The 41886-nt window shown below is 70.9% G+C and carries 51 protein-coding genes, 1 pseudogene and 1 riboswitch; of the genes and pseudogenes, 30 read left to right on the top strand and 22 right to left on the bottom strand.

Features of this window, described 5'->3' with window-relative positions:
• Positions 1-23: 23 nt before the first annotated feature.
• Positions 24-269, top strand: a pseudogene (locus tag ACFO0C_RS26105) (GNAT family N-acetyltransferase); the annotation flags it as partial.
• A 1-nt stretch (position 270) separates the two neighbouring features.
• Here ACFO0C_RS26105 and ACFO0C_RS26100 read toward each other — a convergent pair.
• From ACFO0C_RS26100 to ACFO0C_RS26085, 4 genes are all read right to left on the bottom strand, one after another.
• Positions 271-2310, bottom strand: a complete 2040-nt coding sequence (locus ACFO0C_RS26100) for a galactose oxidase-like domain-containing protein (protein ID WP_378069318.1) — start codon at positions 2308-2310, stop codon at positions 271-273.
• A gap of 342 nt (positions 2311-2652) precedes the next feature.
• Positions 2653-3015, bottom strand: a complete 363-nt coding sequence (locus tag ACFO0C_RS26095; protein ID WP_378069317.1) for a HEAT repeat domain-containing protein — start codon at positions 3013-3015, stop codon at positions 2653-2655.
• Positions 3012-4259, bottom strand: a complete 1248-nt coding sequence (locus ACFO0C_RS26090; protein ID WP_378069316.1) for an MFS transporter — start codon at positions 4257-4259, stop codon at positions 3012-3014. The genes ACFO0C_RS26095 and ACFO0C_RS26090 overlap by 4 nt, the downstream gene beginning before the upstream one ends.
• Positions 4259-4843, bottom strand: coding sequence for an ArsR/SmtB family transcription factor (locus ACFO0C_RS26085; RefSeq protein ID WP_378069315.1), 585 nt, complete (start codon positions 4841-4843; stop codon positions 4259-4261). The genes ACFO0C_RS26090 and ACFO0C_RS26085 overlap by 1 nt, the downstream gene beginning before the upstream one ends.
• A gap of 90 nt (positions 4844-4933) precedes the next feature.
• On the opposite strand from ACFO0C_RS26085, the gene ACFO0C_RS26080 reads away from it, so the two are divergent.
• Positions 4934-5779 (top strand): LLM class flavin-dependent oxidoreductase, encoded by an 846-nt coding sequence (locus tag ACFO0C_RS26080; protein WP_378069314.1) that lies wholly within the window; start codon positions 4934-4936, stop codon positions 5777-5779.
• 12 nt (positions 5780-5791) lie between these two features.
• Positions 5792-7033 (top strand): LLM class flavin-dependent oxidoreductase, encoded by a 1242-nt coding sequence (locus tag ACFO0C_RS26075; protein WP_378069313.1) that lies wholly within the window; start codon positions 5792-5794, stop codon positions 7031-7033.
• Positions 7034-7039: 6 nt separating this feature from the next.
• Here the strand turns inward: ACFO0C_RS26075 and ACFO0C_RS26070 are convergent, their stop codons facing one another.
• Entirely contained in the window at positions 7040-7624 is a 585-nt protein-coding gene (locus tag ACFO0C_RS26070; RefSeq protein WP_378069312.1) for a class I SAM-dependent methyltransferase, read from the bottom strand.
• 54 nt (positions 7625-7678) lie between these two features.
• On the opposite strand from ACFO0C_RS26070, the gene ACFO0C_RS26065 reads away from it, so the two are divergent.
• Entirely contained in the window at positions 7679-8503 is an 825-nt protein-coding gene (locus ACFO0C_RS26065; RefSeq protein ID WP_378069311.1) for a helix-turn-helix transcriptional regulator, read from the top strand.
• Here ACFO0C_RS26065 and ACFO0C_RS26060 read toward each other — a convergent pair.
• From ACFO0C_RS26060 to ACFO0C_RS26050, 3 genes are read right to left on the bottom strand one after another with little or no spacing between them, the layout of a single operon-like run.
• Complete coding sequence (locus tag ACFO0C_RS26060) at positions 8500-8703, bottom strand: maleylpyruvate isomerase N-terminal domain-containing protein (protein ID WP_378069310.1); 204 nt, start codon at positions 8701-8703, stop codon at positions 8500-8502. The two genes, ACFO0C_RS26065 and ACFO0C_RS26060, sit on opposite strands and share 4 nt — an antisense overlap.
• A 26-nt stretch (positions 8704-8729) precedes the next feature.
• A complete protein-coding gene (locus ACFO0C_RS26055; protein WP_378069309.1) occupies positions 8730-9218 on the bottom strand; it encodes a suppressor of fused domain protein in 489 nt (162 codons plus the stop codon).
• Positions 9215-10414, bottom strand: coding sequence for a S8 family serine peptidase (locus ACFO0C_RS26050; protein WP_378069308.1), 1200 nt, complete (start codon positions 10412-10414; stop codon positions 9215-9217). The genes ACFO0C_RS26055 and ACFO0C_RS26050 overlap by 4 nt, the downstream gene beginning before the upstream one ends.
• Before the next feature lie 81 nt (positions 10415-10495).
• Positions 10496-10649: riboswitch (adenosylcobalamin (AdoCbl) riboswitch) on the top strand.
• 8 nt (positions 10650-10657) lie between these two features.
• Between ACFO0C_RS26050 and ACFO0C_RS26045 the strand changes: the two genes are divergently transcribed.
• The 5 genes from ACFO0C_RS26045 to ACFO0C_RS26025 all read left to right on the top strand — a co-directional run bounded on the left by ACFO0C_RS26045 (position 10658) and on the right by ACFO0C_RS26025 (position 13124).
• Positions 10658-10852 (top strand): CbtB domain-containing protein, encoded by a 195-nt coding sequence (locus ACFO0C_RS26045; protein WP_378069307.1) that lies wholly within the window; start codon positions 10658-10660, stop codon positions 10850-10852.
• Complete coding sequence (locus ACFO0C_RS26040) at positions 10843-11589, top strand: CbtA family protein (protein WP_378069306.1); 747 nt, start codon at positions 10843-10845, stop codon at positions 11587-11589. The genes ACFO0C_RS26045 and ACFO0C_RS26040 overlap by 10 nt, the downstream gene beginning before the upstream one ends.
• Positions 11586-12137 carry a histidine phosphatase family protein gene (locus ACFO0C_RS26035; RefSeq protein ID WP_378069305.1) on the top strand — a complete coding sequence of 184 codons (552 nt, stop codon included), beginning with the start codon at positions 11586-11588 and terminating at the stop codon, positions 12135-12137. Before ACFO0C_RS26040 ends, ACFO0C_RS26035 begins: the two co-directional genes overlap by 4 nt.
• A gap of 109 nt (positions 12138-12246) precedes the next feature.
• The gene (locus ACFO0C_RS26030; protein WP_378069304.1) at positions 12247-12714 is read left to right on the top strand and encodes a GNAT family N-acetyltransferase; all 468 of its coding nucleotides are present in this window, start codon (positions 12247-12249) and stop codon (positions 12712-12714) included.
• A complete protein-coding gene (locus tag ACFO0C_RS26025; RefSeq protein ID WP_378069303.1) occupies positions 12711-13124 on the top strand; it encodes a GNAT family N-acetyltransferase in 414 nt (137 codons plus the stop codon). The genes ACFO0C_RS26030 and ACFO0C_RS26025 overlap by 4 nt, the downstream gene beginning before the upstream one ends.
• 56 nt (positions 13125-13180) lie before the next feature.
• On the opposite strand, the gene ACFO0C_RS26020 is transcribed toward ACFO0C_RS26025, so the two are convergent.
• From ACFO0C_RS26020 to ACFO0C_RS26010, 3 genes are all read right to left on the bottom strand, one after another.
• The gene (locus ACFO0C_RS26020) at positions 13181-14008 is read right to left on the bottom strand and encodes a nitroreductase/quinone reductase family protein (protein WP_378069302.1); all 828 of its coding nucleotides are present in this window, start codon (positions 14006-14008) and stop codon (positions 13181-13183) included.
• Positions 14009-14324: 316 nt separating this feature from the next.
• Positions 14325-15386 (bottom strand): LAGLIDADG family homing endonuclease, encoded by a 1062-nt coding sequence (locus ACFO0C_RS26015; RefSeq protein WP_378069301.1) that lies wholly within the window; start codon positions 15384-15386, stop codon positions 14325-14327.
• A gap of 136 nt (positions 15387-15522) precedes the next feature.
• Positions 15523-16020: a hypothetical protein gene (locus ACFO0C_RS26010; protein ID WP_378069300.1), complete on the bottom strand. Its 498-nt coding sequence runs from the start codon at positions 16018-16020 to the stop codon at positions 15523-15525.
• A 136-nt stretch (positions 16021-16156) separates the two neighbouring features.
• On the opposite strand from ACFO0C_RS26010, the gene ACFO0C_RS26005 reads away from it, so the two are divergent.
• A complete protein-coding gene (locus ACFO0C_RS26005; RefSeq protein ID WP_378069299.1) occupies positions 16157-16600 on the top strand; it encodes an NUDIX hydrolase in 444 nt (147 codons plus the stop codon).
• Positions 16601-16688: 88 nt separating this feature from the next.
• Here ACFO0C_RS26005 and ACFO0C_RS26000 read toward each other — a convergent pair whose 3' ends face one another.
• Together ACFO0C_RS26000 and ACFO0C_RS25995 are read right to left on the bottom strand one after the other, a co-directional pair.
• A complete protein-coding gene (locus tag ACFO0C_RS26000) occupies positions 16689-18209 on the bottom strand; it encodes an FAD-dependent monooxygenase (protein WP_378069298.1) in 1521 nt (506 codons plus the stop codon).
• 72 nt (positions 18210-18281) lie between these two features.
• Entirely contained in the window at positions 18282-18902 is a 621-nt protein-coding gene (locus tag ACFO0C_RS25995) for an acyl-CoA-like ligand-binding transcription factor (protein WP_378069297.1), read from the bottom strand.
• Positions 18903-19038: 136 nt separating this feature from the next.
• Between ACFO0C_RS25995 and ACFO0C_RS25990 the strand changes: the two genes are divergently transcribed.
• Genes ACFO0C_RS25990 through ACFO0C_RS25980 form a run of 3 tightly spaced genes read left to right on the top strand, consistent with a single transcriptional unit; the run spans position 19039 to position 21610 of the window.
• Entirely contained in the window at positions 19039-19461 is a 423-nt protein-coding gene (locus tag ACFO0C_RS25990) for a hypothetical protein (RefSeq protein ID WP_378069296.1), read from the top strand.
• A gap of 45 nt (positions 19462-19506) precedes the next feature.
• Complete coding sequence (locus tag ACFO0C_RS25985) at positions 19507-21009, top strand: MFS transporter (RefSeq protein WP_378069295.1); 1503 nt, start codon at positions 19507-19509, stop codon at positions 21007-21009.
• Positions 21010-21022: 13 nt separating this feature from the next.
• Positions 21023-21610 (top strand): TetR/AcrR family transcriptional regulator, encoded by a 588-nt coding sequence (locus ACFO0C_RS25980; protein WP_378069294.1) that lies wholly within the window; start codon positions 21023-21025, stop codon positions 21608-21610.
• Here the strand turns inward: ACFO0C_RS25980 and ACFO0C_RS25975 are convergent, their stop codons facing one another.
• Genes ACFO0C_RS25975 through ACFO0C_RS25965 form a run of 3 tightly spaced genes read right to left on the bottom strand, consistent with a single transcriptional unit; the run spans position 21611 to position 24118 of the window.
• Positions 21611-22246: a class I SAM-dependent methyltransferase gene (locus ACFO0C_RS25975; protein WP_378069293.1), complete on the bottom strand. Its 636-nt coding sequence runs from the start codon at positions 22244-22246 to the stop codon at positions 21611-21613.
• Positions 22243-23229 (bottom strand): phosphotransferase family protein, encoded by a 987-nt coding sequence (locus ACFO0C_RS25970; protein ID WP_378069292.1) that lies wholly within the window; start codon positions 23227-23229, stop codon positions 22243-22245. The genes ACFO0C_RS25975 and ACFO0C_RS25970 overlap by 4 nt, the downstream gene beginning before the upstream one ends.
• Positions 23222-24118 carry an EamA family transporter gene (locus ACFO0C_RS25965; RefSeq protein WP_378069291.1) on the bottom strand — a complete coding sequence of 299 codons (897 nt, stop codon included), beginning with the start codon at positions 24116-24118 and terminating at the stop codon, positions 23222-23224. The genes ACFO0C_RS25970 and ACFO0C_RS25965 overlap by 8 nt, the downstream gene beginning before the upstream one ends.
• A gap of 69 nt (positions 24119-24187) precedes the next feature.
• Here ACFO0C_RS25965 and ACFO0C_RS25960 point away from each other — a divergent pair, with 69 nt between their 5' ends.
• The 12 genes from ACFO0C_RS25960 to ACFO0C_RS25905 all read left to right on the top strand — a co-directional run bounded on the left by ACFO0C_RS25960 (position 24188) and on the right by ACFO0C_RS25905 (position 33865).
• Positions 24188-25057, top strand: a complete 870-nt coding sequence (locus tag ACFO0C_RS25960; protein WP_378069290.1) for a LysR family transcriptional regulator — start codon at positions 24188-24190, stop codon at positions 25055-25057.
• Positions 25058-25117: 60 nt separating this feature from the next.
• Positions 25118-25774 carry a hypothetical protein gene (locus ACFO0C_RS25955; protein ID WP_378069289.1) on the top strand — a complete coding sequence of 219 codons (657 nt, stop codon included), beginning with the start codon at positions 25118-25120 and terminating at the stop codon, positions 25772-25774.
• Positions 25775-25807: 33 nt separating this feature from the next.
• Complete coding sequence (locus ACFO0C_RS25950; RefSeq protein WP_378069288.1) at positions 25808-26683, top strand: hypothetical protein; 876 nt, start codon at positions 25808-25810, stop codon at positions 26681-26683.
• A gap of 255 nt (positions 26684-26938) precedes the next feature.
• Entirely contained in the window at positions 26939-27151 is a 213-nt protein-coding gene (locus ACFO0C_RS25945; protein ID WP_378069287.1) for a hypothetical protein, read from the top strand.
• 94 nt (positions 27152-27245) lie between these two features.
• Positions 27246-28772, top strand: a complete 1527-nt coding sequence (locus tag ACFO0C_RS25940; protein WP_378069286.1) for an alpha/beta hydrolase — start codon at positions 27246-27248, stop codon at positions 28770-28772.
• Positions 28773-28862: 90 nt separating this feature from the next.
• On the top strand, positions 28863-29528 hold the full coding sequence (locus ACFO0C_RS25935; protein ID WP_378069285.1) for a DUF6882 domain-containing protein: 666 nt from the start codon (positions 28863-28865) through the stop codon (positions 29526-29528).
• A gap of 26 nt (positions 29529-29554) precedes the next feature.
• Complete coding sequence (locus ACFO0C_RS25930; RefSeq protein WP_378069284.1) at positions 29555-29779, top strand: DNA-binding protein; 225 nt, start codon at positions 29555-29557, stop codon at positions 29777-29779.
• Between the two features lie 37 nt (positions 29780-29816).
• Positions 29817-30542, top strand: a complete 726-nt coding sequence (locus ACFO0C_RS25925) for an alpha/beta hydrolase (RefSeq protein ID WP_378069283.1) — start codon at positions 29817-29819, stop codon at positions 30540-30542.
• Positions 30543-30560: 18 nt separating this feature from the next.
• A complete protein-coding gene (locus ACFO0C_RS25920; RefSeq protein ID WP_378069282.1) occupies positions 30561-31097 on the top strand; it encodes a sigma-70 family RNA polymerase sigma factor in 537 nt (178 codons plus the stop codon).
• Positions 31081-32142, top strand: coding sequence for a hypothetical protein (locus ACFO0C_RS25915; protein WP_378069281.1), 1062 nt, complete (start codon positions 31081-31083; stop codon positions 32140-32142). The genes ACFO0C_RS25920 and ACFO0C_RS25915 overlap by 17 nt, the downstream gene beginning before the upstream one ends.
• A complete protein-coding gene (locus ACFO0C_RS25910) occupies positions 32130-33026 on the top strand; it encodes an ABC transporter ATP-binding protein (RefSeq protein ID WP_378069280.1) in 897 nt (298 codons plus the stop codon). Before ACFO0C_RS25915 ends, ACFO0C_RS25910 begins: the two co-directional genes overlap by 13 nt.
• Positions 33023-33865, top strand: coding sequence for an ABC transporter permease (locus tag ACFO0C_RS25905; RefSeq protein WP_378069279.1), 843 nt, complete (start codon positions 33023-33025; stop codon positions 33863-33865). Before ACFO0C_RS25910 ends, ACFO0C_RS25905 begins: the two co-directional genes overlap by 4 nt.
• On the opposite strand, the gene ACFO0C_RS25900 is transcribed toward ACFO0C_RS25905, so the two are convergent.
• Both ACFO0C_RS25900 and ACFO0C_RS25895 read right to left on the bottom strand, forming a co-directional pair.
• Positions 33827-34219, bottom strand: coding sequence for a hypothetical protein (locus tag ACFO0C_RS25900; protein WP_378069278.1), 393 nt, complete (start codon positions 34217-34219; stop codon positions 33827-33829). The two genes, ACFO0C_RS25905 and ACFO0C_RS25900, sit on opposite strands and share 39 nt — an antisense overlap.
• A complete protein-coding gene (locus tag ACFO0C_RS25895) occupies positions 34165-34545 on the bottom strand; it encodes an RNA polymerase sigma factor (RefSeq protein ID WP_378069277.1) in 381 nt (126 codons plus the stop codon). The genes ACFO0C_RS25900 and ACFO0C_RS25895 overlap by 55 nt, the downstream gene beginning before the upstream one ends.
• A 43-nt stretch (positions 34546-34588) precedes the next feature.
• Here ACFO0C_RS25895 and lexA point away from each other — a divergent pair, with 43 nt between their 5' ends.
• Genes lexA through ACFO0C_RS25880 form a run of 3 tightly spaced genes read left to right on the top strand, consistent with a single transcriptional unit; the run spans position 34589 to position 36438 of the window.
• A complete protein-coding gene (gene lexA / locus ACFO0C_RS25890; protein ID WP_378069276.1) occupies positions 34589-35248 on the top strand; it encodes a transcriptional repressor LexA in 660 nt (219 codons plus the stop codon).
• Between the two features lie 60 nt (positions 35249-35308).
• Positions 35309-35932 carry an exonuclease gene (locus tag ACFO0C_RS25885; RefSeq protein ID WP_378069275.1) on the top strand — a complete coding sequence of 208 codons (624 nt, stop codon included), beginning with the start codon at positions 35309-35311 and terminating at the stop codon, positions 35930-35932.
• Between the two features lie 56 nt (positions 35933-35988).
• Positions 35989-36438 carry a hypothetical protein gene (locus ACFO0C_RS25880; RefSeq protein ID WP_378069274.1) on the top strand — a complete coding sequence of 150 codons (450 nt, stop codon included), beginning with the start codon at positions 35989-35991 and terminating at the stop codon, positions 36436-36438.
• Positions 36439-36442: 4 nt separating this feature from the next.
• On the opposite strand, the gene ACFO0C_RS25875 is transcribed toward ACFO0C_RS25880, so the two are convergent.
• From ACFO0C_RS25875 to ACFO0C_RS25865, 3 genes are read right to left on the bottom strand one after another with little or no spacing between them, the layout of a single operon-like run.
• Positions 36443-36997, bottom strand: coding sequence for a class I SAM-dependent methyltransferase (locus ACFO0C_RS25875; RefSeq protein WP_378069273.1), 555 nt, complete (start codon positions 36995-36997; stop codon positions 36443-36445).
• Entirely contained in the window at positions 36994-37278 is a 285-nt protein-coding gene (locus tag ACFO0C_RS25870) for a putative quinol monooxygenase (RefSeq protein WP_378069272.1), read from the bottom strand. Before ACFO0C_RS25870 ends, ACFO0C_RS25875 begins: the two co-directional genes overlap by 4 nt.
• Before the next feature lie 32 nt (positions 37279-37310).
• Positions 37311-38063 carry a TetR/AcrR family transcriptional regulator C-terminal domain-containing protein gene (locus ACFO0C_RS25865; RefSeq protein ID WP_378069271.1) on the bottom strand — a complete coding sequence of 251 codons (753 nt, stop codon included), beginning with the start codon at positions 38061-38063 and terminating at the stop codon, positions 37311-37313.
• Between the two features lie 79 nt (positions 38064-38142).
• Here ACFO0C_RS25865 and ACFO0C_RS25860 point away from each other — a divergent pair, with 79 nt between their 5' ends.
• Together ACFO0C_RS25860 and ACFO0C_RS25855 are read left to right on the top strand one after the other, a co-directional pair.
• A complete protein-coding gene (locus ACFO0C_RS25860; protein ID WP_378069270.1) occupies positions 38143-39051 on the top strand; it encodes an ATP-binding cassette domain-containing protein in 909 nt (302 codons plus the stop codon).
• Positions 39048-39827: an ABC transporter permease gene (locus tag ACFO0C_RS25855; RefSeq protein WP_378069269.1), complete on the top strand. Its 780-nt coding sequence runs from the start codon at positions 39048-39050 to the stop codon at positions 39825-39827. Before ACFO0C_RS25860 ends, ACFO0C_RS25855 begins: the two co-directional genes overlap by 4 nt.
• On the opposite strand, the gene ACFO0C_RS25850 is transcribed toward ACFO0C_RS25855, so the two are convergent.
• On the bottom strand, positions 39816-40889 hold the full coding sequence (locus tag ACFO0C_RS25850; protein WP_378069268.1) for a hypothetical protein: 1074 nt from the start codon (positions 40887-40889) through the stop codon (positions 39816-39818). The two genes, ACFO0C_RS25855 and ACFO0C_RS25850, sit on opposite strands and share 12 nt — an antisense overlap.
• Between the last annotated feature and the right edge of the window lie 997 nt (positions 40890-41886).

The following is a 41886-nucleotide window of genomic DNA, read 5'->3' as shown; positions in this document are numbered from 1 at the left end:
CCTACACCTACGACGACGGGCACGCCACCGGCCTGTACTGGCTGGCGACCCTGGCCGAGCACCGGGGCCGGGGGCTGGCCCGGGCGGTGCTGTCGGCGGCGATCGCGGCCCGCCCCGACCACGTGTTCACGCTGGTCGCGACGGAGGCGGGCCGGCCGCTGTACGAGTCGCTGGGTTTTCAGGTGGTGCGGATGGCGACCTGGCACACCCGGCCGCCGATCCTGACCGGGCCGTCCGGATCCGAGCCGGCCGCCACCGGCCCGGAGTAGGTCACCAGGTCCACTTCTGCAGGGCCGCACCGGTGCAGGTGACGATCCGGACCTGGGCGGCGTTGGCGGTGGAGGCGGCGGCCAGGCACAGGGCGGTGTTGCGGACCGGCCGGACCGTGCCGTCGGTGCGGAACTGCCACGTCTGCGCGCCGGTGCCGTTGCAGCCGTACTGCCAGATCCGCTGGCCGGTGGCGAAGTTGCTGTTGGGCACGTCGGCGCACATCCCGAACACCCGCAGCGTGTTGTCGGTGAACCGGGTCAGGGCCTGCGCCTTGGTGTTGTTGCAGGTGTAGGCCTGCAGGTAGGTGCGGGCGGCCAGCGCCGAGCTGGGGATGTCGACGCATTTGCCGGTGCTGTTCTTCAGCGGGCTCATCAGCGGGGTGGGTGCTTTGGCGACCTGCACCATCCGGGCCACCGACGGGACGCCGGCGGTGTCGGTGACGAACAGCATGTAGTGCCCGGGCGGGGCGACGCCGCCGGTCGGCGGGCCGGTCACGGTCAGGGTGGTGCCGGAGACCGTGAACTTCAGCGGGATGTAGCGCTGGCCCTGGTCGACGCTGTGGGTGACGTCGGCCAGCGCGACCAGCCCGACCTTGCCGATGCTCGCGGCCTGGGGGCTGGTGACGGTGAACGCGGCACCGATGCCGATGCTCGCGGGGGCGGCGGTGATGGCCGGCCGGTCGGCGGGCGCGCCACTGCCGTCGGACTTGAACAGATAGGGCGGGCTGAAGTACTCGATGTTCTTCTCCAGGTAGCCGGCGGTCATGCAGACGCCGCAGATCCCGCCGCCGCCGGTCATGACCCGCCCGTCGGGCAGCAGCGCGGCCGTCGAGTGGTATTGCCGGATCCGGTCGGCGGCCGACAGCACCGTCCACTGCCCGGTGACCGGGTTCCACAGTTCGGCGGTGGTGACGGCCGCGTTCAGGTCGACGCCCATGTTGACCGCCGCGCTGGTCATGCCGCCGGTGACCAGGACGGATCCGTCGGCCAGGACGGTGGCGTTGTGCTGGCGGCGCCCGGCCGACATCGAGCCGGTGGTGGTGACGGCCGGGTTGAGGCCGGTGTTGGTGTTGACGATGACGGCCGTCTTGGTCGCGCGTTTGGCGACGCCGTCCTCGGTGATGCTGCCGCCGCCGACGACCAGGGTCTTGCCGATGTCGTAGGTGGAGAAGCTGCCGTAGTCGCGGGTGATGGTGTCGCGGTTGGCGGTGCCGGTGATCGCCGCGTTACCGGCGGTGGTGATCGTGTAACCCGGGTTGTAGGGCCCGAAAAGAGCCAATTGTGTGTCGGGGCGGGAAATCATGAACGGATAGATCCGCGCACTGTATTTCGTGAAGTTGGTCAATTGGCGAATCGCACCGTTCGTCTGGTAGACCTCCGCGGTCGCCGGTCCGCCACCAATGATCACTTCTTCGCCGTTCGCCATTTCCGTCACCGACGGATACCAGCGCGCCGAGGCCATGTCGTTACCGCGCGTCCACGTTTCGGTCTGCCAGTTGAACACGTAGGTACGCACGGTGCCGGCCAGTTGCGCATTCGCGTTTCCGCCGGCGACGAGAATGTTGCCGTTGGTCAGGTGGGCGAACCCGGCGCAGAACAGGTTGGTGCCCTGCAGGTCGACGCGTTTGTGGGTGTCGTCGGCCGGGTTCCACACCATCGCCCGGGTGAAGTCGTGCACCGGGTAGCTCTCGGCCGCGTTGTCGCCGACGGAGTCCCAGATCAGGACCTTGCCGTTGGGCAGTACCGCGGTGAACACCGGCACCACCGGGGTGTTCACCACCGGGCTCCACCGGCCGGACACGCCGGGGTCGGCGTCGGCGCTGGCCCGCAGCCGGGCCTTGCCTGGTCGGGCACCGGTCTCACGCTGGATGCGGGCCGCGTTCTCGGCGGTCGTCCTCTCGATCTCGCTCAGCGGCACCCCGACCAGGTCCTGGGCCCGGTGCTGGGCCTCGTCCTCGGCGGATCCGGCGGCGTGAGCGTGGGCGGCGGCCGGCGGCCTCGGGGCGGCCGGTGCCCCGGACGCCGCGGTGGCGGCCGTCAATGATGCCGACAAAAGGCATGCCGCTATCAACGCGCGGAATATGCGCATGGCATTGTCGTCCCTTCACCGATCGCAAGCAGAAGCTGCTTGGAACAGCGCGGCCGGGACCTTCGACAAGGCCTGATCTTGAATATCCCCGTTGGATTCTCTCGCGCCGCCCCCGTCAATGTTCAGTGCGGCCACCATAACTCTTAACCAAACTGACCATCAATATTCACCGTTGGCACTTCCGGGCTCGGAACGCTCACCCGTTCGGCTATCGCACTGTCGGTTCGGCGATACTTCGGCAAGGTTTGCGGAGATCTATTCCGGTCACCGGCCGGCCCGTTTCGGCCCCGGTGCTCAGCCGGCCGTGAGGTGGCGCAGGGCCAGGACGGCGGAGCGGCGGATCCGGTCGTCGGGGTCACCGGTCATGACCTGCAGCAGCGGTACGGCGGCGGGGTCACGGCCCATGCCGAGCCGCAGCGTCACCACCGACCGCACGTCGCCGGCCGGGTCGGTGGTCAGAGGCATCAGCGCGTCGACGTAGCCGGGCCGGCGCAGCCAGGCGACCAGGCCGGCCGCGACACCGCGCACGAGCGGATCGGGATCGGTCAGGTGGGCGCGGGCGACCCGGTCGATCAGATCGCGGTCGGGTTGCCGGCCGAGCGCCTCCAGCGCGGCGGCCCGCAGGCCGGGGTCGTGGCTGCCGGGATCGTGGGTCATCGGCCGGCCGGATGCGGGGTCAGGGTGTCCAGGGTCCGCAGCCGCGGGATCGGCGAACGCAGCAGCCACAGGCAGCCCATCGTCCCGCCGGCGGCGGCGATCAGCAGGGTCGGCCGCAGCCCGAGGCCGCTGCCGAGCAGGCCACCGATGGCGGCGCCGACCGGCCGGGCACCGTAGTTGATGGTGCCGAAGACACCGGCCACACGGCTGCGCATGTCATCGGCGATGACGGCGGTCTGCACCGAGTTCAGGTTGATGTCCAGCAGCATGACAGCCGCCCCGGAGATCGCCTCGGCCACGGCGATGGTGGCGGCGATCGCCCCGTCCGGGCCGCCGGCCAGCGCGATCAGTGCGGTGGGGGCGGGGAACAGGACCACCCCGACGATGATCATGCGGCCGATCCCGAACCGGGCGGACAGGCGTGGGGCGATCACCGCTCCGGCTGCGGCACCGACGGCGCCGGTGCCGAAGGCGAGACCGATCATCGAGGCCGGCAGGCCCAGTTCGCGGCTGGCGTACAGGATGACCAGGGCCTGGGCGACGAAGCCGAAGAAGTTGACCGTCGTCACGCAGGCCAGGGCGGCCCGCAGGTAAGGGTGGCCTAGCACGTAACGCAGCCCGGCGCGGATGTCGGCGGCCAGCGACGTGCGGGTGCCGGCCGTGCCCGGCGGGGCCGGGATCCGGGCGATGAACAGCGCCGAGGCCAGGAACGAGACGGCGTCGGCGAGGATCGCGACCGGTGCCGTCAGCGCCTGGACGAGGAACCCGCCGGCGGCCGGTCCGGCGACGAACGACACCGAGCGGCTGGTGTTGAGTTTGCTGTTGGCGTCGACGTACTGGTCGCGGCTGACCAGGGTGACGAAGAACGACGGGTACGAGCAGTGGAACAGCACCTGTCCGGCGCCGGTCAGCAGGGCGACCGCGAACAGCTGCGGCAGGCGCAGGATCCCGCACCAGTAGGCGATCGGCAGGCTCAGCAGCGCCGCCGCGCGCAGCAGGTCGGCGGCCACCAGCAGCCGTTTACGGTGGATGCGCTGGTCGACCCAGGTGCCGACCAGCACCGACAGCAGGCTGGGTGCCCAGATCGCGGCGGTCAGCAGGCCGACCTCGGCCGGTGTCGCGGCGAGCATGGTGACCGCGATCAGCGGCAGCGCCAGTTCGCTGATGCGGTCGCCGAAGTGCGAGACGGTCTCGCCGGCCCAGAACGCGGTGAAGCGCCGGTTGCGCCACAGCGAGGCGGCCATCACTGCGCCTCGGGCAGGTAGTTGCGCACGATCCGGACCCGGCGCGCCTCGGCCGGGGTGTCCTGGTCGGCGCGCCGCACGTACACCGCCAGCAGTGCGTCGATGTCGTTCTCGAGCCGTTCGAGCTCGTCGGCGGTGAGCCGGACCCCGGTGTTGGAGGTGCCCGACAGCCGCCGCCACGTGTGGTCCAGCTGGGGCTCGGTGTCGGCCCACCACTGGTCGGCCTGGTCGCGGGCGGCCTGTTCCATCCGGGTCGCCAGCAGCCGCCGGGCGGTCTGCGACTCGTCGTCGGCGGCGAGGCTGACGGTGAAACCGCGGGCGGCGGCCTTCCAGTAGCGCTGCCGCCCGTCGCCGGGCACCTCCCCGGGGTCGGCGTCGGTGACCAGCCCGAACGTGGCGAGGTGACGCAGGTGCCAGCTGGTCACCGACGGTGTCGCGCCGACGTGGGCGGACAGCTGGGTGGCCGTCGTCGGGCCGTGGCGCTGCAGGTAGGTCAGGGCCGCGAGGCGCACGGGATGGGCCAAGGCCCGCATCGCCTGCGGGTCGGTGATCGTGAGGTCACCCATCGGATTCGTGAGAGACATGTTTCGAAAGTAACCTCTCACATCTGCCGAGGAAAGCCCGTGACAGATGTGACCACCCGGAATTCATATTCAGCCGATAGGTTTTGGGGCATGTTTGTGGCACTGGAGGCCGGCACCGGCCGGGACATCGACGCCCGCGTCACCGCCGCGGAAGCGGCCGGGTTCGTGTTCGTCACGCTGTCCGACACCCCCGGCACCGGCATCGACGCCGGCGTACGGGCGGCGTTCCTGGCCCGCCGCACCTCCCGCATCGGGCTGCTCCCCCAGCTGCACGTGACCGTGACCGAGCCGTTCCACCTGGCCACCCAGCTGGCGTCACTGGACCACGCGTCACAAGGCCGGGCCGGCTGGCTGGTCGGCGCCGACAACAGCCCGGCCGCGTACGCCACCGTCGGCGAGCCCCGACTCGACGACGGCGACCTGCACCGCGAGACCACCGACGTGATCGACGTCGCCCGCCTGCTGTGGGACTCGTGGCAGGACGACGCGATCCTGCGCGACACCACGACCGGCCGGTTCCTGGACGCCGATCGGGTCCATCACGTGAACTTCACCGGCGCCCGGTTCACCGTCTCCGGGCCGCTGATCACCCCGCGGCCACCGCAGGGCCAGGTGATCGTCGCCGGCCCGGACACCCTCGGCGTCACCGGCCACCTCGACATCGCCCTGGTCGCCGCCACCGGCACCGACGAGATCACCGCCCGCGCCCACCGGGCACGCGCCGACGGCGCCGCCCTGGTCTTCGCCGACCTGCCCGAGGTCGACACCGGGCTGCTGGACCGGCTGGCGGGTGTGGTCGACGGCGTGCGCCTGCTCGCCGCCGTCCCCGACGTGGACCTGCCCGCCGTGGCGGCCGCGATCGGGCCACGCCCGCCGGCCCGCGACACGTTACGGGCCACCCTCGGCCTGACCCGCCCCGCCAGCCAGTTCGCGTGAGGAGCCGTACACATGCCGCAGTTGCATCTGGGGGTGTTCTTCACCGGTGTGGGCCCGCAGCTGATCTGGACCGCTGAGGACTTCGCCGACCACACCCACATCGACACGTTCGTCACCACCGCCCAGACCCTGGAACGGGGCCTGTTCGACGCGTTCTTCCTCGGCGAGGGCCTGCGCGTGCGGGAGAACCGGGGCCGCATCCTGGAACTCGACGTCGCCGGGCGCCCGGACGCGATCACCCAGCTCGCCGCACTGGCCGCGGTCACCGATCGGATCGGGCTGGTCGCCACCCAGAACACCACCTACAACTATCCGGCCGACCTGGCCCGCCGCCTGGCCTCGCTGGACGTGCTGTCGCACGGCCGGGCCGGCTGGAACATCGTGACCACCGACAACGCGTGGACCGGCGAGAACTTCCGGCACGGCGGCTGGCTGCCACACGAACGCCGCTACGAGCGTGCGACCGCGTTCGTCGAGACCGCGAAGGCGCTGTGGGCCGGGCAGCGGGTCGACCGCCACGACGACCTGATCGACGTGACCGCCCAGCTGGACATCACCGCACGGCCCGTACTGTTCCAGGCCGGCGACTCCCCCGGCGGCCGTGACCTGGCCGCCCGGCACGCCGACGTGGTGTTCTCGGCGAACACGGCGTTCGACAAGGCCGTCGCCTACGCCGACGACCTGACCCGCCGGCTGGCACGGTACGGCCGGGACCGGGAGTCGCTGCGGATCCTGCCGGGCGCTCAGGTCGTCCTCGGCGACACCACCGCCGAGGCCCGCGACAAGGCCGACTGGATCCTGCGGGAACAGATCACCGGGCCGCGGGCGATCTCGTTCCTGGAGCAGTACTGGGGCAAGGACCTGTCCGGCTACGACCCGGACGGCCCGCTACCGGACATCGAACCCGCCGACGGCGAACTCGACCCGTCCCGCGGCACCCTGTCGATCGAGCACCGCACCGGCAAACGCGACCGCATCGCCGCCTGGCGCGAACGCGGCCTGACGATCCGGGAACTGGTGATCGACGTGCAGCCACGGCACAACGTGTTCGTCGGCACGCCCGGCACCATCGCCGACGAATGGGCACGCTACGTGACCGAGCGGGCGGTCGACGGATTCAACATCGTGCCGCAGCTGCTGCCGGGCACCATCGACGACATCGTCGACCGGCTCGTCCCGGAACTCCAGACGCGAGGCGTGTACCGCACCGCCTACACCGGCCACACGCTGCGCGACCACCTGGACCTGCGGTGAACGCCGTCAGTGGTCGGCGCGCAGCAGCACGTACCGCATCCGGTGCAACCGGCCCCGGCCCGTCTCGGCCGCGTCGCTGAAGCCGGCGGCGGTGAACGTGGCCGCCGACAGGCCGTCACCGGCGAAGTCCAGCACGTGCAACCGGCCGCCCGGCACCAGCACCCGCCGCACCTCGCCCAGCGCCGCGTCCCGGCCCGGCTCGTCGAGATGGTGCAGCATCAGCGACGACAGCACCACGTCCACACTCGCCGCCGGCAACGGCAGATCACCGGCGAACGCGTACTCGTACCGCACCGGCAGCCGCCGCCGGGCCGCCTTGCGCCGGGCCCGCGCCAGCGCACCCCGATCCGGGTCGATGCCCACCGCGTCGACCCCCGGCGTACGCCGTGCCAGCGCCGTCAGCAGATTCCCGGTCCCGCAGCCGATCTCCAGCACCCGCTGCCCGGCCCGAACCCCGGCCGCGTCCAGCAGTTCCCGGTGCAGCCGGCCCGCCCCGAGCAGCAGCGTCAGCGGATCGTAGAGCGGCATCAGCCAGTGCCGGCCCATCCCAGGCAGATAATCCCCATCCGCGGTATGACGAAGTTTGGTCATGCCTCTAGCATCAGCCCCGTGACCACAGGCCCCAATGGTGAATCCTCGGCCAGGATGCGACATTCTTCGGTTCCCCTGGTGGGGTTTCCGCACCAGCCCGGCCACCCGCCGATCGCGACCGCCCGGTTCCCCGGCCACCCCGTACACACCGGCACCCACGCCCACGACTTCCTCGTCCTGTTCTACGCCCACCACGCCGACGTCCACGCCGTCATCGACGACCGGCCCTGGCAGATCTCCGACGGCGACCTGTTCGTCCTCGCCCCCGGCCAGGTCGTCGCCTTCGAAGCCACCGACATCCAAGGCTGGGTGGTGTGGTTCCCCGCCGACGCCATCCGATCCACCGGCACCAGCTGGCGGTCACATCCACTGCTGTTCCCGTTCGCCGCCGGCACCGACCGCATCCAGCGCCTGCACATCCCACCGGCCGACCGCGACGACTGGCTACAGCGCTTCACCGACCTCGACACCGAACTGTCGGCCCGCCGCGACGGCTACACCGAAGCCGCGACCGCCCACCTGACACTGCTGCTGGTCGCCACCGCCCGCCTGTCACCCCGATCAGCCGACGACCCACTGCTCGCCGCCGTCTTCGACGTCATCGAGGACCGCTTCCGCGACCCGCTGTCGCTGACCGACGTCGCCGCCGCCCTCGCCCTCACCCCAGGACACCTGACCACCGTCGTACGCCACCGCACCGGCCGCACCGTCCAGCAGTGGATCACCCACCGCCGCCTCCAGGAAGCCCGCCGCCTGCTGACCGAAACCGGACTGCCCGTCGCCACGATCGCCCGGCGCTGCGGCTACCCCGACACGTCGTACTTCATCAAACGGTTCCGCACCCAGCACCAGCTCACCCCCACCCAGTGGCGTGGCTAGACCGCGAACCCTTCCCGCCACCCGCCCGTCAGCGCCTGCGGGGTGACACTCCAGTCGACCTCCCGCCGGGCGGCGACCAGCTGAAAATTACGCACCACCTGGAACAGATGATTCAACAGATCCCGCACCTGGAACTCGGCACACGGCGTCGCCTGCGACAACTGCTCGTCACGGACCCCCGCGACCAGACCGGCGACCACCGGCACACACCCCGCACGGGTGACCGTCAGGCCCGCCCCGGATCCGTCACCAGCAACTCGTCGTCACTGTCGACGTCCCCCGACTGCGCCTCCGCCGCCGTCACCCCCACCAGCTGCAGAAACCGGTCACCGAGCTCCGGATCAGCGGCCAGGATCACCACCGACAGACCCGTCGGCGGCCCGTCACCCTGCGGATGACCCGTGATCGGGCCACCCAGATCCGCCCACTGACCCTCCTCGAACGGCTCCGCCGCCGCATCCGCCAGCACCGCCACCCGGTTCAACAACAGAAACGGCCACTGCGGCGGCTGCGGCTCCACCCCGCGCACCACCCGCACCGTCAACTCGAAACCCTGCCGCTCACCCAGCCCGTACGTCACGAAATGCCAATGCCCGTCCGCCGGATACGCCGACGCGGCCCGTAACGCGAAACCCTCCGCCGGATACGACACATGCCACGGCTCCGCCTGCGGATAGAGCCGGCCCAATGCCTCGGTGACGACGTCCCACATCATCCCGGCATTTGATCATGCGCAGGGGTGTCATGGGCAGAGGTATCGCGCGCCGCCCGCCAACCCCGCCGACGACCCCGGCCCACCACCACGGCCACCAGACCCGCCACCACCGCCAGCCCCGCACCACCAGCAGCGAACAAACCCGCCCGCTCCCAAGCCGGACCCCGCGACGCCACCACCACCGGCACCGGCGACCCGGCCGGCACCGCCGCCACCACCGGACCCGCCTCCTCCGACAACGCCCGATACGGATTCAACAGCCCCACCCCGTACGCCACACTCCGCGGCCCACCCGGCGCCGGATCCACCGACCGCAACAACCGGCCCGTGATCTCCCGCGCACTCTCCCCCGGAAACCGCTCCCGCAACAACGCCACCGTCGCCGACACGAACGGCGCCGCAAAACTCGTCCCCTGCACCGACCGATGCCCCCGCACCGGCGACAACACCGTCACCTGATCACCGAACGCCGCAATGTCCACATGCGCACCCGGCTGCGAATAACCGGCCAGCAACCCGTCCGCCCCCACCGCGGCCACCCCGATCACCCCCGGATAAGCCGCCGGATACGCCACCCCCGCCTCCGCACCACCATTACCGGCCGCCGCGACCACCACCACATCCGACCGCACCGCCTCAGCGACCGCATCCCGCACCGCCGGATCCTCCAACGGCATCACCAGCGAGATGTTGATCACGTCAGCATCCGCCGGACCCGCCGCCCACCGGATCGCCGACGCGAACGCATCCGCACTCGACCGCGACCGCGCGATCTCCTGCTGCCCCCTGCTGTCGGTGTCCTCGGTCACCCGCACCGGAACAATCGTCACCCCCGGCGCCAAACCCTGCACCCCGGTACTCACATCCGGCAGCCCCGCGATGATCCCCGCCACCGCCGTCCCATGCCCCACACAGTCACGCCGCCCGTCCGGAGCACCGTGCAACAGATCCCGCCCCGCCGCGACCTGCCCCTTCAACTGCGCATTACGCACATCCACCCCGGAGTCGACCACCGCCACCCGCACCCCGGCACCGGTCGCCAGACCCGCCAGACGCGCCGGCGCATACGCCCGCAACTCCGCCGGCACCCCCGCCACCACCGACCCCGCACCCAGACACGGCGCCGCCGCAACCGGCCCGGCCGGCACCACCACACCGGCACACACACCCACCACGACCGCCGCCACCAACCGCACCGCACACACCCCCGCACCACAGTGACCGGCGTGGATGCTACCGGTGCCCGGTTGTGCCGGCGGCACCCCGGCCATTAGGTTGAGAACAGCCAATCTGCGGTGTGTGAGGGAAACCGGTGAGAGTCCGGTGCGGTCGCGCCACTGTAAACGGGCCCCCAGCCAGGGGGCCGGTGAGTCAGGACGCTCACGTGCCGCAGGCCCCATCGATCGGGACGCGTCATCCCGTAGGAGGTTGACTCCGCCATGTCCAAGGCACAGACCATCACCACCCCCGCGGTCTCCGGCAAACTCCTCGCCACCGCAGCCGGCTTCACCGGCCTGATGCTCCTGCTGGCCTACCTCGTCGCCTTCGACCAGGGCGCCCTCTCCCAGAGCGGCATGTACCTGCACGAACTCATGCACGACGGCCGCCACCTGCTCGGTGTCCCGTGCCACTGACCCAACCCGGCTACATCCAGCTCCTGCTCCGCGGCCTGCTCGCCGGCCTCATCGCCGGCCTGCTCGCCGGAGGCTTCGCCTACCTCGCCGGCGAACCGCACATCAACGCGGCCATCGCCATCGAAGAAGCAGCCGCCCCCACCGGCGACACCGGCGAACAACCACTCGTCGACCGCGACATCCAGAGCACCGCCGGCCTCCTGCTGGCCACCAGCCTCTACGGCGTCGCCCTCGGCGGCATCCTCGCCACCGCCTACACCCTCCTACGACGACGCCTGCGCACCGGCAGCGACACCCACGCCGCCCTCGGCCTGGCCGCCGCCGCCCTCACCGGCATCGTCCTGGTCCCCTACCTCAAATACCCACCCAACCCACCCGCCGTCGGCAACCCCGACACCATCAACCAACGCACCGCCGCCTACCTCGCCGTCCTCGTCCTCGGACTGGTCGCCGTCTGGGCCGCCGTGCTCGCCTCCCGCACCCAAACCCACCCCTGGCGCCAAGCCGCCGCAGGCACCGCCGCCTTCCTCACCGTCGTCGGCATCGCCTACACGCTGCTGCCCACCTTCCACGAAGTCCCCGACGACTTCCCAGCCACCCTCCTCTGGGACTTCCGGATCTCGTCACTGGGCACCCAGACCATCCTCTGGACCGCCCTCGGCATCACCTTCGCCGCCCTGCTCACCCACAGCACCACCCGCAAGCAGGCCACCGCGGAGCCCATCACCACCGCGTGAACGCACTACGCCTGATCGCCGCCGGACACACCCCCGCACTACGCCGGGCCGTGTTCGGCGGCGACCCGCACCTCGACGAAGCCGGCCACCACGCCACCGTCGCCCTCAAGAACTCACCCGCACTGCTGCCACGCCACTTCCCCGACGACCAGCCCTGGCTGATCGCCCCCACCCACGCCGCCCAGCAGACCGCCACCCTCCTCGGCGCACCCGCCACCACCACCGAACCAGCCCTCGCCGAACCCGACTACGGCACCTGGACCGGCAACACCCTCGACCAGATCGACCCCGCCGGCCTCCACCAATTCCTCACCGACCCCACCGCAACACCCCACGGCGGCGAATCCCTCACCACCGCCACCACCCGACTCACCGCCTGGCTCGCACAAAACACCACCAGCAGACGTACGGCCATCGCCCACCCCCTGGTCATCCGCCTGCTCATCGCCGCCGCCCTCGGCCTGCCACCCAGCACACGCAGCCTCGCCGTAGCCCCCCTCACCGTCACCCGCCTCACCCACCACCACGGCTGGACCCTGCACCTCTGACCAACCGGACCCGCCATACGCGACCCAGCCGAGCCCCTCCGGCGAATGCCGCACCACCAGCGCCACCGCCGCCGCGATCAGCGCCCGCCACTCCGTAAAATCACCGACCGTGAACTACCACATCACCGTCGACGACCTCACCGGCCCCGCCATCGCCGCCCTCCTCCAGGAACACGTCGACCAGATGCGCGCCATCACCCCACCCGAAAGCAAACACGCCCTCGACCTCGACAGCCTCCGCGCCCCCGACATCACCCTCTGGACCGCCCACGACGGCGACCACCTCCTCGGCTGCGGCGCCCTCAAACACCTCGACCCCACCAGCGCCGAGATCAAATCCATGCGCACCGCCGCCACCGCCCAACGCCGAGGCGTCGCCGCAGCCCTGCTGACCCACCTCATCGCCGAAGCCCACACCCGCGGCTACCAGCGCCTCTACCTCGAAACCGGCGCCGACGACTTCTTCCACCCCGCCCGCACCCTCTACCGACGCTTCGGCTTCCAGCCCTGCGAACCCTTCGCCGACTACCGCCCCGACCCCAACAGCGTCCACATGACCCTCACCCTCCAGCCATGACCGACAACCTCGACGCCTACGCCACCCTCTTCGTCGACACCTTCAACCGCCCACCCTGGAACGAGAACTGGCACCCCGCCGACGCCACCCAACGCCTCCACGACATGCTCACCACACCCCGCACCCACACCGCACACACCACCACCGCCGACGGCACCCTCACCGGCTTCGCCATCGGCCACCTCGAACGCTACGGACCCGACGACCACTTCCTCCTCCAGGAAATGCTCGTCCACCCCGACCACCAGCGCCAAGGCCACGGCACCCGCCTCCTGCACGACCTCACCCGGCAGCTACCCCACATCACCCACTGGTACCTGCTCACCGCACGCAACAGCCCCGCCGCCGCCTTCTACCAGGCCCACGGCTTCCGCCCCGCCCACTCCACAACCGTCTACGTACGCCCCTGACCGCGAACCAGGCGGCAGCGCCCCGCCAAGCGGCGAGGCGCTGCCCCTGGCGGGACCTACAGGACGCCGGCCAGCGCCGACTCCTCGTAATCCAGATGCGCGATCAGATCACCGGTCAACGCATCCACCGCCGCCAGCAACTCCTCCCGCGTCAACGCCGGATCCCCCAGCACCGACCGCAACCGCTCCAACAGCGCCGCCACCGTCCCGTGCTCGGCCCGCAACCGCTCCAGCACCGGCCCCAGACCCGGATCCGCATACTCCAGCGCCGGAAACAACCCACGATCCTCATGCACATGATGACCGTGCAGATTCGCACACAACGTCAGACAGTTCACCCGCAACTGCGCGCCGAGCACCGCACCCGACGCCACCACCTCACCGCGGATCAACTCCAGCTCCCGCCGGAACGCCTGATGCACCACCCGCAGCAACTCACCCGGCGAACCCACATTCGACTTCGGCGGACCCGCCACCGGCAGAGCCACCAACGCCACCACCGGCAGCTCCCGGCCCGCCTGCCGCTGATAGTCCGCCCACGCCGGCTCCTGCTCGACCGCACGCGCGAACAGCTCGTCACGTTCTTCCCCGGACAGCACGGTCGCCGTCGCCTCGTACACGAAAACGCTGCTCTCGACCGTGACCACCGGATTGGCCCGCACGTTGTGCAGCCACGCCGGATGCCGGCGTTGCCCGCCGTTGGAACCGATCACCAGCACCCGATCCTCATCGGGCAGATACCCCAGCGGCACCGTGTGCGGCCGCCCACTCCGGGCCCCGGTCGTCGTCAACAGCAACAGCCGGCCACCCTCGAACATCCCGCCGACCCGGCCCTGATTGGCCCGGAACTCGGCAATGACGGAAGAGTTGAAATCGTTCGACATTCTCAGCTTTCGATAGTCCGCACAGAATCCCGCGTCGACGCGCGGGGCAGCAGAAACAGCCGTCCCAACGACGGCAGCAAGCACAGAGAAGAGACGAACGAGAGGTGGCGGAGCGCGGGCACGAGGCGACCGTGGCGGTCGCCCGGCGATCAAGCGCTAGCCGGGTGCCCCACTCGGTAATGGCCCAAGGCCGACCCGGCAGTCACGCCCGGAACCCTACCCCAATTTTTGTCCGGTCGGCGAAGCCGTCCTTTCAGTTTTTGAAGTCGTGCGGCTTGCCGCACATCCTGTAGAGCATCCTAGGATGAAAGATGGTCTAACCATCACAGTGGTAGGTGATGACCAGGTCTCGGCCGACGAGGTAGAGGCCGCCCTCCACCGTGATGGACCGGGCCGATCCCCTGCCGACCGGCTCGACTCGTTGAATCTGCCGACGCCGGGACTCGCGCGACGGGCTCGGGTGCTGCCGCTCCAGCTTGCGCGGAAAACGGAAGGCCGGCATGTCCGGTCGGGTGGAGAAGCGGATCTTCGCAACCGGCCGGTACTCCTTACCCGCGAACCTGCCCACCGTCTCGGCCCGGGTGTACTTGAACCCCAGGGAGGTGACCAGCCAGGCCACCCCGTCGGCCAACCCGAAGTTGGTGTTGGTGAACTCCGCCTGCCCACTCTTGAAGCAGCATCCGTCGGTGTCCATGAGCCCCTGGAGCAGGGCAAGGCGCTGTTCGACGGAACCGTTGAGGTACGCCTCGGGGATGTGCTTGTTCTTGATCAGGCCCAAGTTGTTCAGGGCGGCGGTCAAGCCGGGAATGCGGACGCTGACCAGCCTGCCTCGCTCGTTGCTGGGGACCCGGCGCCCGAGCAGGTCCAGTTCGGCGGCATCTTGCAGGTCGAGACCGATGATGCCGGTGTGGGAGTTCCCGTCGCCGAGCCAGAGACCCAGGACGTACGGGTCGACAGTCAAGTCCTGGGCAGGCAGGTCGATCGGTGCGGCCAAGTCGACCTGGAAACTTCGTGACGGCCCGTTCGACCCGATGGGAATCCCGGCAATCTGGCTGGTCGTCCAGGCCAGCTCGCGGGAGGCGTATGTGCCGTACTGACGGCGACGCTCCCCGTTCGGTCCCTTGGGAAGCTCGACAGCCGGAAGTTTGTAATCCCGATGACCCAGCCACAGGTGGTCCCCGGCAGCGACGATCTCCACACTGCGGTCGAAGGTGAGGCGATGAAGGTCCTGTTCGGTGGATCCGGTGACGGCCAGGATCTTCTTGGACCTGCCGTCCGGTCCGTAGACGTGGTCGCCGGTGCGCAGTTCTCCATGCTCGACCCAGCCGCCGATGGTCAGGACGGGGGTGTCGTCGCTGAGGCCCATTCCCAGTTGCACGCCCCGAGCATGATCAACATGTCGTGGTCGCCGGTAGGCCGGCAATCAGAAAGTGGCCCGCATCTCTCGATACCGGCCGCAGCGGCGAGCCCGGCCCACACCAGGGTGGGCCGGGCTCGTCTCGGGTGAGTAATGCCTAGATGCGCCAGGTCGCGGCGAGCGGGATCCGCTTCAGTTCGTCGGCCGACAGGGCGATGACCTTGCCCCAGGCGAAGTGGAACGCGTCGAACGTGGCCGGGTCCGCGATGCCGTACTTCACGCCGTTGCTCACCAGGAACAGGTCGAACGAGCTCTCCTGCCGAGCCAGGAACGCGTCCTGACTCAGATAGCCGGCCAGGGAGATCGCGTCACACCCGTACATCTCGACCTTCTCCTGGTCGGCGAACAGCTTCGCGCCGACCGCCGCCGTCGGGATGCCGCGCCGGTAGCCCTCCGGGTCGATGAGGAACGTCGCCGGACCGCCCTCGCACCGCACCCGCTTGCCCTTGAGGTCCGGACGCGGCTTCGGTGACGGCGCCTCCACCCCCACGGTGGTGGCAGACCCGCTCCGGGCGACGGCGGAGACCGGCCCCGGCACGAGGACCAGGGCCGCCGCCGACACCACGGCCAGCAGAAGACGCACTGGTGAACGCATTTGTCTCTCCTCAATCCGGGGCAGGGTCCGAACAAATCGGACTCTACGCCGGCCCGGCAGAGCGCCCCTCCCGGAAACGCGCCTGTCCCCCCGTCCGGTGATCTTCCAGCCGCGGACTCCTCGTAGGGTTCCGCGCATGGCGATCCCCGAATACGTGCTCGCGCTCCGCGCCAAGATCGGACACGACCCGCTCCCGCTGCCCGGTGTCATCGCCGTCGTCCTCGACGACCGTGACCGGGTGCTGCTGGTCCGCCGCTCCGACACCTGCGACTGGGCCCTCACGACCGGCTGCCTGGAACCCGGCGAACAACCCGGCGACGGCGCGATCCGGGAGGTCCAGGAGGAGACCGGCGTCGGCGTGACAGTGGAACGACTACTGTCGGCCGAGGCCCTGGAGCTGTCGGTGGCCCCGAACGGCGACCAGGTGTACTGGCTGGCCATCGTCCTGCTGTGCCGGGCGGTGACCGGCGACGCCCACGTCGGCGATGACGAGTCGATCGACGTGGGCTGGTTCGAGCGGTCAGCCGTACCCCCGTTGCCGCCGCACCAGCAGCGTTGCCTGACCCTCGCTCTCCCCTGATCTGTCGGCGAAGCCGTCCTTTCTGTTTTGCAAAAGGTGCGGCTCGCCGCACTGCCCGTAAGGCATCCTAGGAAGATAGGTTGTCGCCCTACGCCACCGAGGACGTCGGCATCGGTGCGCCGAAATGCTGGGTGAGTGACGCGCGCAGCGTGTCCTCGTCGCCTGCTGACCAGGCCACGAAGCAGTCCGGCCGGACCAGCAGCGCCGTCGCCGTCGTGCCCGCCAGGGCTCCGGTGACCACGTCGACCCGGTCCCGCCACGGGGCGAGGACCCCGGCGTAGTCGCCTGTGGAGTCCAGCAGCAGCGGCCGCCCGGTGCGGGTCAGCTCGGCCAGCCGGACCGCGCCACCGCCGGGGCTGTGCACGACCACGTCCGGCGCGCAGCGGCCGGCCAGTGGATCGGCCGGGTCGGCCGGGTAGTGCACGTCCGCGCCGGACATCATCGCCGCGATGTGCCCGGTCACCTCCGGTTTGCGCAGCAGCTCGGCGAAGAGCCCCCGCAGCCCGGTGACGTCCTCCCCCGGCCCGATCAGCGCGGACTGCGCCCGCGTCGACATGACGACCCGCTCGGCGACCGGGCGGCGCTCGGCCTCGTACGTGTCGAGCAGGCCCGGCGGTGCCCAGCCCCGGACGGTGGCGGCGAGTTTCCAGCCCAGGTTCGCGGCGTCCTGGAGGCCCAGGTTGAGGCCGGGCCCGCCGATCGCCGGGTGCACGTGCGCGGCGTCGCCGACCAGCAGCACCCGGCCGTCGCGGTAGCGGGTGGCGATGCGGGTGTTGCCGCCGGTCAGCCGGCGCAGCAGGCCGGGGCTCTCCGGCGGACCGAACGGGATGCCGGCACCGACCACCCGCACGACACTGTCGTGCAGCTCGGCCAGCGACATCGGCGTGTCCTCGGCGACCGGGGTGTCCGGCCACTCGGTGGTGCTCAGCAGCGCCGGACGGCCGGGGAACGGCGCCCACACGATCAGCCCGCCGCCGGTACGGGTGTGCTGGAACGGCGGCACCACACCGTAGCCGGGGACACGCAGGCCACCGGTCGCCGGATCGAGGGCCGACGCGGGGACGGTCACATTGGCGGTGCGGGAGACCGACCGGTCGTTGGTGACCCCGGGGAACCCGATGCCGGCCAGGCGCCGCACCACGCTACGGCCGCCGTCCGCGCCGACCAGGAACCGGGAGCGGAGCACCGTACCGTCGCGGAGGTCGGTCTCGACCCCCTCGGGATCCTGGCGCAGACCGGTGACCTCGTGCCCGCGGCGGACGTCGACGCCGAGTTCGGCGGCCCGGGCCGCGAGGCCCGCCTCGAGCCGGGCCTGCGGCACACCGAGAACGTAGTGGGGGTTGTCGGCGAGCATCGTGAGATCCAGTGGGAACGCGCCGAAGACGAACGCCGGCTGGGGTGACGGCGGCCCGTCGTCGCCGCTGAGCCGGGTGTAGAGGCCGCGCCGGTCGAGCAGGCGCACCACCTGGCCGACGACGCCGTTGGCGCGGGCCTCGCCGGTGGGCTCGGGGTGACGTTCGACGACGACCGGGTGGACGCCGGCGAGAGCCAGTTCGCAGGCCAGCATGAGGCCGTTCGGGCCGGCTCCGGCGATGAGGACATCGATCATGATCGTGATCCCTTCGGGGCGTGCGTCATCGTCACGGCAGACGGGAACGCCCGGCCGTGCGACAGCGGTGGGTCAGCGGGGTGGCGCCGGGAGGCCGGCCGCGACCTGGGCGAACGCGTCGGTGATGAGGCGCTCGATCGGGGCGGGCGGGTCGGTGCTGTCGAGGTAGTGGCCCATGGCCACGGCGACCGCGGCGCTGGCGGCGGCCGCGACGAGCTTCGGATACATGTCGGTGGCCAGGTCGGTGCCGGTGCGCTCGGCGACCGCGGCGGCCAGCTCGGCCTCGGCGAGGGCCACGGCGCGCAGCCGCTCGCCCTGGAGGGCCGGCTCGGCGAGCATCGCCCGCACGCCGGTCGCCCACTGGGTGTGGGCGGGTGAGGGCATCGCCTCGACCTCGGGACCGCGGGTGAACTGCTCCAGCGCGGCCGCGGTGAGCGCCGTCCAGAGCGGCTCGCCGGCGGGCCGCTCGCGCAGCGCGGCCGCGGTGCGCAGGCTGCGGTCGAGGTGGCGGGAGGCGATCGCCTCGGCCTTGCTGGAGAAGTAGTTGTTGAAGGTGCGCGGGGAGACACCGGCGGCCTCGGCGATGTCCTCGACGCGGACGTTGTCGTAGCCGCGCTCGGCGGTGAGATGGATCGCCGCCCACCCGAGCGCCGCCCGTGTCTCCGCCTTCTTGCGCTCGCGCAGCCCCGTCATGCCATCACCGTAGCGCTTTTTGCGTGACACGCAAAGATGCGTGGCGCGCAATTTTTACTCCCAGATAGTGGTCCATCTTGGACTCAAGGCCCCGGCGGGGCCACCTCATCCGGCGCCGACGACCATCATGTCTGCCATGGCGATCGGCGAGACGGGCGAGACCATTCAAGATCTCATCGGGTACGCACGGGAGCAGGGCGCCGCCGGCTATGACGTCGACGAGGTGCGCGTGTGTGAGTGCCGCGACTGCGGAGGCCGGGTGTTCGGGATGTGGGGCGACCTGACCCGGCAGGCGATCCAGCGCAGCTGCCGTGGTTGCGGGCGCACTCACTTCATCGCCGGCAGCGGTGACCACTTCGAGGAGGACAGCGCCGCCCTGATGGGCTGCGACTGCGGCAGCGACGACTTCAACCTGGCGGTCGGGTTCGCCCTCGACGACAGCCGCGACACGATCCGCGCCCTGGCCGTGACCAGCCGATGCGTGGCGTGCGGCCGGCTCGGCTACTGGGACGACCGGCTGGTCCCCGGCGGCGACACGACCCTGATGGACCTCGCCTGAACAGCCCACTGACAAACTGTACCGACCAGTCGGTACAGTTCAGGGATGCTCGACGTCTCCACCCCGCACGCCCCGGTCCGCCGCCGGTGGGCGGCCCTCGCCGTCCTGGCCGCGGCCGTGCTGCTACTGGCCATCGACAACACCGTCCTCGCGCTGGCCGTGCCCGCGCTCACCGCCGACCTGTCCCCCACCGGCGAGCAGGTCCTGTGGATCGGTGACGTCTACTCCCTCGCCCTGGCCGGCCTGCTGGTGCTGATGGGCAACCTGGCCGACCGGTTCGGCCGCAAACGGATCCTGCTGATCGGCTCCGCCGCGTTCGGTGCCGTCTCCCTGCTGGCCGCGTTCGCCGGCAGCCCCGAGCAGCTCATCGCCGCCCGCCTCGCCCTCGGCGTGGCCGGGGCGACACTCATGCCGTCGACGCTGTCGCTGATCCGCAACCTGTTCCCCGACGACACCGAGCGGGCCCGCGCCATCGCCATCTGGTCCACCGCGTTCGGCGCCGGCTCCGCGATCGGCCCGCTGACCGGCGGATTCCTGCTGGAGCACTTCTGGTGGGGCTCGGTCTTCCTGATCAACGTGCCGGTGATGATCCTGGTCCTGGTCTCCGGCCGGCTGCTGCTGCCCGAGTCCCGCGACCCCGAGCCGGGCCGCTTCGACATCCTGTCCGCGGCGCTGTCGATGGCCGCGGTCGTCCCGCTCGTCTTCGCGATCAAACACGTCGCCGGGCACGGCGCCGACCCGGTCACCGTCGGCTGCGTGCTGGCCGGCGCGACCGCCGGAATCCTGTTCGTGCGACGGCAGCGGCGCCTCGACCAGCCGATGCTCGACGTCGAACTGTTCCGCAGCCCCGCCTTCTCCGGCGCCGTCGCCGCCAACGTGATCGCCATCTTCGCGCTGACCGGCCTGCTGTTCTTCTTCTCCCAGTACCTGCAGCTCGCCCGCAACCACAGCCCCCTGGAGGCGGGCCTGGCCGAACTCCCGGCGACCGTCGCGTCGATCGCCGTGGTCGCGATCATCGGTGTCGCCGCTACCCGGCTCGGACGCGGACGGGCGATCGCCGCCGGTCTCGCCATGGCCGCGGCCGGCCTCGCCCTGGTCGCGGCGGCCGCGCACGGCCCGTACCTCTGGCTCGGTCTCGCTCTGGTCCCCATCGGCCTGGGCATCGGACTGGCGATGACGCTGACCGGCGACGCCATCGTCTCGGCCGCGCCGCCACGCAAGGCCGGCTCGGTGTCGGCGATCACCGAGGCCGCCAACGAGCTCGGCGTCGTCCTCGGCATCGCGGTCCTCGGATCCCTGGTCGCGTTCGTCTACCGCACCACCGTGGACATCCCTTCCGGCCTGTCGGCCGACGACACCGCGACGGTACGGGACTCGCTCGGCCCGGCCCTGAAGGTGCTGGGCCCGCAGTCACCGGCAGCCGACGGCGCCCGCGACGCGTTCATCTCCGCCATGCAGGTCACGTCCCTGGTCGCGGCCGCCCTCACGTTCGCCGCCGCAGTGCTGGCGTGGCGCGTGATCCCGTCGCCGCGCGCGACCCGGCCGTAGGTAGGTTGTCGACGTGGGACGCACAGCGGGCCGGACACCCGAGGAGACGAGGCGGGCGCTGCTGGCGGCCGCCGCCGAAGCGATCCGGGTGCGCGGCATCCACGCCTCCCTGGACGAGATAGCCCGCTTCGCCGGCGTCTCCAAAGGCGGCCTGATCTACCACTTCGCCAGCAAGGACGAGCTGATCATGGAGCTGGTCCGCACCGAGCTGGCCGCCTTCCAGGCCGCGATCGACGCCGCCCTCGACCCGGACGACACGAGTCCCGGCCGCCTGACCCGCGCCTACATCCGCGCCGTCCTCTCCGGAACCGACGACGAGGCCCGCGAGTCACTGGCCCTGATCACCCAGCTGATGACCCTGCCCGCGGTGGCCGAGGTGGCCCGGGCCGACGCCGAGCGCATCGACGCCGCCCTGGCCGCCGACGGCCTCCCCGAGGACGTCCTGGCCCTGGTCGTGGCCGCCGCCGACGGCATGAGCAGCGCCCCACTGTGGGGCGGCTCAGCCGGCACCCCCGCCGACCACCGCCTGGCCGACCGCCTGCTGCACCTCACCCGGCATCCGCACCTCTGGGAGTCACTCCCCTGGCCCGGCCGGCGCTGATCACCGTACGCCGGGCGACGGGACGGTCAGCGTCAGCGACTGGAAACGGCGGCCGCCGCCGGCCTCGACGGCATGGAAGTCCACCACCTCGAAGCCGGCGGCGGTGGCGAACCCGAGCAACTGCTCGTCGGTGCGCCACGAGAAGAAACGCGGCGGCACGTGCTCGTCACCCTCGATCGGGCCCTCGCCGCTCTCCCCTCCCCCGTACACCCCGAGGAAGAACAGCCCGCCGGGACGCAGCACCGCCCGGATCGCCGCCAGCACCGCGGGCAGGTCACGGTTGGGCACGTGCAGCAGGCAGTTCATCGTGTAGACCGCGTCGAACGACCCGGCCGGGAAGTCCAGGTGCAGGAAGTCCATCACGTGAGCCTCGACGCCCTTGGCCCGGCAGTGCTCGACCATCACCGGCGACAGGTCCGCGGCGACGACCGTCAGCCCCTGCTCCTGGAAGTAGACACTGTCCTGCCCCGTGCCGGCCCCGACCTCCAGCAGCCGCGCGCCGGGCGCCAGCCGGTCCCGGAACCCCTGGCGCTCGGCGACCTTCCACGACTCCTTGCCGAGCCCGTCACGCCACCCCGCCCGCGTGTCGTACGCCTGGCGCAACGGGTCCAGAACATCGTCGTACCGTGTGCTCACACCGCCTCCGACCAATCCACGATCAATGCGAACATCGGGGCGCGGCCGGCGAACATCGACTCCCAGTCACGGGTGTCGTAACCCCGGCCGCGCGGGCTGCTCCACGCCGACACCAGCATGCGCGGCAGCAGCCAGAAGTACTTTGCCGCACCGGTCACCATGACCGCGCGCCGCACCTGAGCCGGATCCATCACCTCGGCCACCCCGCGGGCATAACCACTGATCACCGCCTCGACGACGGACGGCAGGCGGGCCACGTCGACGTAGCCGTCCCAGAACGTGTCGAGCGCCAGATTCGCCGCATCCTCGCCCAGGGCGCCGGGTCCGGCGTACGCCCAATCGAGAAGAACCAGACCGCGACCGGAACCGATCAGATTCATCGGCCAGACGTCATGGTGGCAGAGGGTGCGCGGCAACGCGGCCGACGCCTCGAGCAGCTCGTGCCGCCGCTCCCACAACCGCCGCAGACCGGCGCGCAGCGCCGCGGGAAGGGCGGCCTCCGCCGCCGGGTGATCCCAGCGGAGATCCTCCGGCACCGGCTGCGCCAGCGTGTAATCGGCGAGGAAATCCCGGGCCAGCCAGTCGATCCGCGGCGGGTCTCCGGCCCATCCGCTCTGCCCGACACCGATCCGGTACGCGCAATCGCCCACCGTTTCGGTGCTGAGGTTCATACCGGCCGTCCCCTGGACATCCTCCAGGAGCATCTCGACCACCCCGTCCTCGATCTCGGTGACCGAGATCAGCGACGGCCCGCGGAGCCCGCCGGCCGCGAACGCCGAATCCGCCAGCCCGGTCCCGTAGACCAGCGGTTCGCGCCGCCAGTAGTTGAAATGCCCCGGATCATCGCTGGCCGCGAGGTGGGCGGCCGCCCCGTCGCGCCGCCGGTTGACGACCTTACGGATCGCGGTGCCGTCGCCGTGCCGGACCCGCCACACGCCACCGGTGACCTCGTTTGCCGTCGAATGGACCAGTTGCTCAGTCACGTCCCGCATTCTGCCGGACGGCGACCACGTTGACCGCCACCACCACAGCGATCCCGATCCACTCGTGCAGTGCCAGCACCTGTCCGAGAAGGATCAACCCGGCGAGCGCCGCGAAGACGGGGTGGACACTCATCACGACACCGAAGTAACCGGTCGGGACCCGGCGCAGCGCGAGCAGGTCGATCGCGTAGGGCACGACCGACGCCATCAGCCCGGCGGCCAGGCCGTAGAGCAGCGCGAGCGGCGTCATCCGGCCCTGCACGACCAGCATGATCACCAGCGGCAGGGTCAGCACCGCGGCGACCGTCGTCGCGGCCGCGGTCGCCTGGAGCCCGGGCAGCCGGCGGCCGAGCAGCCGGTTGAGCAGGATGTAGGACGCCCAGCAGCCGGCCGCGACCAGCCCGCACCCGATGCCGAACCAGTCGCTGGCGCCCGACGGCAGGACCAGCACGTACACGCCGGCGCCGGCACCGACCGCGCACAGCAGGTCGAGCCGGCTGCGCGAGGCGGCGAGCGCGACCGCCAGCGGGCCGAGGAACTCCAGCGTGACCGCCAGACCCAGCCCGATCCGGTCGATCGCCGTATACAGCGTCAGGTTCATCGACACGAACACGACACCGAGCAGGATCGTCGGCCACCACTGGGCCCAGGTGAACCGCCGCAGGTTCGGGCGCACCACCGGCAGCAGCACCGACGCGGCCACGAACTGCCGCACCGCGACCACACCGGACGGGCCGATCATGTCGAACGCGTGCGCGCCGATCGCCGCGCCCGTCTGGTTGCTGGCGGCACCGCCCATCATCATCGCCAGCCCCGCCAGGCGCGAGCGCCGTCCTGCGAGACGCGAGCCGTGCCGCGCCGTCGTCCGCTCCTCGGTTCCCACCGTCATATGAACGAGTCTCGACGCCCGGGCACGTGGTGGGAAATACGCGGCGTGCCGAACTTATACGCTGGGCGCATGGATGTTCAGTTGCGTCACCTGCGGGCGCTCGTCGCGGTCGTCGACACCGGCACGTTCACCGACGCCGCCACCGAACTGGGCGTCTCCCAGGCCGCGGTGTCCCGGTCGATCGCCGCGCTGGAGGAGGCGCTGGGCGTGCGCGTGCTGCAGCGCACCACCCGCCATGTCACCCTGACCGGGACGGGGACGCAGGTCCTGGCCGGTGCCCGCCGCATCCTCGACGAGGTCACCCACCTGAGCCGCCTCGGCGAGCGGCAGCGCAGCGAACTGCGGATCGGGTACGCGTGGGCGGCCCTCGGCAAACACACCCGCCGGGTCCAGCGCACGTGGGCGGCCCTGCACCCGGGCACCCCGCTGGTGTTCGCGCACACCAACACGCTCAGCGCCGGCCTCAGCGACGGCACCGCCGACGTGGCGGTGGTGCGGCGCGCCCTCGAGGATCCACGTTTCGAGTCGGCGCACATCGGCACCGAGGCCCGGTGCGCGGCCGTGGCCACCGACAACCCGTTGGCCCGGCGGCGCACGCTGCACGTCCGCGACCTGATCCGCTATCCGGTGGCGATCGACGCCCGCACCGGCACGACGACGCTCGACCTGTGGTCGCCGGGCCCCGCTCCGGAGAACGTGCGCACCACCCACAGCGTCGACGAGTGGCTGCTGCTGATCGCCGCGGGTCAGGCCGTCGGCATCACGTCGGAGGCCACCGCCAACCAGAATCCGCGGCCCGGCGTCGCCTACCGGATGCTGCGCCAGACCCCACGAATCGACGTGTGGCTGGCCTGGTGGCGCGACGACCCTCCACCCCACCTCGACGATTTGGTACGACTGAGCCGCGTCGCCTACACCACACCGCCTAAAGCATCCTAGGAACCTACCCCGTTCGTCTCCGGCCTCGGAGGGCTCCGGCAGCCTGGTATTCATGACGCCGTGACGGACCGGGAACTCCTCGACATGATCAAGGGCACGCCGTGGATCGACGGCCTGCTCACCCTTTTCGACTTCGAGGTCGACCGGGCCGCCGACGGACCGGTCGAGCCGGTGACCCTGCCGGGCGGCGAGCCGCTGGAGACGATCGCCGGCGACGGCTCCGGCGGCGCCTTCCTGCTCGTCGGCACGGATGCCGTGCGGCCGGTGCTCTACGTCGGCTCGGAGGGCGAGGGCGGCCTTGTCGCCGGGAGCCTCCGGGATGCGCTGGCCCTGGTCGTCGGCGTCTCCAGCCTGCACGACGCCACCGCCTTCCCGGTCGGCGAGAACGACGGCAGGGCCTTGCGTGACTTCCTGGCCCGCGCCGATGACGAGATCCGCGAGGACTGGCCGGAGCTCGACGACGACCGCGTTCGCCTGCGTGAGGCCCTCGGGCTGCGACCGGCCGACGACGACCTCCTGCGGTCGCTGCAGGCCGCGGCCGCGGATTCCGGCTTCCGGCCGGTCAACGAGTGGGGCGACCGGTACCGGCCGATGCTGCACTGGCTGGAGGACGCCGAGGAAGCGTCGCGCCGCACCGTCCAGGCATCTCCCGAGCCCCCGGCATCCCGGCCGGTGCGCCCGGATGAGCCGATGCCCGGGCAGCTCGGCCTGTTCTGACTGGATCGTCACCATGTCGGCAAGGAGGCGACCATGATCGGACTGCACCAGATCGCGTGGGGCGAGCTGCACCACGCCTATGGGCCCGCCGTTGACGTCCCCGGTCACCTGAGGGCCCTGCGCTCCCCTGATCCGGCTGTTCGCGGCCACGCGCTGAACGCCCTCTCGATCAGCGTCTGCCATCAGGGCACCCGCTGGGAGGTGAGCCCGGCGGTGATCCCGTTCCTGGTGGCGTTGATCGACGACCCCCGCACGCCCGCCCGCGGTGATCTCCTGCATCTGCTCACGTCGATCACCGTCGGCACCCGTCGCGATGACGACCTGCCGTTCGACCCCGCCCGGCAGTTCGCCGCCACCGGGCTCCTCGACGGCCGGGACACCACCGCCCTGGTGAACCGTTTCCACCTCGGGGACGACGAGTACACCGACGAGGAGACCACCCTGCTGGACGCGGTGGCGGTCGGCTGGGCGGCGGACTGCTACCGCCGTTGCGCCGGCTTCGCGCCCACGATCTCCCGCTGGACAGGCGATCCCGACGACGAGGTCGCGGCCCGTGCCGCGGCGCTGACCGCCTGGTTCCCCTCGGATCCCGCGACGGTCACCACCTGGCTGACCGTGCCGGCCGGCCGTGAACAGCCCCGGTCGTCCGCGAACCTGGCACTGGCCCACTGCCCCACACAGGACACCGCCGTCGACGCGGCGCTCCGGGACATGACGGTCACCGGTAGTGACCTCGTCGCGGTCACCGCCGCGGTCGCGGTCGCGTACCGCAAAGGCCCCGAGATCGACCCGTCCGCCCTCGGCACACTGATCGACGCCTCCGAGCAGGAATCCCTCCGCGACGTGACCGGCTGGAACCGCGCGACCCGTGGCTTCGTGATGCGCGCCCTCCGTCATACAGGCCTCTGAGTCTTCACCACGGGGCGTACCGAAAGGTGTTTACCACGTCACGAACCGGCCGTTTCCCGGCAGCGCGTTCGGCCGTACCCATGCGAAATGTTCGATGAATGTTGCTTTTTATGGGGATTAGGCCGCATATTCGTGGCGAGGGTCACGGGAAGGTCACGACAACCGGGGCGTCGTGGCCTCCGACATCGGGGTCATGACCCTCACCGGTGCACATGCGTCGGGAATCCGGCGCATCGCTCGGATCGGAGGTCGACCATGTCTTTCTCCACCTCACTGATGTCGCATACCGACGCGCCGATCGTCTACCTGGCCGGCGCGGCCGCATGCCTGCTCGTCGGACTGGCGTTCCTCAAGCGGACGCTGGCCCCGTTCGGACCGCTCCTGCGCGCCATGGCGGCGGCCACCGTGGTCACCGTCACCACCTTCGCGGCACTGGCGATGGTCGCCATGGCCGCCCTCACGTCGTGAACCCGAGCCCGGACCGCAGACCGGAGGAGGCAGCGACACATCTAAATACGTGAGAGCATGCGCTGGTTCCTGCTTCCCACCGGAAGGAGTGTCCATGCGCCGACTCGCCGTACGGGCGGGCGCCGCTCTCGCCCTGATCGCCGCCGTGGTCGCCGTGCCCAGTGCCGCGACCGCGGCGGCCCCGTCGATCAGCTGGTCCGCCTGCACCGAGACCACTCTGCTGGGTTTCGACTGCGCCACCTACGAAGTGCCGCTCGACCACGACAGACCAGGCGGCCCGACCACCACGATCGCCCTCTCCCGGCGCCCCGCCGACAACCAGGCCCAGAAGATCGGGACGATCTTCGTGAACCCGGGTGGCCCGGGCGGCGCCGGCCGGGGCATGGTGCGGTCCTCGGCCCGGATCGCGTCGCCCGAGGTCCTCGCCCGCTTCGATCTGGTCGGCTTCGACCCGCGCGGGATCGGGGCCAGCGACCCGGTCCAGTGTTTCCCGACCGACCTCGAGGCGGTCGCCCTGCTCGAACAGATGACGGGCGTGCCGGTCACCAAGGAGCAGATCAGCAGCACCCTCAAGGCCAACTGGGAGTACACCGAGGCCTGCAAGAGGAACATGGGCCCGCTGCTGACCCACATGAGCACGCTCAACGTGGCCAAGGACCTCGACCTGCTCCGGCAGGGCGCCGGCGACTCCCGACTGACGTACATCGGCTACTCCTACGGGACGCTGATCGGTGCCACGTACGCCAACCTGTTCCCGAAGAAGGTCCGGGCGATCATCATCGACGGCAACGTCGACCCCGACCAGCGGACCAACCACCGGCTGGAGAACAAGTTCGGCCGGGCCGGCGGCTTCGAGATCGCGCTCGCCGGGTTCCTCGCCGAATGCGACGAGGCCGGGCCGGCGTGCGCGTTCTCCGGTGACGCCCGGGGCAAGTTCGACCGGCTGCGGGACCGGCTGCGGCAGGGTCCGGCCGAGATCCCCGGCGGCGGCACCGTCACGCTCGACGACCTGATCGGGTACGTCGGCCAGATCCTCTACAACATGGCGAGCTTCCCGGTCGCGGCGCAGACGCTGCAGAACACCTACGACGTGATCCTCGGTGAACCGGCGGCGCTGCGGGCGACCGCCACCGGACTGCCGAAGGCACCCCCGGCCCGCGGCTGGCTCGGTGACGACTACGCGTTCAACAGCAACGACTCCTTCTACGCGGTGAACTGCGCGGACGCGCCACTGCCCCGCAATCCCGCGCTGTACCCGGCGTTCGCGGTCGCCTTCGAGAAGGCGCATCCGACCTTCGGCCGGGCCGAGGCCTTCAGCGAGGTCGGCTGCGCCAACTGGCCGGTCATCAGGGAGGCGTACGACGGGCCGTGGAACCGCCGCACCGCGCAGACCATCCTGGTCGTCAACCCGACCTACGACCCGGCGACCCGGTACGACTTCGCGGTCCGGATGACCCGCCAGCTCGGTAACGCACGGTTGCTGACACTGGACGGGTTCGGCCACACGAGCCGCTACAGCGCGTGTGTTACCAGCTGGTATACGCGTTACCTGCTGAACGGCGACCTGCCGCCGGCCGGCACCCGGTGCACGCAGGACGTCGCTCCGTTCCCGGCTGTCTGATGTCTGACCCGCCGGTGCCGACCCGCGGGGTCGGCACCGGCGGAAAGGCATGTCACACTGCACCGGCTCCCTTGATCGAAAGGCCGGTCCGTGTCCACGTTCGAAGACCTGTTCGCTCAGCATGTCGCCACCGGCATGGCTCGCCAGCTGGCGCTCGCCGACCTGCTCGGCGATCGAGGCTGGCAACTCGACTTGAACGCCGGATTGGTCACGTTCGGCAACGACCTGCGCTACCCGGTCCAGTTGTTGGGCACGGAGAGTCACGCGGACCGCACGTGGTTGTGGGCCTGGGCGAACAGCGCCAGCAACCTGGACCCGTCCCTGCTGCAACTGGCCGGCTGGCTGCGGGAGCACGGCCGCGCCGAGGGCATCCGCGAGTTCCACGAGCCGTCGCTGCGTCTGGACCACATCGACGGTCACCGTCTGTCGCTGGTCGCCTCGGGGCTGACCGGGCGGCCCTACTACCGGGGCACCTACAACGGTGGTGCGATCTTCTTCCACCTGGAGAACCTCCCGTCGAAGGTGCAGGGCGCGGTGCCGCCGGAGCGGGCGTTCACCGTTCTCGGTCAGGTGCTGCAGGCGTTCGCCGTCGATCACCGGACCGTGGTGGTCTCCTTCCTCCGTCAGCAGGGGTGGCGGGTCGACGACGGCAAGGGCGGTGTCCTCGGCCGGCACCCGGACGGCTCGCACATGCGCGTCAGCTTCGACCACCTGGGCCGCATCAGCGAGCTGACCGGGCAGGTGCAGCCCCACTGACATCGCCCGGCCCCTATGTTGGTGCGGTGAGCACACGCGACGTCCCCGCCCGGATCGGTGACCTACCGCCGATCGGCCGCCCCGCCAACAGCGCGCTGCTGCTGGCCGGCATCACCACCCTCGCCCAGGTCGCGGCCCGCAGCCGCCGGGAGTTGCTGGCCATGCACGGTGTCGGCCCGAAGGCGATCCGGATCCTGAACGCCGCCCTGGCCGAACAGGGCCACACGTTCGCCGGCGAGGCCCCGCGGTGATCCACACGATCGGCGTCCGGCCGGTGGCGCAGTACTGATGGACACCGCCTACGTCCTGATGCACAGCCCGCTGGTGGGCCCGTCGACCTGGGGGCCGGTGGCGCGGCGGCTGCCGAACGCGGTCGTGCCGTCGTTCCTGCACCTCGCCGACGCGGAGCCGCCGTTCTGGCCGCTGGTCGCCGCGACCGTGGCCGAGGCGGCCGGCCGGCTGCCCCGCGACACCGCGGTGGTGCTGGTCGCACACAGCAACGCGGGCCGGTTCATGCCGGTGGTCGTGGAGGCGGTCGACCGTACCGTCGAGGCCTGTGTCTTCGTCGACGCGTCGCTGCCGGCACGCCGCGGGATGACCCCGGGCGTCTCCCCCGCCCTGCTGGAGACAGCCCGCCGCAAGGCCGACGGCGGCCGGTTGCCGCCCTGGTCGCAGTGGTGGGACCAGGAGGAGATCGCCCGGATGTTCCCGGATCCGCAGACCATGCGGGCGATCTGCGAGGAGCAGCCCCGGCTGCCGCTGAGTTTCTTCGAGCAGCCCATCCCGGTGCCGGACGGCTGGGACGAGCGGCCCTGCGCGTTCCTGACGTTCCGCGAGGACCGCACCGGGAGCAACGACGCGGCCGAGGACGCCACGGAAGGTGACGATCCGAAGGTGCGGGACGCGCGGGAGCGCGGCTGGCCGGTCGCGTCGCTGCCGGGCCGGCATCTGCATCAGCTCGTCGATCCGGACGCGGTCGCGGAGGCGATCAGGAAGTTGTCACATTCGCGGTAGCGGCGGTGCTTACCTGGTGTGAAGCAACTGTTGAAGGAGCGGGAGGGCGCCGTGCCGGCCTCCGTGCGATCCGACCTGGAGCACATATTCCGGGCGGCCTATCCGACAGTGGTCGGGGTGGCCGCGCGGGTGCTCGGCTCGCGGGACGAGGCCGAGGACGTGGCCCAGGAGACGTTCCTGTCGTTCGGCCGGACGAACGTTCCCGCTGGTGAGGCGCTCGGCTGGCTGTGTGTGGCGGCCGCGCACACGGCTCTCAACCATCTGCGGTCCGGGCGGCGGCGGGTCACCCGGGAGGAGGCGGCGTCCGATCGGGCCGGGGTCTGCCCGGACGTCGCGGACACCGTCGTGGCAAAGGACGAGCACCAGAGGGTACGGGCGGCGCTGTCCCGCCTCCCCCGGAGACAGGCCGTGGCCCTGGTCCTGCGGCACAGCGGCCTGAGCTACGCCGAGGTGGCCGCCGCTCTCGATCTCTCCCCGGCCAGCGTCGGCACGACCGTGCGGCGGGCCGAGTCCGCTCTTCGTGAGGAGTTGAAGCGTCATGCGTCATCCCGGTGACGGCCTGCTGCGCCGGCTGCTGGACGAGCCGGACGGTGTGACCGACAGTGATCGTTCGCACGTCGATGACTGCGCGTCGTGTGCGACCCGTCTCGCGGAGGTGTCCCGCGACGCCGCCGACGTGGAGAGTGCCCTGCGGTTCGACGTGGACGTCGACGTCGACGCGGCCTGGGCCCGTCTCCTGGACGGCGCCGGACACGAAGCCCCGAGACCGGTCCGGCAGCGCCGACACCTGAAGAGGACCCCGGTGATCGCCGTCGTCGGGGTGCTGGCCCTGCTCGGCGGGGCATCGGCGGCCGCGGCCGGCAACTGGTTCCAGATCTTCCGCACCGAGCAGGTCACGCCGATCACGGTCCCGCAGGCCGACCTGGTGCGGCTGCCGGAGCTGGAGGAGTTCGGCAGCATGCGGGTGGAGAGCCGCCCGATGATCCGTGACGTGGAGGACGCGCGGACCGCCCGGGAGGCGACCGGGCTGGCCAGCCCCCGGATCACCAACCTGCCGGCCGGTGTGACCGGTCAGCCGCATTTCCTCGTCGGCGACAAGGTGCTCGGCGTGTTCACGTTCGACCGGGCCAAGGCGGAGAAGGCACTGGGGCGGGCGATCCCGGAGCCACCTCCCGGTCTGGAGGCGACCGAGTTCCGGCTGACCGCGGGGCCGGGCCTGGCCGCGGTGTGGCCGAGCAACAGCGGGGCGCCGGCGCTGATGATCGGGCGGGTGGTGGCGCCGAAGGGGTTCTCCAACGGGGTCCCGTTCGAGACGGCCCGCGACTATCTGCTGTCCCTGCCCGGGTTGCCGGCGTCGGTGTCCGGCCAGTTGAAGGCGTTCATGAAGGAGGGCGGGACGCTGCCGCTGATCGTGAACGAGGCCAGCGAGACGAGCTTCACCACCAAGGTCGGCAAGGCGCCGGCGACGGTGCTGTCCACCGAGGGCGGCTCCCTGTCGGCGGTGTTCTGGGTGGAGGGCGGCTTCATCAACGTGGCCGGCGGGTCGCTCAGCACCGACGAGGTGCTGCGGGTGGCCCGGGAGACCCGGTGGGCGACGTGACCGAGTCACCCGCGGTGTGGGCGTCCCACCTGCGTAAACGGTACAAGCGGCGGACCGCGGTCGACGGTGTCTCGTTCACTGTCGGCCGTGGCGAGGTGGTCGGGCTGCTGGGGCCGAACGGGGCCGGGAAGACCAGCGTGATCAAGATGATGCTGGGGTTGGTCCGGCCGGACGCCGGCGAGGTGATGCTGCTCGGGCGGCCGCACACCGACCCGGGGTCCCGGGAACGGGTCGGGTACCTGCCCGAACTGTTCCGCTACCAGCCGTGGCTCCGCGCCGACGAGGTGCTGCGGTTGCACGTACGGCTGGCGGGGGTGAAGGTCGGTGACCGTGAGCAGCGGGAGACGCTGGGCCTCGTCGGTCTCGCCGACCGGGCAGCCGATCGAGTGGGCGGTTTCTCGAAGGGCATGCAACAGCGGCTCGGTCTCGCGGTGGCCCTGGTGGCCGGCCCCGACCTGGTGGTCCTCGACGAGCCGACGAGCGCGCTCGATCCGCTGGGCCGGGCCGACGTGCGGGATCTGTTGCTGTCGCTGAAGGATCGTGGTGTCGCGGTCCTGCTGAACTCGCACCTGATCGGCGAGGTCGAACGGGTCTGCGACCGGGTGGTGATCCTCGATCACGGCCGGGTCGCCGCCTCCGGGACGCTCGCCGAGCTGCTCGGCCGCCGGACGCTGCGGCTGTCGCTGACCGGGGTGTCCGCCGAGGCCGAGGCCGTGCTCGAACCGTTCACCCGGGACGGCGACGCCTACACGATCGCCCTGCCCGAGGATGTCCCGGCGCTCGTCGCCGACCTGGTCAAGCGGGGTGTCCGGGTGCACGCCGTCGAGCCGGCCCGGATGAGCCTCGAGGAACGTCTGCTGGAAGTCCTGCGGGAGAGCGCATGAGAATCGTGCTGACCATCGCCGCGCTCACGCTGCGGGAGGCCGCGCGGCGTAAGGTGCTGCGGTCGCTGGCGGTGCTGACGACGGTCCTGCTGGCCCTGAGCGCCTGGGGGTTCTCCGAGATCGCCGCCGACTACGGCGGACTGACCAGTGGGGAGGCCAAGGTCTCCGGGTCGATCGTGCTGAACCTGGTGATGTTCGGTTTCAGCCTGATCGCCGCGCTCGGCACCGCGTTCCTGGCCGGGCCGACCCTGTCCGGTGAGGTCGAGTCGGGAGTGGCGCTGGCCATGATGACCCGTCCGATCCGGCGTGGCCAGGTGCTGACCGGAAAATGGCTGGGCCTCGTCGCGTTCGGGGCGGGGTTCGTGACGGTCGCGGGCGTCGCGCAGTTCGTGATCGTGCATCTGGCCGTCGGCTACTGGCCGCCGCACCCGGTGACCGGTCTGGCGCTGCTGGCCGGGCAGACCGCCGCGCTGCTCACGCTGGGGCTGCTGTTCTCGACGGCGATCTCGCCGATGGCCTCGGGAATCGTCGCGGTGGGCCTGTTCGGGGCGACGTGGATCGCCGGGATCGTCGGTTCGGTCGGCAGCGCGCTAGGCAACCCGCGCGTCGCCATGGTCGGCACGGTGTCGCGGATGTTGCTGCCGACGGACGGGCTCTGGCGCGGCGCGATGAACTCCTTTCAGGATCCCGCGCTGATCGCGCAGACCGGTTCCGGGGTGGAGGAGTCACCGTTCCTGAGCATGCACCCGCTCACCGGCACCTACCTGCTGTGGGCCGCGATCTGGACCGTGCTGGTGCTGTCACTGGCCGCGCTGTCGTTCCAGCGCCGCGACCTGTGACCGCAACCGATCACGATAGGCACGGGCCCGGACCAGCACGACGACCGCCGCGGCGATCATCAGCAGTCCGGGCCCGGCCGCCAGTGGGCCCGCGACGATACCGGTGACCAGGGTGGTCACGGTGGTGAAGACGACCGCGAGCCGGCCGGCGATCACCCGGTCATCGGCGAACAGCGGACGTTTCCACGACGTCCAGGCCGCGAGCACGGCCCAGGCCAGTCCGACAAAGATCAACCCCGCAAACGCCGCTGCGGTACGGGTGGGCAGGCTCCCCGGTTCGGTCGCCCACAGTGTCGCGATCAGCCCGGCGCCGGTGAACCCAGCGATCCCGGCGGCCAGCAGCCCCCGCGACACCGGACGGATGACCTGCTCGGGGCGGTCACCGGCTCGGCGACGGGCTCGTCGTCGTGCCCCGGTTTCAGGGTGGCCTGGACCGAACGGCGGGCGATGGTGAGCAGCCAGGGGGCGAAACGTTCGGGTTGCCGCAGGCCGGGCAGGGCCCGCAGCGCCCGGGCCCACGCCTCCTGGCTGACGTCGTCGGCCCGGGCCCGGTCACCGAGCATCGCCCGCACGTAACGCCACACCGGCAGGTGCCAGCGCCCGACCAGTTCGCCGAGGGCCTGCCGGTCCCCGAGTTGCGCCCGCACCACGAGCAGCGCGTCCCGTTCCGCATCCGTCACACCCAGAGAGTGCGCGGCGCGGCGATTTGGGTTCACGTTTGTCATGGGGCAAGATCTCCCGGTGCTGCCCGAGGAAGAGTTCGACACGTCCGTCCTGCCCGAGCGTCTCCGCCGGATCCTGACCGTGATCCGCGACGCCGCCGTGAAGTACGGGTATGCCCCGTCGTCCCGTGAGATCGCCGACGCGCTCGGGATGTCATCGTCCTCGGTGAGCCGCCATCTGCGCACCCTCGAGGAGCACGGTTTCCTGCGCCGCGGCCGGACGGTGTCGCGCCCGGTCGACATCCGGATGTTCCTGGAGCCGGCCGAGCCCGCCCGCGAGCCGGCTGACACGGTCGGTGTCCCGCTGGTCGGCACGATCGCCGCCGGCACCCCGATCCTGGCCGCCGAGCACGCCGAGGAGCTGCTCAACCTCCCTCGTGACCTGGTCGGCCGGGGCACCCTGTTCAGTCTCCGCGTCCGGGGCGACTCGATGATCGACGCCGCGATCTGCGACGGTGACATCGTGGTGGTCCGTCAGCAGTCCGAGGCGTGGAACGGCGACATCGTGGCCGCGATGATCGACGAGGAGGCGACGGTGAAGGCCTTCCAGCGCCGCGGCGGCCACGTGTTCCTGGAGCCCCGCAACCCGGCCCACGACCCGATCCCGGGCGACGAGGCGGTCGTCCTGGGCAAGGTCGTCTCGGTCCTGCGTCGCGTCTGAGGCCGGAAGGGGGATGACATACTTCCCGGCGGACGTGAACCAACGGGGGGGAGTTCCACCTTGCCTGAAACCGCCGGCAACCGGGATGAATGGATCTACGTCGTCACCGACATCGAGGTCGACGGGCCCTGGCCCGGAGCCAACTCGATGAGGTCGTTCGCGTCGGTCGCGGTCACCGCCGACGGGGAGGAGCGAGGCGCGTTCGAAGCCGTTCTCGAACCGCTTCCCGGTGCGGCGCCCAACCCCGACACCTACGCCTGGTTCCAGACCCATCCGGAGGCGTGGGCGGCGGCGACAACCGACCCGCAGCCGATCCCGCAGGTGCTGACGCGGTACGTCGCATGGGTCCAGAGCCTTCCCGGGCCGCGCATGTTCACGGCCTCCCCGATCGCCTTCGACGGCAACTGGGTCGACTACTACCTGCGACGTTTCACGCCCTACGGCGTGATCCAGGGTCCCTATGAGAAGGACAGGCTCTTCGACGGTCCCGGCCTGTGCCTCCGCAGCTACGCCGCAGCCGTGGTGGGACGCCCGGTCGCCGAGATCTCGGCCGGGAGTCTGCCGGCCGAATGGTACGGCGACATCCCGCACACCCACCGTGCGATCGACGATGCCCGCGGTTACGCACACCTGCTCGGCGTCCTGTTCCGGCGAGCACGGGCGCTCCAGGCTCCGGCCGGTTGACTCACCATCGACCGGCCCCGGCGCACGCCCTACCGTGGTCCGGGAGGTGACCGGCGATGAAGCAGTTCGATCAGGGGCACCTGCAGGCGATACGCCAGCTGCCGCGTTTTCCCGAGGAGAACGCGCAGCAGCCCTGCCCCGCGTGCGGGAAGGTCACGCTGCGCCACTACATGCATCTGGTCGAGGGGCGCAGCCTACCGACGGCCATCATCATCACCTGGTGCGGCTCGTGCCGGCGCCACCACGACTCGATGGTCATCCTGCCGCAGGGCCTCACCTTCACCGATCCGCTCGGGCATCTGGGCCGCGCCGAGCGGCAGTGCATGGGCACCGGGGAGATGCTTGAGCTGCTCGACCGGATGTGGAGCTCCGGCCGGGCGCCGCAGACGTTCGTGATCCCGCCGGGCCCACCTCGGTACCCGACCGGCCCGCCGAAGGATGCCCGGGAGCAAGAGCCGGGCCGCCGCCGGAGGGACGCACCCGTCCGGCGGCGGAAGGACCGGTGATCGCCTAGTCGCGGGTGGCGCGCAGCAGGAAACCCGCCAGGGTGCCGCCGACCGAGACCACGTCGACGGGCGTGACCGTCACCCCGGTCCAGATAGGCGCGGCGAAGGCCGTGAGCAGGTAGTCCTCGGTGACACCCCAGCCGTGCGCACCGGCCGCCGAGATGGCCAGCAGCGTCAGGCTGCCACCGGGAACGACGAGCCGGGGCAGCAGGTCGAGGTAGTCGTCGACTCCGCCGTACCGGTGAAGGCTGTGCAGCAGACCCGAGTCGACGACCGCGTCGAACGGGTCGAGGGCCAGGTTGCGGGCGTCGCCGACCCGGAAGTCGACGGTCAGGCCCGCGGCGTCGGCCTTGGCGCGGGCCTGACCGATCGCGACGGCCGAGATGTCGACCCCGGTGACCTGGTGGCCGCGACGGGCGAGGGCGAGTGACACCTCCCCGCTGCCGCAGCCGATGTCGAGGACCCGGTGCCCGCTGATGTCGAGGTCGAGGGCCGGCTGCGCGATGCCGATCTCCCAGGGCGCGGTGCCGTCGCGGTAGATCCCGTCGTAGTCGGTCACGGCTCCTCGACCCCGCTGATCCGGTATTTGCGCACGTCAGCCGCGAGGATCTCGGGCAGCGAAGGCTCCGGGCCGGGTGTCCCCCGGAAACGCAGCAGGTCGTCGTCGGACTCCCACCGCTCGTAGACGGTGATCCGGGCCGGGTCGAGCGGATCGGGCGCCTGCACGAAGTCGAGGCACCCGTCGGCCTTCCGCGCCAGGCGGGTCACGTCGGCGACCCCGTCGAGGTAGCGGTCACGTTCGGACGGATCGACCCGGAGCACCCCGGCAATGATGATCAATTGTCCTCCCCCGTCGGATGTGTCCCCCCGAGTCAATCATGTCGCGGCAGGGCCGCCACCCCGTCGAGGAGGCGTTCCAGCCCGAAGTGGAACGAGCGATCCGGGTCGCTGACCGCGTTGTACTCCTCGCCGGCGGCCGTGCCGACCCGTCCGGCCAGCGGATACGCCCCGGGCGGCATGACCCGCTCCAGGATCGGCGCGTTCGCCTCCCACCACTGGAGGTCGGAGATGCCGGAGTCCTCGACCGTGGTGCGGGCCAGGATCGAGGTACGCGCGGTGCCGGCGGTGAGGTGGGCGACCATGGTGATGATCTGGTCCATGTCGAGGTCGCTGAAGCCGGCGCCCTCGACGGCGGCGAGCTGCCACTCGTAGCGGTCGCAGCCGTGCGGCCCGATCCACGGCCGGCTGCTCTCGACCTGGAGCAGCCACGGGTGGCGGTGGTATTCGTCCCACTGGTGGCGGGCGACCGCGGTCAGGTCGGCACGCCAGTCCCCCTGGTGCGGCGGGTGCGGGACCTCGCCGATGACCTGGTCGACCATCAGCCCGATGAGTTCGGAGCGGCCCGGCACGTACGTGTAGATCGACATCAGTTTGAGCCCGAGCCGGTCGGCGACCTTGCGCATGGAGAAGGCCGGCAGCCCGTCGGCGTCGGCGACCGCGATCCCGGCCTGGATGACCTCGTCGACGCTGACCCGCTGTTTCGGCCCTCGCCGGCCCTGCGGGAGGCCGAGGGTGTGCCGCCACAGCAGGGTCATCGTGCGGGTGAGGTCGTCCGGTTTCTCCATGTGCCAAATCTACCCCGTGAGGTGTACGGTGTTCCCCGCGATAATTTTCCGTAAGGCATACGGAGTTTAAGGAGCACTCGTGCACACGCTCATCGCCGAAGGACTGCGCAAGCGATACGGCGACCTGGCCGCCCTGGACGGGTTCGATCTGCACGTGCCGGCCGGTGTCATCCACGGCCTGCTCGGGCCGAACGGCGCCGGCAAGACCACCGCGGTGAAGGCCCTGGCCACCCTGATCGACATCGACGAGGGCACGGCGACGGTCGCCGGGTTCGACGTGCGCACCCGGTCCGCCGGGGTGCGCCGCAGCATCGGCCTGGTCGGGCAGAACGCGGCCGTCGACGAGATCCTCAGCGGCCGGCAGAACCTGATCATGTTCGGTCGCCTCTTCGGCCTCAACAGGTCCGATGCGCAGACCCGCGCCGGTGACCTGCTGGCGGCGTTCGGGCTGGCCGAGGCCGCGGACCGCCCGGTGAAGACCTACTCCGGCGGCATGCGGCGGCGCCTCGACATCGCGGCCGGCCTGATCCTCACCCCGGCCGTGCTCTTCCTCGACGAGCCGACCACCGGCCTCGACCCGCGCGCCCGCAACGAGGTGTGGACCAGCATCCGGGAGGTCGCCGCCCGCGGCACCACGGTCCTGCTGACCACGCAGTACCTGGACGAGGCCGACCAGCTGGCCTCCGGGATCACCGTCGTCGACCACGGCCGGGTGATCGCCGCGGGCACCCCGGAGCAGCTCAAACGCCAGGTCGGCGGCGACCGGGTGACGGTCACCCTGCGCGGGAGGATCGAGGAGACCGCACGGCTGCTGGGCGGCGAGGCGGACGAGGAGAACCAGACGATCACGATCGAGGTGACGTCCGGGCTGATCGACGTCGTCCGCCGGATCGACGACCTGGGCGTCGCCGTCGAGGACCTGCAGCTTCGCCGGCCCACCCTGGACGAGGCGTTCCTGAAACTGACCAGCAAGGAGGCCGTCCGATGACGACGATGCGCGCGGGTTGGATCCTCACCCGGCGGGAGCTCGCCCACTGGCGGCGCGAGCCCTGGGGCCCGATCTTCGGCCTGATGTTCTCGATCATGCTGTTGCTGGTCTTCGGGTTCCTGTTCGGCGGGGCCATCAACGTGCCCGGCGGCGGCGACTACATCGCGTTCCTGCTGCCCGGCATGATGGCGCTGAGCATGATGTTCGGTGTCGAGACGACGGCCACGAAGATGGCCGCCGACGCGGGCAAGGGCATCACCGACAGGTTCCGGTCCATGCCGATCGGCAGCGCGTCGGTGGCGCTCGGCCGGGTCGGCGCCGACATGACCAACTCGGCGGCCGAACTCGCGGTCCTCATCGTGGGCGGTCTGGCGATCGGCTGGCGCATCACGTCGGATCCCGGTTCGGCTGCTCTGGCCGTACTCCTGCTGCTGCTCCTGAGGTTTTCGATGTTGTGGATCGGCATCTTCGTGGGCCTGAGCGTCCGCGGGGGCGGTGCGACGGCGGCCGTGCAGGTGCTGGTGTGGCCGATCGGTTTCCTGTCGACGGCGATCGTGTCGGCCGAGACGATGCCGGCCTGGCTGGGCGCGGTCGCCGCGTGGAATCCGCTGTCGGCGACGGCGACCGCGGCCCGGGAGCTGTTCGGCAATCCGACCGGCATGACCGGCGGGGTGCTGGCCGAGCACGCGGTGTGGCTGGCGCTCGGCTGGCCGCTGGTGATCGCCGCGATCTTCATCCCGCTGTCCGCGCGGGCGTACCGGCGGCTACGGGACTAACCTGCGGCGCACTCCGCGTTTGACACGGGCGATCATCCCGGTGTGCGGCTGGGGCACCTGCTGGTGCAGTGCGTCCGCGTGGGCGATCATGCCGACGATGGTCTCGATCGCGGCGTTCAGGATCTGTCTGTCGTCGAGGGCGTCCGGGCTGGTCGACTCGTTCATCCGGCCCGGGCGCAGCTCGGCCAGGTCGCCCACGATGTGGCAGGGGTAGTCCTGGATCTCCTTGATCTGCTGGTCGGCGAGTTCGGCGACCCAGTCGGCGCGGTCCAGGCCGACGCCGAAACGCATGTCGTTGTCGCGTCGCTGCAGCACCGCACGCAGCAGGTGCTGGTGCACGACCCGCTGGTAGGGCATCCGGTGCGGGTAGAGGTCGCCGAGCGCGTCGTTGACCCGGCGCAGCACCTCGATCTCCGGGGCGCCGAGCGACGGGTTCGACTCGGGCGCGGCCGGTTCGCAGACCCCGTCGGGGATGCCGAAGATCCCGGCGAACCGCCGCCACAGCAGGTCGTGCGGCGCGCCCGGCTGCGGGACGGTGACGATGTGGCGCTGCGCGGCGGGGACCAGGTCGCCCCAGCGCTGGAACATCCGGTTCGCCGTGTAGTGATCCCAGAACCCGTCGAACCTCCCCTTCTCGACAGCGGTCAGGAAGTCCCCGAAACGCCAGGTGCTGCGAGCGCGGATGCTCTGCTGCCACATCGACGGGAAGGTACGCCACAGATCACGGGCGGCCACGACGATGTGGACCTCGGCCGGGTGCAGGCTCTCCACCGCCCGCCGGGCCTGCTCGGCGGTGGCGGCGCCGAGACCCTCGCTGGTCACGATCACGTCGCCGGGCCATTTCGCGAAGCGTTCGAGCAGCCGGTCCCACGTCCAGTAGAGCTCGGGATCGCGCCACGGCACCTGCCGCAGATCGGTCATCGCCTGGTCGTGGGCGCTGAACGTGGCCGGTACCAGGACGCCGGCCCGCTCCAGCACCTCGGTGTTGCTGAAGAGCACGTTCTGCACATAGGTGCTGCCGGTCTTCGGTGCCCCGATGTGCACGAACACACGCTTCGGCATACTTTCTCCCACCTTCCGGCCACTGCTAATTCATGATCAACAGAGCAGATGAAAGGTTGGTGACACATTGCTGTATCACTTGTTTAAAACATCAGAACCTTTGCCCATCCGGTACGGGTGACACCGCCCCGGAAGCAACGACGCCGTCCCGGACCACGACGCGACGCCGATGACCACTTCCGGCCGCGACGCCGCTGCGGGCTGAATGCGGTGGAGACAGGGCAGGATGTCACCATGGCCTGGTTCGTCTATCGCTCGCCGTACCACGGTGTCCTCGGCAAACACGTGCGCCGCCTGCCCGACGCCACCGTCCTCGACTGGTTCCGCCGCGGCTGGGTGGAGTCCGCCCCCGACCCCGACGCCTGGATCGAGGCCGAGCTCGGCGTCGAGGTCTACGGCCTGCACACCATCTTCGACGAGGTCGGCTGCCAGTCCCTGCCCGCGCCGGCGACCATGGCCGAGCTGCGCAGACTGCTGAAGAAGCACCTGTATGTCGAAGGCAAGGTGAGCGTCGACTCCCACAGCGTCCGCGCCCTGACCGACGACGACGAGGTGCCGCTGGCCTACTTCTTCCTCGACGACGAGGTCGTCACCGGCCGCCCGGGCCGCCTCACCTACCTCGTCCACGGCGAGTGGCCGCTCCCGGCCGAGCCCGGCCCGCCCGGCGAGCCGAGGACGACCCTGGCCTTCTCGCGGATCGGCGACGTCGACTGGGACACCCAGTCCGCGGTGGTCCGGGTCCCCGGCGTCCGGCTGCCCGACCTGGCGGCCTGGTTACGGACCACCGCCGAGTGGCCCGAGGAACTGACCCTGCTGCGCGGCTGCATCGGCCCCGACGATGATCTCGCCGCCGCCCTGGACCGGATGAACCGCTGGGGTGCCTGGAACGATCAGGAACTCGACCTCACCGGCATGCACGGCGACCACGACCAGGCCCACCGCGTCGCCCTCGACGTGATGGACGAGGTCGCCGGCCACGAGATCGTCCCCGGCCCCC

Origin of the sequence: Actinoplanes subglobosus (assembly GCF_042650585.1) — a bacterium.
Classification (GTDB): domain Bacteria; phylum Actinomycetota; class Actinomycetes; order Mycobacteriales; family Micromonosporaceae; genus Actinoplanes; species Actinoplanes subglobosus.
Note: the sequence above shows the minus strand (reverse complement) of the source record. Positions and strands in the feature narration are given on the sequence as shown.

What these genes read in the sequence shown, in the direction of transcription:
- ACFO0C_RS26095 (WP_378069317.1), bottom strand. Translation starts at nt 3,015, where the DNA reads ATGACCCACGATCCCGGCAGCCACGACCCCGGCCTGCGGGCCGCCGCG.
- ACFO0C_RS26075 (WP_378069313.1), top strand. Translation starts at nt 5,792, where the DNA reads ATGCCGCAGTTGCATCTGGGGGTGTTCTTCACCGGTGTGGGCCCGCAG.
- ACFO0C_RS25990 (WP_378069296.1), top strand. Translation starts at nt 19,039, where the DNA reads ATGGCGATCGGCGAGACGGGCGAGACCATTCAAGATCTCATCGGGTAC.
- ACFO0C_RS25985 (WP_378069295.1), top strand. Translation starts at nt 19,507, where the DNA reads ATGCTCGACGTCTCCACCCCGCACGCCCCGGTCCGCCGCCGGTGGGCG.
- ACFO0C_RS25850 (WP_378069268.1), bottom strand. Translation starts at nt 40,889, where the DNA reads ATGCCGAAGCGTGTGTTCGTGCACATCGGGGCACCGAAGACCGGCAGC.
- lexA (WP_378069276.1), top strand. Translation starts at nt 34,589, where the DNA reads ATGGGGCAAGATCTCCCGGTGCTGCCCGAGGAAGAGTTCGACACGTCC.
- ACFO0C_RS26085 (WP_378069315.1), bottom strand. Translation starts at nt 4,843, where the DNA reads ATGTCTCTCACGAATCCGATGGGTGACCTCACGATCACCGACCCGCAG.
- ACFO0C_RS25915 (WP_378069281.1), top strand. Translation starts at nt 31,081, where the DNA reads ATGCGTCATCCCGGTGACGGCCTGCTGCGCCGGCTGCTGGACGAGCCG.
- ACFO0C_RS26080 (WP_378069314.1), top strand. Translation starts at nt 4,934, where the DNA reads ATGTTTGTGGCACTGGAGGCCGGCACCGGCCGGGACATCGACGCCCGC.
- ACFO0C_RS25950 (WP_378069288.1), top strand. Translation starts at nt 25,808, where the DNA reads ATGATCGGACTGCACCAGATCGCGTGGGGCGAGCTGCACCACGCCTAT.
- ACFO0C_RS25965 (WP_378069291.1), bottom strand. Translation starts at nt 24,118, where the DNA reads ATGACGGTGGGAACCGAGGAGCGGACGACGGCGCGGCACGGCTCGCGT.
- ACFO0C_RS25905 (WP_378069279.1), top strand. Translation starts at nt 33,023, where the DNA reads ATGAGAATCGTGCTGACCATCGCCGCGCTCACGCTGCGGGAGGCCGCG.
- ACFO0C_RS26020 (WP_378069302.1), bottom strand. Translation starts at nt 14,008, where the DNA reads ATGTCGAACGATTTCAACTCTTCCGTCATTGCCGAGTTCCGGGCCAAT.
- ACFO0C_RS26000 (WP_378069298.1), bottom strand. Translation starts at nt 18,209, where the DNA reads ATGATCGATGTCCTCATCGCCGGAGCCGGCCCGAACGGCCTCATGCTG.
- ACFO0C_RS25865 (WP_378069271.1), bottom strand. Translation starts at nt 38,063, where the DNA reads ATGGAGAAACCGGACGACCTCACCCGCACGATGACCCTGCTGTGGCGG.
- ACFO0C_RS26090 (WP_378069316.1), bottom strand. Translation starts at nt 4,259, where the DNA reads ATGGCCGCCTCGCTGTGGCGCAACCGGCGCTTCACCGCGTTCTGGGCC.
- ACFO0C_RS25925 (WP_378069283.1), top strand. Translation starts at nt 29,817, where the DNA reads ATGGACACCGCCTACGTCCTGATGCACAGCCCGCTGGTGGGCCCGTCG.
- ACFO0C_RS26065 (WP_378069311.1), top strand. Translation starts at nt 7,679, where the DNA reads ATGCGACATTCTTCGGTTCCCCTGGTGGGGTTTCCGCACCAGCCCGGC.
- ACFO0C_RS26005 (WP_378069299.1), top strand. Translation starts at nt 16,157, where the DNA reads ATGGCGATCCCCGAATACGTGCTCGCGCTCCGCGCCAAGATCGGACAC.
- ACFO0C_RS25945 (WP_378069287.1), top strand. Translation starts at nt 26,939, where the DNA reads ATGTCTTTCTCCACCTCACTGATGTCGCATACCGACGCGCCGATCGTC.
- ACFO0C_RS25960 (WP_378069290.1), top strand. Translation starts at nt 24,188, where the DNA reads ATGGATGTTCAGTTGCGTCACCTGCGGGCGCTCGTCGCGGTCGTCGAC.
- ACFO0C_RS26055 (WP_378069309.1), bottom strand. Translation starts at nt 9,218, where the DNA reads ATGATGTGGGACGTCGTCACCGAGGCATTGGGCCGGCTCTATCCGCAG.
- ACFO0C_RS25940 (WP_378069286.1), top strand. Translation starts at nt 27,246, where the DNA reads ATGCGCCGACTCGCCGTACGGGCGGGCGCCGCTCTCGCCCTGATCGCC.
- ACFO0C_RS25880 (WP_378069274.1), top strand. Translation starts at nt 35,989, where the DNA reads ATGAAGCAGTTCGATCAGGGGCACCTGCAGGCGATACGCCAGCTGCCG.
- ACFO0C_RS26045 (WP_378069307.1), top strand. Translation starts at nt 10,658, where the DNA reads ATGTCCAAGGCACAGACCATCACCACCCCCGCGGTCTCCGGCAAACTC.
- ACFO0C_RS26025 (WP_378069303.1), top strand. Translation starts at nt 12,711, where the DNA reads ATGACCGACAACCTCGACGCCTACGCCACCCTCTTCGTCGACACCTTC.
- ACFO0C_RS26010 (WP_378069300.1), bottom strand. Translation starts at nt 16,020, where the DNA reads ATGCGTTCACCAGTGCGTCTTCTGCTGGCCGTGGTGTCGGCGGCGGCC.
- ACFO0C_RS25855 (WP_378069269.1), top strand. Translation starts at nt 39,048, where the DNA reads ATGACGACGATGCGCGCGGGTTGGATCCTCACCCGGCGGGAGCTCGCC.
- ACFO0C_RS26070 (WP_378069312.1), bottom strand. Translation starts at nt 7,624, where the DNA reads ATGACCAAACTTCGTCATACCGCGGATGGGGATTATCTGCCTGGGATG.
- ACFO0C_RS25995 (WP_378069297.1), bottom strand. Translation starts at nt 18,902, where the DNA reads ATGACGGGGCTGCGCGAGCGCAAGAAGGCGGAGACACGGGCGGCGCTC.